Here is a 57671-nt window from a genome sequence, read left to right on the forward strand (position 1 = left end):
TACTGCCATCTACTGTAAGTGCCTCAGTGGTTATGGTTTCTATTGCGGGAGGAAATATTCCCGGAGCTATATTCAACGCGAGTATTTCCAGCTTACTGGGTGTCCTGATTACTCCTGCGTGGATGGGGATCTTGGCGGACTCAGCAGCTATCCAAATGGATTATCTACCCACCCTTATAGAACTTTCTTTTAAAGTTTTACTTCCTGTAATCCTTGGCATACTATCCCATAGTTGGTTGTTTCCTAGGATTGCCAAACACATCAGGTACTTGAAATATGTGGATCAGACCGTGATTATGATCATCGTGTTTACTTCTTTTGCACAGTCCTTTTCGCAGAGGGTATTCTCTCCGTACGAAGCCTCTGTTCTACTTGAGGTGGGAGCCACCATGCTAGCATTGTTCTTTTTAGTATGGTTGCTTATTGAGGGGGCCTGTAGGGCCTTAGGCTTTAGTCGGGAAGATAGGATTACCGCACTTTTTTGCGGATCTAAAAAATCATTAGTGCAAGGAGTAGTGATTGGCAAAGTGATTTTCTCAGATCCGGCTATTTTCGGACTGGTTTTGCTGCCGCTAATGTTATATCACATACAGCAACTAATAGCGGGTAGCATTATCTCTTCCGCTATGGCAAGAAAGAGTTAGTAACGGTATCTTTAAAATTCCCGGATGCAGGGTTGGTTTTTGGTTAGATGTATTTCTTGGCTAATTCATTTACCAATTCGCTGTATTGTTTTTCGGCTTCATCCTGAGAAGTCCCTTTGAAATTCATCCATGCATTATACTTAGCTGCTGCGGTGAAGTCAAAACCTCCTGGTCGATCAGTTTCATTATCTCCTTCTGTAGCTTGCTTGTAAAGACCGTAAAGTTTAAGTAACTCTTCGTTACTGGGTTTACTGGTAAATTTTTTTGTTAATGCTACAGCATCATCTAAGGATTGGGATGACATGGTCGGGAAATTTTGTTGAAAATGTAAAATCAAAATTAGTACCAGATAGTGGTACCTGTCCAGTGTTTGCCGAAAATAAAATAACCAGCTGTATTCAGCTGGTTATTTATACAAATTGGGGAATATGCGTTGCAATTAACGCTTATTCATGGAAACGTAGTCACGTTCATTTGGCCCTGTGTAAACCTGTCTTGGCCGACCGATAGGCTCTCCGTTTTCACGCATTTCTTTCCACTGTGCGATCCAGCCAGGAAGTCTTCCAAGAGCAAACATTACTGTAAACATATCTGTTGGGATGCCAAGAGCTCTGTAAATAATGCCAGAGTAGAAATCTACATTTGGATACAACTGTCGATCAATGAAGTATTGATCGTTTAATGCAGCCTGCTCCAGTTCTTTAGCGATGTCCAATACAGGATCATTCACACCTAATTTCTCCAGCACATCATCAGCAGCCTTTTTGATGATTTTTGCCCTAGGATCGAAGTTTTTGTAAACTCTGTGGCCAAATCCCATCAATCGGAATGGGTCGTTTTTGTCTTTTGCTTTGTCTAAATATTTTTTAGCATCACCACCATCAGCTTTGATAGCTTCCAGCATCTCGATTACAGATTGGTTAGCTCCACCATGAAGTGGTCCCCATAGCGCATTAATACCTGCTGAAATTGAGGCATATATACTTGCCTGGGAAGAGCCCACGATTCTTACAGTGGAAGTAGAACAGTTTTGCTCATGATCAGCATGAAGAATAAGTAATTTGTCCAAAGCAGAAGCAACGACCGGGTCTACATCATATTTTTCTGCCGGAAGCGCAAACATCATTTTCAGAAAGTTTGAGCAGTAATCCAACGAGTTATCAGGATAGTTGACTGGATGTCCCATCTCATTTTTGTAAGCCCAGGCTGCGAAAGTCGGCATCTTGGCAATTAAACGTGCAATGCTCAAATCCACTTCTTCTTTGTTTCTCACTGGATTCAATGAGTCAGGGTAGAATGCCGTCAATGAGCAAATTAAAGATGAGAGGACTCCCATTGGGTGGGCATTAGAAGGGAAGCCCTCAAGGATCTTCTTAATGTCTTCATGAACCAACGTATGATGTGTGATTTCTTTTGAGAAATTCTCGTATTGAGCTTGAGTAGGTAGCTCACCATAAATCAGTAAATATGAGACTTCAAGAAAGGTTGATTTCTCAGCCAGATCTTCAATCCGGTATCCTCTATAGCGAAGAATTCCTTCTTCACCATCTAAAAAAGTAATTGCACTCGTGGTAGCTCCTGTGTTTTTATATCCTGGGTCAAGGGTGATTAATCCTGAGGAAGCTCTAAGTTTTGCGATATCGATCGCTGATTCATTTTCAGTTCCGGTGATTACCGGGAATTCATAGTCTTGTCCTTTGAAAGAAAGCTTAGCTGATTCAGACATATATTTTTTGTTTGGATTGCTTATGTTAAAAAACCTTGAAATAGGCTCGTAAGATAATAAAATCAGATAGCTTTTTGATGGCAGAATGTGATCGATGAATTATTATTCCTGTGAAAAGTGAAATAATTCATAAGAATCTCTACCGATTCCTTAATAAATACTTAGAAATCAAGAAGCCTGGATTTATACATCCTTGGTGAATTTTTATTTTGGAATAAAAAAAAGCCCCGGAGGGCTTTTTTTACGCGCAGAAATGCTCGAATACTTCTACTAAGTGATCTCCGATCATTTTTGCATTTCTTCCTTCAATGTGGTGGCGCTCGATAAAATGAACTAGCTCGCCGTCTTTGAATAGTGCCATAGCTGGAGAGGAAGGAGGGTAGGGTAGACAAAGTTCTCTTAGCTTTTCTACCGCTTCTCTATCATTTCCTGCAAAAACAGTGGCTAGTGTAGTAGGTTTTACAGTCGCGTTCTCCACAGCATAGGTTACTCCCGGTCTGGCAGCTCCAGCTGCGCAGCCACATACTGAATTTACTACGACTAGGGTAGTGCCTTTATGGTCAGGACCAAGATGCGTTGCAACCTGATCAGCAGTTCTGAACTCTTCAAATCCTACGCTGGAAAGTTCCGCTCTCATTGGAGCGATCAATTCTTCTGGATACATAATATTACTAGTTTTAAAATACTTATTTTAGAGAAAACCCAATTCAAGCTTAGCTGCTTCAGACATCATATCCTGAGAATATGGCGGATCAAATGTCAGCTCAATCTCCACATTATTAATGCCTTGGATCTGTTGGATCTTATCCTTGATTTCCGAAGGAATGAACTCTGCAGATGGGCAATTTGGAGAAGTAAGTGTCATCAGGATATACACATTGTTTACAGGATAAACGGTGATTTCATAGATCAGGCCAAGATCATATACATCCACAGGAATCTCAGGATCATAGACCAGTTTGATGGCTTGGATCACCTTTTCCTTAAGGTTTTCTACTTGTCCTACCGCAGCTTCCGTTTTACTTTCTGTTGACATAATTTCAGGCATTTTGCTTGGTCTGAATGGCCAAGGCATATAGTTTGATTTGCTTGATCATCGAGGCGAAACCATTTGAGCGCTGGCTTCCGATGATAGAGCCCATTCCGATTCTCTCTACGAAATCAAGCCTTGCATTAATAATCTCCTCCGGGCTTCGATAGTTCAATACTCTCAGCAAAAGCGAGATTAATCCTTTGGTAATATCAGTATTGGAATCAGCTTGGAAATGAACTTTGCCATCTTTTTCCTCTGCTATCAACCAAACTTTGGATTGACACCCTTTGATGGTGTTTTCTTCAATCCTTTCACTATCAGGAAAATCCTCTAAGCTTCCTCCTAGCTCCATGATGTAATATATCGTGGATTCTTTGTCATCTCCAAGGATTTCAAACTCCGAAACTATCTCATCTTGAACTTCCTGAATTCTACTCATTTATTTTTTATTCGGGCAATCCGGCTTACGCTTTCTGCCAATTTATCTATTTCTGATTTTGTGTTATAAACCGAGAAGGAAGCCCTTACAGTTCCTTCCAATCCAAATCTTTTCATCAAAGGTTGCGTGCAATGATGGCCTGTTCTGACAGCTATTCCATTGGCATCCAGCATCATTCCTACATCGTAGGGATGCATCCCTTTGATATTGAAAGAAACTACGCTGACTTTTTGCTTAGCCGTTCCGACCGGGATGAAGCCGTTGATCCGCGTCAGCTGCTCATTGGCATAAGCAAGCAATTCATCCTCATGGGCTTTGATAGCTTCTTTACCTATTTCATTGATAAAATCAATGGCTGCTTTGAAAGCGATTACATCACCGATATTGGGTGTGCCTGCTTCGAATTTGAAAGGGATGTCATTGTATGTTGTTTTTTCAAATGTCACCTCTTTTATCATTTCTCCACCACCTTGATAGGGAGGTATTGATTCAAATACTTCTCTCTTTCCATACAGTACCCCAAGTCCTGTAGGTCCATATAGCTTGTGGGCTGAGAAGGCAAAGAAATCACAGTCCAGCTCCTGTACATCAATCGGTAAGTGGCTTGAGCTTTGGGCTCCGTCCAGAAGCACTTTAGCCCCAACCCCATGGGCAGCATCAATTACTTGCTTAACGGGATTGATAGTGCCCAGAGCATTGGATGCATGAACAATGCTGACCAATTGGGTTTTCGCAGAAAGCAGTTTCTCGAATTCTCCAAAAATAATTTCTCCGGCGTCATTGATCGGGATTACTTTTAGAATCGCTCCCTTTTCCTCGCAGAGCATTTGCCAAGGGACAATATTGGAGTGATGTTCCAGCGTAGAAATGATAATCTCGTCACCCTTTTCTATAAATTTTCTTCCAAAAGTGGAAGCCACCAGATTGATCCCCTCAGTAGTTCCTTTCGTAAAAATCACCTCAGCTGTCTCTCGCGCATTGATAAAATGCTGAACTACCTCTCGGGTTCCTTCGAAATATCGTGTAGCCCGATCTGCCAATGCATGAGCACCACGGTGAATATTCGAATTATCTTTTTGGTAGTAATTGGTTAGCGCATCAAGTACAGTTTGGGGCTTCTGAGTAGTAGCGGCATTGTCAAAATAAACCAAAGGCTTTCCATGTACTTCCTGATGGAGTACCGGAAATAAGCTTCTGATCTTTTCGATATCAATTCCCATAATAGTATTTAGAATTTGCTCCCTAGCCGTTTTTGCACCAATTCTGTACAATATTCGCGAAAGCTTTCGTCGGTGATATGTTCCAATACTTCTCCTGCAAAAGCATATAACAGCAAACCCTTCGCTTGATCCTTCGCGATTCCTCTTGCCTGTAGGTAAAACAGCGCTTCCTCGTCTAGCTGACCGGTGGTACAGCCATGAGAGCACTTCACATCATCAGCCCAGATTTCAAGTTGAGGCTTGGTATTTACCACCGCGTCATCGGAAAGCAAGATGTTATTGTTTTGCTGGAAAGCATTGGTTTTCTGAGCATCCTGTCTTACAAAGATTTTTCCGTTGAAAACGCCTCTTGAGCTGTCTGCAAGAATTCCTTTATAGAGTTCATTGGATTCGGCATGAGGGACGGTATGATCCACGTTCGTGTGATTATCCACGTGCGACTTGCCATTGAGCAGGTACAGACCATACATGTTTCCTTCAGAATTGCTTCCCAGGATAGAAAGATTCAAGTTGTTCCTGACCAATTCACCAGACAGAGAGACAGTCACAGAAGAGAATCTTCCATCTTGCTGAATATCAGTTTCAACAGTGCTGACTTCGATGGCATTTTTGCCTTCATCCTGTAGCTTATAATAGCGGATCTGAGTGTTTAATCCACCTTTTATTTCTACCACTTTGTTTACAAAGTAAGGTGCCTCACTAAGGTTAATGCTGTGATTGATAAAAGTCACTTCGGCAAAGTCACCTGTCTGGATCCATACTCTCGGTTGGATCACTTGTCCCGCGTTAGCTTTGAAGAAATTCAACAGAAGGATTGGTTTCTGTAGTTGAGCTTTTTTCGGAACGGAAATATAAACCCCACCTTCGAAAGCACTCTGGTTCAACGCACAGAAAGGATCCTTTTCAGGCTTTGCAATGCTTCCAAGTGCTGTGTCAGCTTTCTCTGAAAGAAGAGCCACTTCCACTCCTTCAATCGTTGAAGAAAGCGCAGGGTGAAAATGTCCGTTGGCAAATACCAAAACGTCACCTAAATAACCTTCAAAAACATTTGCCTTTACCTGTTCGGCGGTCACTTCGAAATCACCCGCCTGTGCAAAATTTTGGATGTTTTGCTCTAGTTTTTTGGTGATTGCAGTGAATTTGTATTCTTCTGATTTATTAGTAGGGAATCCTTGGGTCTGGAAAGCTTCCTTTCCTGCAGTGCGGACTTGTTCGAAGCCATTGCCTGCATTCCCCAACAATTCCACAAGTATATCTTGCTTAATAAGCGTACTCATGCGTGATGTTTTAGAATGAAAATCAAACGGTAGCGTTAGAATCGACCTCGTCTTTGATCCAGTCGTATCCTTTTTCTTCTAGCTCTAGTGCAAGCTCTTTAGTGCCTGACTTCACGATTTGGCCTTTGTACAATACATGGACAAAATCCGGAACGATGTAATCCAACAGTCTCTGGTAGTGAGTGACCACTATGGTTGCATTGTCTTTGGATTTCAGCTGATTTACGCCGTTTGACACAATACGTAACGCATCGATGTCCAAGCCAGAATCTGTTTCATCCAAAATAGAAAGGGTAGGGGCAAGCATGGCCATCTGGAAGATTTCGTTTCGTTTCTTTTCTCCGCCAGAGAAACCTTCATTTAAAGATCTGCTCAGAAGCTTCTGATCCATCTCAACCAATTTCATTTTCTCTTTCATCAAAGTCAGGAATTTCACCGCATCAAGCGGTTCTTCTCCACGATATTCTCTTACTTGATTGACGGCAGTTCTCAGGAAGTTAGTCGAGCTGACCCCCGGAATTTCCACAGGATATTGGAATGCAAGGAATACGCCTTCTCTTGCCCGATCTTCCGGGGAGAGCTCAAGTAGGTCTTTTCCTTTAAAAGAAACCTCTCCAGCAGTTATTTCATATTCTTCTCTTCCTGCCAATACAGAGGCAAGGGTCGATTTACCTGAGCCATTCGGGCCCATTATCGCATGGATCTCTCCGGCTTTTACTTCCAAATTGATACCTCTAAGGATAGGTGTTCCTTCAATAGAGGCGTGCAAATTCTTTATTGTTAACATAATTCTGTCTAAGCTTTCAATATTCTAATCTTTCAATCTCAAAATCCCTTAACCTACGGAGCCTTCTAAAGTAAGTGCAAGTAATTTCTGTGCTTCCACAGCAAATTCCATTGGCAGTTGATTCAATACTTCTTTGGCATATCCATTTACAATCAAAGCTACAGCGTCTTCAGTAGCAATACCACGTTGGTTGCAATAGAATAGCTGGTCTTCTCCGATCTTTGAAGTGGTTGCTTCATGCTCCACTTTAGCAGTCGGATTATTGATGTCGATGTATGGGAATGTATGTGCTCCACAGCGATCTCCCATAAGCAGGGAATCGCACTGCGAGAAGTTACGTGCATTTGTAGCGCGCTTCATTACCTGTACTTGACCACGGTAGGAATTTTGAGACTTTCCTGCCGAAATACCTTTGGATACAATTCTAGACTTGGTGTTTTTACCAATATGGATCATTTTCGTCCCTGTATCTGCCTGCTGATAGTTGTTGGTTACCGCTACAGAATAGAACTCTCCGATTGAATTATCACCTTTCAATATACAGGATGGGTACTTCCAGGTCACCGCTGACCCTGTTTCCACCTGAGTCCAGGAAATCTTGGAGAAATCGCCCGCGCAAATACCACGCTTAGTCACGAAGTTGTAAATACCACCTTTTCCTTCTTTATCACCTGGGAACCAGTTCTGTACGGTGGAATATTTCACTTCTGCATGTGCTCCGGCATATATTTCCACTACTGCAGCATGCAATTGGTTTTCATCCCGTTGTGGCGCCGTACAGCCTTCTAGATAGGAAACGTACGATTCATCTTCAGCTACAATCAGTGTCCTTTCGAACTGACCAGTATTGGCTGCGTTGATTCTGAAGTAGGTTGAGAGTTCCATCGGACACCGGACTCCTTTTGGAATATAACAGAACGATCCGTCAGAGAATACAGCAGAGTTAAGTGCAGCATAGTAGTTATCGGTCATTGGGACGACCGAACCCAGGTATTTCTTCACCAACTCAGGATGTTCTTTTACTGCTTCGCTGAAAGAGCAAAATACAATTCCAAGTTTGGAAAGCGTGCCTTTGAACGTGGTGGCCACGGAGACTGAATCCAGTACAGCATCCACTGCAATACCTTGAAGCCTCTTTTGCTCATTTAGATTAATCCCCAATCGCTTATAGATATCCAGTAATTCGGGATCTACTTCATCCAGGTTCTTAGGTTTGCTGGCTTGCTTGGGTGCAGAATAGTATTTTAAAGACTGTAAGTCGATTTTTGGGTAATGAACATTTGCCCATTTGGGCTCATACATGGCCTCCCATGTTTTGAATGCTTTTAACCTCCAATCAAGGAGCCATTGAGGCTCTTCTTTCTTGGTTGATATCCATCGAATAGTGTCTTCAGTTAAACCTACAGGAGCCTCATCGGCCTCATAGTTCACTGACCATCCATGTTCGTATTCTTTTGACGTTAGTTCTTCTAAAATCTGATTGTCTTTGCTCATTTGTGCTGAGTTATTTAGACTAATTACATTTTAACGGCGAAGGTACAACATATAATGAAAATATTATATTTCTGCCCATTGGATTATTCTATCGATCATGTGAGGGTTCGATAGAAAACCGCATTTCCGCCAATTCTATAAGGGTGTTACAAAAAAAAAGTATTGAAGGTTCAATACTTTCGATTTTTAACGCAAAGGGAAATTTCTTTATTTAGATTTAATCTTAATTGCTTTATTTCTCCTTGTCGAAAAACTGGATTGGCCTGTTGATGGATTCTTCCAAAACTATCAATGTTTCCGTCCTGTCAATTCCTTCCACTTTTTGGATATTGTCCAGCACAAATCTCAGATGGTTGGTGTCTCTGCAAATAATCTTGGCGAATATTGAATAGTTACCTGTAGTGTAATAGGCACTGACTACTTCGGAAATCGTCTTAAGTTTTTCGATAACGGTGTCATAGAGTGAACTTTTCTCGAGGTAAATTCCCAGAAATGCCGAGATGTCATAGCCCAACTTTGAAAAATCAATGTTTAAAGTCGCACTTTTAACGATGCCCATATCCTCTAGTTTCTTCATACGCACGTGCACTGTACCTGAAGACACAAAGACTTTTTTGGCTATTTCAGTGTAAGGTGTCTTGGCATCTTCATTGAGAAGCGAAATGATCTTCAAGTCTATGTTATCGATATCTAAAATTTTGTCCATTTTTATCGAGTGATTTTGGATGATTGTTAATGAATCTGCCTGTAAATTAGAGATTGTTCAAAATATAGCAAAATTTTTTTTTCAATTTGTAATTAAAAGCAAAAACCACTTACTTTGGACTCGATATAAATGTTCAATTGAATATTTTGTCGATAGAGTAAAAAGTCGAATTAAAATCTGAGATCATTTGCATTTCCGAATTTTAGTTTAATTTCAACTGAAACTTTTAATCTCTAAAGTTATATTTGGGTTTATATTCTGAAAAGGGTCTTGCTTCTGGCGAGACTTTTTTGTTTTTAAAAGAAGGGACAAAATGCATAAAATCACATTCGAAACTATCGACGCCGTATTTTTCTTCTAACTGCATTATCAGGAAGATGGCATCTCTTCGTATTTTTTAACTATTTCGTAGCTGTGTTTTTCTGAAAGTCTCACTAGTTCCTGCAGATTATGGGAGGCAGTATAGTTCAGAAGTTCAGCTTTTATCTCCGTTTGTGAGTTATTGATCACTGAGTAGTTTTCTGTTCCTTTTGCCAATTGAGGGTAAATCACTGGGAACAATTGAACTAATGTTTAATAAATAATTGGCATTTTTTTTAAGCGGTGGAGTATTGACGGAAGTGTATTTTTATTTTTGGAGGGCTCCAGACAACCAGTTTTCATGAGAAATCAACTTAACGATAAGTATTAGGATTGTTTGGAGGGAGATTTACCCTTAACTCACTTTGAAATGAAAGTTAGAAGATTTGCAGTATTGATCGTGCTGTTCCTAGGTTCACAACTTCTTTTTGCACAGCAGAAAAGAGCGCTGACCCATGCAGATTATGATGGATGGGAAAGAATAGCTTCTGAGAAAATCACCAAAAATGGCCAGTGGGTCGGATATGAAATAGCTCCTCAGGACGGAGATGGACGTGTCGAGATTTTTCCGTTCAAAAATCCCGCTACACGCCAAATCTTCCCAAGAGGTTCATCCTTTAGGTTTTCTGCAGATGACGGATTTGCCATTGGCAAAATTGTGCCCGAGAAAGACTCTGTGTATGTATTGAAATTAAAAAAGACCAAAAAGGAAGAAATGCCTACCGACAGTCTTTTTATCTATAATATGAAGGAAAATCAGCTGGAAAAGCTTTCCAGAGTAAAGTCTTTCGCAACACCGGAGGAAGCGGGGAGCTGGATAGCTATTCATTTTGAGAAGGAGAAAAAAGAGAAAGTCAAGGAGGAAGAAGAAACAGAAGCCGATTCCACCGCTAAGGAGGAAGAGCCAAAAAAGACAGAAGGGACAAAACTTACTGTCCGAAAACTGGACGGCTCGGTTAGCTATGATTTCGAACGAGTGAAGTCCTTCGGTTTTTCCAAAAATGGTGACTTCCTTCATTATGTGCTAGCTGAGGAAGATACCTTGGATAATGCGGCTATCTATTTGCTCAACCTGTCAAATGGTGAAAGTAAATTGCTCTCCAAGGGAATGACTTCCTATTCGAATGTTACATTTTCGCCGGAGTCCAACTACCTTGCCTATCTCACAACTGATGATTCTACCAAAGCCAAAAAACCTTACCATTCCCTCTTTCTTCTCCAAACCCGTAGCGGAGATCTAACTGAAATTGCCACAAGGGATTCCGAGGGGATTTTGGAGAATGGAAGAATCAGTAAAGAAGGAGACCTTAAATTTTCTGAGAATGAGGAACGTTTGTTTTTCGGGGTAGCTCCGGATTATGTGGATTATAGCTACGAAAGTGATACGACTATTTTGGATGATGATAGAGTGAGTCTGGATATTTGGGGATGGCAGGATTCTGAGATTCAGCCTATGCAGCTGAAAAACAAGGAGCGTGAAGAGAAATTTTCTTACCTGGCTGCAATAGATTTGAAAACAGGTAAAATCACCCAGTTGGCAGACCCGGACGTGAAAAATGTAATCCTGGAAGCAAAAGTAGAACGTGATTTTGGATTGGCTTGGACTGATGAGCCCTATCGGATCAACTACAGCTGGAACATTCAGATTGGTAGGGATTTATACCTAGTAGATTTTAAGGATGGATCCAAAATGTTAATTGAAAAGGACGCTTCCGGTTTTCCTTCGATTTCCCCTGAAGGCAACTATGTGTATTGGTATGACGGACAGGATAGCAGCTGGGTAGCCTATGATGTTGCCAACAAGGCCAAAATTAATCTTACCAAAGAACTTCCTGAGGTATTTTATGAAGAATTGCATGATTCACCATCACTTCCCGGAAGCTATGGCGCTGCGGGTTGGTTAGCTGGAGACGAGGCATTTCTGGTTTACGATAGATTTGATATCTGGAAAATAGATCCACGTGATCCGTCTGCAACAGTAAACTTGACCCAGGGAATGGGGAGAAAGTCAACTATTGTTTTCAGAAGACAAATTCTTGACAGAGAGGAGCAGAGTATCGACCCAAAAGGTCAATTGCTTCTTAGGGCATTCAATGAAAAGACCAAAGACTCAGGTTTTTTTACAGGGGCTTTTGACGGGAAATCAGCTCCAAAACAGTTAGTGATGTCAGCTAATCGTTACTTCGGTTTAACCAAAGCAGAGGAGAGTTCAGCTATTTTGATCAACAGATCAACCTATCAAGAGAATCCTGATATGTATTTGGGTGACCTCACGTTTAAAAATCTCAAAAAGGTCTCGAACCTAAATCCTCAGCAAGCCAACGTGAATTGGGGGTCAGTAGAATTGGTGGATTACCTAACTAACGACGGAGAACCTCTTCAAGGGTTGTTGTTTAAGCCGGAGAATTTTGACCCATCCAAAAAATACCCGATGATGGTTTATTTCTACGAACGTAGCAGCGATGGACTCCATAATTATAGAGCTCCTGCTCCTAGTGCCTCCACTATCAATATTCCATATTTCGTAAGTAACGATTATTTGGTCTTTGTGCCAGATATCAAATATCAACTTGGTCTTCCAGGACCGAGTGCCTACAATTGCATAATCCCAGGTGTGCAGTCAATTGTCGCCAGAGGTTTTGTGGATGCTGATAACATGGCTATTCAGGGTCAAAGTTGGGGTGGTTATCAGGTGGCTTACCTTATTACCCAAACCGATATGTTCAAAGCTGCCGGTGCAGGCGCTCCTGTAGTGAATATGACATCAGCCTATGGTGGAATCAGGTGGGGGACAGGGATGAGCCGTATGTTCCAATACGAGCAGACCCAATCCCGGATAGGGGGTACGCTATGGGAAAAACCTCTTTATTATGTAGAGAACTCTCCTTTGTTCTTTATGGACCGTGTCAAAACGCCCGTACTGATCATGCATAACGATGAGGACGGAGCTGTTCCGTGGTATCAGGGGATTGAAATGTTTATGGCACTCAAGCGATTAAATAAGCCAGCATGGCTTCTTCAATACAATGGCGAAGATCATAATCTGGTGAAGCGGAAAAACAGAAAGGATTTATCAGTCCGGTTGAGTCAGTTCTTCGATCATTATCTTAAGGGCGAGCCCGCCCCACTATGGATGACAGAAGGTCTTCCTGCGGTCCAAAAAGGAAAGACGCTAAAGTATGAGCTAGACAAAGATTGATTTTTCTCTTAGATTTTATCAGGAAAAACGAAAGGACGGGAGGGTAATGAATTGTTGCTTTAGAAACAAAAAAAAAGGAGGCTCCGAAAAGCCTCCTTTTAAATATTGTGCGGGGATGATTACATCATGCCGCCCATTCCTCCGCCGCCACCCATTGGAGGCATTGCAGGGCCTTCTTCTTTCATATCTGCTACTACACACTCGGTAGTCAAAAGAAGCGCTGCGATAGAAGCTGCATTCTCAAGAGCTAGACGGGTTACTTTAGTAGGATCGATTACTCCAGCTTTGAACAAGTCTTCGTAAACATCGGTTCTGGCATTGTAGCCATAGTTGCCCTTGTTTTCTCTGATTTTGTTGATCACTACAGATGGCTCACCGCCAGCGTTGGATACGATAGTTCTCAAAGGGGATTCTATAGCCTGTCTGATGATGTTGATACCGGTATCTTCGTCTTCGTTTAGGCCTTTAAGATCGTTAAGCGCTTCGGCAGCCCTTACAAGAGCTACACCACCACCTACTACCACACCTTCTTGAACAGCTGCTCTAGTTGCGTGAAGTGCATCATCTACACGGTCTTTCTTCTCTTTCATTTCTACTTCTGTAGCAGCTCCTATGTAAAGGATAGCTACACCACCAGAAAGTTTAGCAAGTCTTTCCTGCAATTTCTCTCTGTCGTAGTCTGAAGTGGTTTTGTCTATCTGAGCTTTGATTTCAGAGATTCTGCCTTTGATCGCAGCTGCATCTCCGGCGCCATTCACGATAGTTGTATTGTCTTTGTCAATGTTGATTTTCTCAGCTCTTCCAAGCATGTCAACAGTTGCATTTTCCAATTTAAAGCCTCTTTCTTCAGAGATCACTGTTCCACCGGTAAGGATCGCGATGTCTTCCAACATTGCTTTTCTTCTGTCTCCAAAACCAGGAGCCTTAACAGCTGCTACTTTCAGGGCACCTCTGATTTTGTTTACTACCAAAGTAGCAAGCGCTTCGCCATCTACATCTTCAGAGATAATCACCAATGGCTTACCGGACTGAGCTACTGGCTCAAGCACAGGAAGCAATTCTTTCATTGAAGAAATCTTCTTGTCGTAGATCAAAATGTAAGGCTGCTCTAGTTCAGCTTCCATTTTCTCCGTGTTGGTCACGAAGTAAGGAGAAAGGTAACCTCTGTCGAACTGCATTCCTTCTACAGTTTTAACTTCAGTTTCAGTACCTTTTGCTTCTTCTACAGTGATCACACCGTCTTTGCCTACTTTGTCCATTGCATCAGAAATCATTGTTCCGATTTCTTCGTCATTATTGGCAGACACGGTTGCTACTTGGGCAATTTCTTTAGAAGTAGAGATCTGCTTGGAATCAGCTTGAAGTTGCTTTACAACTGCAGATACTGCTTTGTCAATACCTCTTTTGAGATCCATTGGATTAGCTCCGGCAGCTACGTTTTTTATACCTACGCCAAAGATAGATTGGGCAAGTACAGTAGCGGTAGTAGTACCGTCACCCGCGTTGTCAGCAGTTTTGGAGGCTACTTCTTTTACTAGCTGAGCGCCCATGTTTTCGATTGGCTCTTCCAATTCGATCTCTTTAGCTACAGATACACCATCTTTAGTAATGGTAGGAGCTCCGAACTTTTTATCTATAATTACATTGCGGCCTTTTGGTCCCAATGTTACTTTCACTGCGTCAGCTAGCGCATCTACGCCTTTTTTCAGCTGGTCTCTTGCACTTGTGTTGAAAAATAATTGCTTAGCCATATTGTTAAATATTTTGGTTAACGATTAGGGATGATTAATTAAAGGATTGCGAAAATGTCTGACTCTCTCATGATGAGGTAGTCACTTCCTTCTACATTTAGCTCAGTACCGGAATATTTCCCGTACAATACCGTATCACCAACTTTTACGGTAAGAGGTTCATCTTTTTTACCGTTTCCCACCGCTACTACAGTACCTTTTTGTGGTTTTTCTTTAGCGGTGTCTGGGATGTATAGACCAGAAGCTGTTTTCTCTTCCGCTGCAGCAGGCTGTACCAAAACTCTATCTGCAAGAGGTTTGATGTTCACTTTTGACATAGTATAAATTGTTTAAGGTTAGATTAGAATGTACAACGCTAGTAGCACTTCCTGTGCCAAGGAAGGAATCATGGGAAAGGCTGACAAATCGGCTGTCAATCGGCTGTTTTCGGGTGGACATTCCCGTTTTTTTTGGCAGAGATGACTGCCATTTTTGCTCAGAACGCTTCATAATTGTCAGAAATTCGTAATTTATTACCAAACAGATTCCTATGAAAACTCTACCGAAGAACTGGATCACTGAGGGGCACATTGATTTTGAATATAAAAAGTATCAGTTGCTTGCCTATTTGCAGCTGACAAACAAGCATTTCAATGAACTGAAACTTTACCCGGACCTCAGCGAATTGATTGATCATTATCGGAACTTAAACGAGTTGAAGTCAGGGAGTTTTGAGCTTAGTCAGCTTTTTCCCAAGACGTTGGATTCTATAGACTTTCAAAAAGGTAAGCTGAATTACCAATCCAGCGTAAGCGAGGATAGCGTAATGAAAGAACTTTCCATGATAGCTGAATTTGCCTTGCCAAAGTTGGTTCGCCAGATAGAGGAGGGAAGGACTATATACGATTTTGTCGAAGACCAACTGGAATTTGAGCCGGTAGGAATAGTCCCTATTTATAATCAGGAAGGGTATATATTATTGTCCAGGGAGAAAAAGAAAGAGGTGCACGTCTATCGCTATAGATCTAGTCAACTTCATCTCGCAGGAGAAAAATTCCGGAGCATCAGCATGTGGCTAATTGGGATATTTCAACGTAGCTTAATCAATACCGTAGAAAAAATAAAAATGGATTTGATCCGGGAGATCAAAGAGCTGCCAAATCCTGCTACCTGGAGAATCCACAGCCGGCAGGAATTCCCACTTGAGGAGACTCTTGTCCCAATCAGCAAGCGGCTTTTGTTAAAGACAGTTACAACCTAGGCTATTAACAAAAAAGTCTGCTCTTTTGCCGAGCAGACTTAAGTATGTATAGGGAATATTCTACTTAGTTTTCTGAAGTAGTATCAGTCTCAGCAGGAGTTTCTTCAGTGGCTTCCGGAAGCAGGCTTTCATCCTGTCCAAAAGTTGGTGCAACTACTTGCTGCTTGGCATTCTCAATGTTCGGAGATGAAAACTGATTCGACTGTGATCCGGTATAGAATGCAGAAGATGCCAGAGAAAGTACAAGAATGGAAATTGCCAATACCCAAGTGGCTTTTTCAAGCACATTTCCGGTACGGGTCACTCCCATGATTTGTGAGGCACTACCGCCGAATGCTGCACCTACTCCTCCTTTAGAATTCTGACCTAGGATTACTAAGATTAGCAATACAGCTAAAATCAGAATAATTGTTATCAATAAAATAAACATATAATATGGGTGTTAATCTTTCAGTTTTTCAATCAAGTCCGCAAAGTAAGCCCTTTTATCCGGAAACTTCAATACCAATTTCTCATAAATTTCTTTGGCTAATTGCTTCTTACCTTGGTTAGCAAGGATCTTGGCATAAGTTTCTGACATCAGGTTATCATTAATCTTAGTGCTGGCAGCGGCAAGGTTTTCTGTATTCTGGTTTGCTTCGATCTCCTTGATGGTCGCCATTTTGATTGACTTCTTACTAAACGCTTTGATCAAATCAATCTGTTCTTTCTTTTTCTGGTCAACAATTACTCTTTTTTCCTTCCTTTTAATGGTCTCAATGAGATCATCCTTTGGAGGTTTTCGTCTCCGAAGTTTTGGTTTGGAAGAGTCAGGTTTGACTTCCGCCTTATTCACTTCCTCTACAGGCTCAGCTTTTTCTTCAACCTTGATTTCAGGTTTAAGAGAAGTTGCTTTTGGGAGGGTAACGTTCTCTTCTGAATATTCTATAAGAGTCTTAAGCCAGATCCTATCTGGACTCGTGATGGCAGCATATCCCAGGGATGGGGTTTTTTCTATCCCATCTTTGAGGAATTCATAACGTGCTGTGAGAACATGCGGGATTTGAAAGTACGGGAAATTCTCCTGCACCTTTTGCAACTGCAGGATCTCGCTGCGGTCTAGGGAATCTGCTTTTTGGACTAATTCTAAAAATTGTGCTGCGTTCACGTCAATTTCTTTTGCTTGAATATAGGAAAATTACCAGTTTGCAACCGTCGCTGTGAAAATATCCTGGATAATACTTGTGAAAATTTCATCCACCAGTTCGCTTTCCACATCCAGAAATGTTGAAGTTCGGGGATCGTAATCCTTGAAAAAGGAAAAAGGTCTTTTCAGATTTTCCTCTTCATTGGCCGTATTGATATATTCCACCTCTACCACAATGGTAAGACGCATAGTACCCGCACGGTCAGGGCGATTGGGATCACCGCTGGATACCGCTGCCTGGGGGGTGAGGGTATAACGTGTGATTGCCCCCATGAATTGTAGGTTCCCGTTTGTGCGCACCAGTTCCAGTTGTGTGTTTCTCTGGTAATATTCTTTCAGTGCTTCGGTAAATCTCTGCTCTATATTGGCAGGCCCTCCGCCGGAATCATTGAAGAAATTTTCTACAGTGAATGTACTGACCTCATCGTAATTGATATTGGTGCCGGTGAAGCTGTATTTGACTGAGCAGCTTTGGAAAAGGGAAAAGACTAAAAACAGCGTAAAGAATATGGACTTATTGGTCAATTTCATATTGTTTTATCTTTCTGTAAAGCGTGCGTTCAGATATTCCCAGATCACTTGCTGCGTATTTTCTCTTATTATTATGCTTGCGCAAAGCCCTTAAAATCATTTCTTTCTCTTTCTTTTCAAGTGAAAGGGAGTTGTCATCTTCCTCGTGTATAATATCCTCTATGGCATCATCTTCATAATCCTCTTCGGTGGAAGCGTTTGACTTATTTGAATCAATCACTAAAGGAACGTAGCTGGAACTGGATTCCGTACTTTCTTTAGTGCCAAATCCACTGTCCATATCCTCAAAAAGTCCCTGATGTTTTTGGATGATGTTTTGGTTTAGCCCGCCATTTTGGTAAGATTCCAGTACAAGTTTTTTCAACTCATTCATGTCTTTTTTCATGTCAAACAGCACCTTGTACAACAAGTCCCGCTCGGAGAAATCTGTAGTGTCACTGTTTTTGGATAAACTTGGAAGTGTCATCGGCAGACGGGAATTATCTGTAGGCAGGTATTTTGCCAATGTAGCGGCATCTACCTCACGTTCACTTTCCAAGAGAGAGATCTGCTCGGCAATATTCTTCAACTGGCGGATGTTGCCCGGAAAGGAATAGCGCACTAAAGCTGCCTGAGCTTCAATGTCCAATGAAATTGGGCGAACGTGGTATTTTTCCGAAAAATCCGAAGTGAATTTCCGGAAAAGTAATACCACATCTTCTCCGCGCTCTCTGAGTGGAGGGACAAAAATCGGGACGGTATTGAGTCTATAATAAAGGTCTTCTCTAAACTTGCCTTTTTCTACAGCCTTGAGCAGGTTGACGTTGGTTGCTGTGATTACCCTGACATTTGTTTTGAGGACTTTTGAGGAACCCACTTTAATGAATTCCCCGTTTTCCAGTACGCGTAAAAGCCTCGCCTGAGTACCTAATGGCATTTCACCGATTTCATCAAGGAAAATAGATCCTCCATCAGTCACTTCGAAATAGCCTTTTCTGGCCTCATGGGCACCGGTGAAAGAGCCTTTTTCATGGCCAAAAAGCTCGGAATCAATCGTTCCTTCAGGAATAGCGCCACAGTTGATTGCTATGAATTTCCCATGCTTGCGAAGGCTAAGTGAATGAATGATTTTCGAGAAGCTCTCCTTACCGCTTCCACTTTCCCCTGTGATCAGCACAGTCATATCGGTAGGGGCAGCTTGCATAGCTACCTGAATCGCATGGTTCAAAAGTGGGCTATTGCCTATGATTCCGAAGCGTTGCTTGACGCTTTGTATTTCCGGATTTGTAATCATTAATGTTTCGGGTTTATTTCTATCACCTCGCCAAATAGCGTTGCTGGAGTACAATCGATGATTTTTACTTTTAAATAATCCCCCAACGTATAGTTGCCTTTAGGAACAATCACCACTTTATTTGCCGAGTTTCTTCCTTTGAAATCCTCTGCTGATTTCTTTGAAACGCCTTCCACTAGAATTAGTTGCTCCTTTCCCAGGTCTAATTTATTACGTTCATGAGAAAGTGCACTCTGCTTTGCGATCACCTCGGACAGCCTTCGCTTCTTCACTTCCAACGGAATATCGTCTGCATATTTCTTTGCGGCCAAAGTCCCCGGCCTCTCTGAATAGAAGAACATATACGAAAAATCGAACTGTACGAGGTCCATCAACGAAAGTGTATCTAGGTGTTCTTCCTCTGTTTCGCTGCAGAATCCTGTGATCATATCGGAGGAAATTCCGCATTCTTCACCTAATACCTCCCTGATTTTGGAAACACGCTCCAGGTACCATGCACGATCATAGGTCCTATTCATCATTTCCAACACACGGGAGTTGCCACTTTGAGCAGGCAAATGGATGTATTTACAGATGTTGTCGTACTTTTTCATCGTGTACAGGACCTCGTCTGTAATGTCCTTTGGATGGGAGGTAGAAAACCGGATTCTAAGTGCAGGATCTACTAAAGCCACCATTTCCAATAAATTGGCAAAGTTGACCACGGCAGTGACTTCATCTTCTTTTTTGTTTAGCCGGGCTTTATTATTCTCTTCAGGAGACCATTTGTAGCTGTCGACATTTTGACCGAGCAAAGTAACTTCCTTATATCCTTGGGAAAAAAGATCTCTTGCCTCTGCGACGATGGAATAAGGATCACGGCTTCTTTCCCGGCCTCTGGTAAAAGGCACCACGCAGAAGGAGCACATATTGTCACAACCACGCATGATGGATATAAAGGCCGTTATACCATTGGAATTCAGCCGGACCGGAGAAATGTCTGCGTAGGTTTCTTCACGGGAAAGAAAAGTGTTCACTGCCTTTTGTCCGTCTTCTGCTACTGAAAGGAGATTTGGAAGATCACGGTAGGCATCCGGGCCAACTACGATATCCACGATCTTCTCTTCCTCCAGAAGCCTCTCTTTCAATCGCTCAGCCATACAGCCCAAAACTCCAATGGTCATTTCAGGTTTGTTTCTTTTGGCTCTGTTGAAATCAGTGAGTCGTTTTCTTACGGTCTGTTCGGCTTTTTCACGAATAGAGCAGGTGTTGAGGAAAATAACATCGGCTTGATAAAAATCAGAAGTTGTGTCAAATCCACCTTCTTTCATTATAGATGCCACAATCTCAGAATCAGCGAAATTCATGGCACAGCCATAGCTTTCTATGTAAAGTTTTCGGGTTTTGCCGGTGTTTTCATCCACTGTGGTTTTGAAGTCGCAGGCTTGTGCTTCTTCCCCCGAGATGATATCTATGTCTGCAATCAAATTATTCATGTACTTGGGTTTTTCCATTCTTTCGGATGGCGAAATTACGAAAATGCGGACAAAATGGCAGGATGTGTGATTCTTTTATTTGTTAAAACTCTTAATGCTTGGTGACTGGGTATTTCCCAAATCGGGTAGATGTTTTAGTCCATCCTAACATTAGGCCCATTTGGAGGGAATCAAGTGCTTTCTATTCTTCAAAAGGTATCTTCAGCTGCTCGCCAAAATGCTGATGTTCTTCCACAATGTTGAGATTGGATATACCCAGACCTAGCAGGCGGATAGATTTCTCAAAGGGTTCCTGGGCCAAAAGCTCCTGTGCGATTTCCCAAATATGTTCTTCATGGGGATATTGCTCTTGGGTTTTGCTGCGTGTTTGTTGGGTGAAATCCGAGAATTTGATTTTCAGCGTGACAGTTCTGCCTTTTATTCCAGATTTCTTAATTCGCCTGACTAGTTCATCACAGATGTGCTTTAAGGCTGCGAGCAAATCTTCATTTGCCATAAGGTCACTGGCAAAGGTGTTCTCAGCACTCAACGACTTTCGGATTCTATGCGGCTGTACTTCGGATGAATGGATGCCACGGACGATATTAAAATAATGGATGCCTGATTTGCCAAATTTCCGGGTGAGGTATTGTAGGGAAAACTGCTTCAGGTCTTTTCCGTTGTGAATCCCCAGGCTACCCATTTTTTCGGCAGTTACCTTTCCTATTCCAAAGAACTTTTTGATGGGGAGCTTTTCTAAAAACTCCTCTGCTTCCTCAGGAAGGATCACCGCCTGTCCATTGGGTTTATTGAGATCAGAGGCAATCTTTGCCAGAAACTTATTGTAAGAAACTCCTGCCGAAGCATTCAGGCCTGTACTTTCTTTGATCTTCTGCCGGATCTGTTTTGCGATGAGGATGGCGGATTTCAGTCCTTTTTTGTTTTCAGTCACATCCATAAAAGCTTCGTCAAGGGACAGGGGCTCGACCAAGTCAGTGTATTCATAAAAAATCTCCCGGATTTGACTGGAAATCTCCCTGTATCTATCAAATCTCGCCGGTGCGAAAATAAGCTGGGGACATTTCCTGGCTGCAAGAACGGAGGGCATAGCAGAATAGACACCGAATTTTCTTGCTTCATAACTTGCCGCAGCGATTACTCCCCTGGCTGCATTTCCGCCCACGACAAGTGGCTTTCCCCGCCACTCTGGATGATCCAACTGCTCCACAGAAGCATAAAAAGCATCCATATCCACATGGATGATTTTCCGGATTGGGGGAGTTGTTATTTCTTGTTCATTTTCCACTGAGCACTTCTAGGATTGCCTGGGCTTTAAGGCTGCATTCATCATATTCCTGGTAAGCATCTGCATCGTATGTGATTGCGCTGCCCACTCCAAAGTAGAGATTTTTCACTTCTAGATCGGCAATAATGCTACGGATGACTACAGAAAAGTCGAAATCTCCATTTTCCTCAATTACACCAAAAGCCCCCGAAAACCAACCTCTTTTGAAGCTTTCCAGTTCATCAATGATTTCCATTGTACGGATTTTTGGAGCTCCGGTCATGCTCCCCATCGGGAAAGAAGCCTGGAGGATATCGGAGAAACTTACCCCTTCTTTAAGCTGGGAAGTAACTGTGCTGATCATCTGAAATACTCTCGGCAATGGATAAATACCAAATAGTTCCTTGACTTCTACTGAACCTGTTTTCGATACTTTCGAAAGATCATTCCGCATCAGGTCTGTGATCATCAGGTTTTCTGCCTGCTCCTTTTCACTGGAAGCAAGGATCTCTTTATTGGCGGTGTCCTCGGAAACTGATTTCCCGCGTTTGATGGTTCCTTTGATGGGTTGTGCTATGATTTTACCACTGGTTCTTTTCAAATATCGTTCAGGAGAGGCAGAGACTATCCATTGGGATTTTGCCTTGAAAAGGGCAGAAAAGGGCATTGGGGAAATCTTGTTCAGTTTGAAATAAGCTGCAATTGGATCCCAATTGTAAAATGCGCCTGAGTAAGCCTGGCAAAAATTGCTCTCGTAGGTGTTTCCCTCGATGATGTGGTTTTGAATGGCCAGGACTTTTGCCAGATAATCCGCTTTAGATAGTTGGGGGTTAACAATACAAGCAGTATCTGAGGGAAACGGAAGCTTAGTCCTTTCAATTTCTTCCCAAAAAACATCCTTCAGTTCTATGTTAGAGAGGAGGTATTCCCCATCAAATTCTAAGCAAATGGATGGCTTGAAAAAGCAGATTTCCGGTAGATCCAGAAAAGCAAAATTATCGCTTTTGAGCTTTTCTAATCGGTTTTTAAAATCATATCCAATTACTCCGACCTTTTTAAAGTCTGTAGATTCACTCCATAGTTCACTTTCGGTTAATTGATTATTCCCTGCAAAAAACCTGGTGGCAAAAGGTTCTTCTGGGTATTCATGTCCATTTCCGTTGGTAAAGGCAAAAAAATCAAAATGTGCGTCTGCCCATCGGCAAAGCTTTTCGATCCATAAGGGGTCTGGAAGGGGATAGATGAAGGGGGTGCTTTTCATTGGTAGCACAAAAAAAGAGGAATCCTGTTAGAATTCCTCTTTCAAATGAGTTTGTTGTGATTAATTGGCTTTTGTATCCAAAACAATCGATACGCTATTGTAAATGAATTTGTCTTTTGTCTTGTCGGCAGCAGTAGCTTCATCACCATAAGAAAGACCCCAGTCGGTACGGTCGATATTGAACCCTGCTTTAACAGATGCAGTACCGTTGGAGACAGTTACCGTTGCCGGAAACTTGATGTTTTTAGTAGTTCCTCTCATAGTAAGGTTGCCGCTGATCCAATTGGTAGGGGCTTCGGGTGCCAGTTCAGAGTCGGAGGAGGGGGTGAATTCAGTTTCAAACTCCTCTTTGTCGGTTACAACATCACCTGCAGAGAATGGTTCTACAGAGGTGATCTCAAAAGTAGCGGTAGGGTGAGTTGCTGCATCAAAGAAATCTGGTGACTGTAGATGGCCATGAAGCTTTCCATAATCCTCAGAACCCGCTTCCAGGTCTTTGATCTCCAGCTTAGTGATGTCAAAAGTGATTTTACCGCCTGCGATAGTTTCACCTTCAGTGATGAGTGTACCTTCTACAGCCGGGATCACACCGTTGTGCTGTCCTGCAGGCTTGTAACCGGTCCAGGCGATAGTGCTGGCCCCTGTGTCAACAGTTAGCGTAGTGCCTTCTGCCTGTGCTACTTCCTGTGCGTCGGTTGCTTCTACTGTTTCAGTGGATTTGCCACAGGCAAAAGTCATTAGAGCGGCCGCAAGGATTAGGCCTGATTGTTTGATAGTTTTCATTGTTGTGAGTTTGGTTTCAATTTAGATGTATAGACATGGAAACTCAAAGTTTGCCAAAAAGTTCGTTACTCAAAAGAAAAAGTGAAACTTTGTTTCTGATATAATAATAATTGAAACACAATTGGTTTTGTAAAATGGCACTGCTATTAGAAGTAAACGGTAAAAGTCCCGTAGTTGGAGATCGTTGTTGGTTGGCACCAAATTCCACAGTAGTGGGTGATGTGATCATGGGGAATAACTGCACGGTGTGGTTTAATGCCGTAATTCGTGGTGACGTAAATGAGATCCGTATCGGGAATGATACCAATATTCAAGATGGTGCTGTGATCCATTGTACTTACCAAAAGGCCGGAACATATATAGGCAATCAAGTCTCAATTGCCCATAATGCTATTGTGCATGGCTGTACGATTCACGATAGGGTTCTTATAGGGATGGGAGCAATAGTGATGGATGGAGCAGTGGTCAATTCCGGAGCGGTAGTAGCTGCGGGGGCGGTAGTCTTGGCAAATACAATTGTAGAAGCAAATTCGATTTATGCCGGGATGCCTGCCAAAAAAATAAAGGATACCGGAGCGGCTATGGAAGAGGTGATCTCAAGAACTGCAAAAAATTATCCTACTTATGCAAGTTGGTTTTCAACATGAGATAGTTTTAAACAATAACAGAAGGCAGCGGGAAAATTGCTGCTTTCCGTTATTTCAGGTAGCGCTTACTGTTTCCAGCTGGCAGGATCATTTCTCCATTCGGTAAGAGATGCTAGTGTGTCGTCTGTAATGTATTTTCTTTGTACTGCCATGGGAAGCATGGCTTCGTAGTGGCTCAAGCAAATTAGTTTCACTCCTGCTTTTTCGAAGTTTTGCGCAGCCGTATCAAATCCATAGCTGAAAATGGCAACCATTCCCAGTACTTCAAATCCTGCGTCCAGTAAATCCTGGGTAGCTTTGAGCGAACTTCCGCCGGTAGATACAAGGTCTTCCACGACAACGACCTTTTGACCTGGCACGACTTTTCCTTCGATCATGTTTTCCATTCCATGGCCTTTCGCTTTGGAACGAACATAGATAAATGGGAGGTCAAGGTCATTGGCAAGCAAAGCTCCCTGCGGGATGCCGGCAGTAGCTACTCCGGCGATTGCTTCCACATTGGGAAAATAATGCTGAATACTCCTGACCAACTGTTCTTTGATCATCGTACGGACCTTGGGAAAAGAGAGAGAAAGTCTGTTGTCACAATAAATAGGCGATTTCCAGCCGGAAGCCCAGGTGAATGGCTTTTCAGGTTGCAATCTTATGGCTTGAATTTCCAGTAATTTATCAGCTACTTCAGCAGCTACATTCGCGTCTAAAATTTCCATGCTTCAAAAATAAGAGATTAACACTGGCGAAGGTTGTAGCAAGTGAAAAAAATATGCACTTTTGACTAATTCCAACTACGCAAACTTTTGATTCACCCATGAGAATCTTCGTGAACGACAAACCTTTTGACCTGCTAAGCTACGAGGAACTGAATCCGTCGAAGTCTTATGAGGCTGTCTATCATCAGCTAGAAGAACTGCCTGCGCATTTGCCATGGAAAGACGATATTCTTTTTCATGAGCCTTCACATGATCTAATTATCAGGTTGTTATATATTCTTCGTACCAGAAAGCTGAAAGATCTGGATTCCATTACTTTGGTGAGCAAGGATAAGTCGGCGTTGAAGAAATTTGTAAAAAGCCGCTTCTCTACCATCAAAGCCGCAGGCGGGGTGGTTGCTAAGAAGGATAAAATATTATTGATCTACAGACTTGGGAAATGGGATTTCCCAAAAGGGAAATTTGAAAAAGGAGAGACTCCCAAGCAATGCGCTGTACGAGAAGTAGAGGAGGAATGCGCTGTGAAAGTGAAAGCAGGCAAGCACATCTGCAATACCTGGCACACCTACACCCAGAACAGAAAAAGTATCCTTAAGAAGACCTATTGGTTTGAGATGGACTGTGTGAACGATTCTGGGATGACTCCACAGACTGAGGAGGGGATAGAAGACATCAGGTGGTTCTATGAGGGGGATGCGAAAATCGCTCTTATCAATTCTTATCCTTCAATGCGCTATCTCTTCAAACAATACATCAAAGCACATCTTAAACCTCAGACATTGTAAGGAAGGAATTCTGTCACATCACCGCCAAAGCGATGTACTTCACGAATAATGGTAGAACTTATCGCCGCATACCTTGGGGAAGTGATAAGAAACACGGTTTCTAATTCCTCATTTAGATAGCGGTTCATTTGACTGATCGTATTCTCGTATTCAAAATCAGTAGTATTCCTCAATCCTCTGACCAGAAACTGGGCATTATGTTTTTTGGCAAGTGTTGATGTCAGTTCATTGTATACAATGACTTTTACGTTGGGTGTATTTTGATAGACACTTTCTACCTTTGCCACCATATCATCAATTTCAAAATACCTTGATTTCTTGGTAGAGTTATATCCGATACCAATAATCACCTCATCAAATAAATCTAGACTTCTCATCACAATATCGTGATGCCCAAGTGTGTACGGATCGAATGAGCCAGGAAAAATGGCAATTTTTTTCATATGATTATGTTTTGATTTTTATAGGTCACATGGAATCTCGCATGCATTATAATCATCCAGGTGTGTGACTTTGGAGCCATACTCGATTTCATATTCCCTTTATTTTTCAAAGGCGACATGAGGCCTTTGTCCCCAAACTAATTAGTAAACGAACAAAGCAATATTTGGCAATTTTGGTGTAATAGCCTAATTATATTGCCATTTGGTCTCGAATAGGTTGACTGATTTCAAATGCTTGAACCCGTGGGTATAATTCTGATTTGCATGTGCGGTCAGCAGACGGAAATTGTAAAAGTATTCCTTTCCCCAGTCTTCTGTAGTCCCGCTTTCATCCGTTGCGCCATACAAGCTGATTCGCACGTAGTTCTTATCAAATTTCAGCTGCTCAATGAGGATCATGGCATATTTCAGTATGTCCTCTTTGGAGTCAACGGTAAAAATGTTGAAAGCTGCAAGTTCTTGGTTTGAAAAAGCAGCAGTATAGATTTGATTTCCAAAAAGGTTTATCAAAATTTCCTGCCCGATCAGGTTAAATCTTTCTTTGAATAAATAGGAAAGGAAAGAAACTGATCCATGATGGAAAGTCAATTCTGAAAATCGTGCTTCCAGGGATTTTTTCAGCTTAACTGGGATAGAGGATACCACTTGGAGATTGTTGCTATCCAGAGGAGTATAGAAATAGCTTGTGTTTTCTTTCTGATCTCCTACAAAAGCCAGATAGGAGGATTCCCGGCCAGGCTGAAATAAAACACCCGGAACAAGAATGAAATCAGTTTGGTGTAGATAGATTGTAGCCGGTATATCGGTTTTCAATAAATGATCTGAGATCACCAATTGCTCTAAAGAATTCCAGTTGAAATTAATGTATTCGTGAATACAGATATTTGTCTGGTTCTTATCCTTGGCAAAAATGAACAGGGAATCGGGATACAAAAAAAGTGATAGGCTCGCTGCGTCTTCCACATCAAACCTATCACTCTTGAATACTTTAAGGTTGTTTTCCAAAATAGGAGGTTTTATTTCCAGTTACCTTCAGTAGAGGCATCTGTTCTTGAACCTACTTTCAAGGCTTTTTCATTGTTGTTCAATCTTCTTTCTGGATTAATCGGAGCAGGATCTCTGATCTCAAATACGGAGATTTCGTAAGAGTTTCTCTCCACTTTGTCTGCGAAGAATTCAAACTGCTTGCCGTTAGAACCTGGAACTATTGCAAGTTTATCAAGATCGAAGTCAGGATATTTTCTTTCGTTAAACAACGAATCGATTACTGGAACAGAACCAAGTGTATCGATTTCTACAGTAGTTGTTTCTGCACCGTAATCTTCGACAATTGTGGTCTCAGTTCTTTGAACAAGCCAGATTTGGCCATTTTGGATAAATGATTTCAATTCATTCCAATTCTCAGCGTATCTTCCGTTAGAAGCCTGAAAAGCCAGTTCTGCGTCTCTAAGCATTTGCAATTTTTCGATAATTGCAGCTTCGATAAGAGCGATTCTTTTTTCGTCTTCAACTACGTCTTCCACACCTTTCCAAAGAAGGTAGCCGAGACCAATTGCCACTACGAAGAAGACCAAGGATAGTACTTTTGATAAATTCATTTGCTAAAATTTTAAGAATCTGGGTAAGGTTGAAGGTTATAAATCGTGCTATTTTAGAGAATTATTTCCAAAATTAAAATATCCTCGCAACAATACTAAGTCCTCGAGGGATTTAATTCCCCAAAAGATTTGATGAAGGGCTTCAATAGGCAATGATTGGATTTCGGTTATGCCCATCCATTTGATCTCTTCAATAATTTGGGAATCTGGATAAAGCTCGGGATCCATACCTAGTGTCAATTCTCCTCCAATTTGTTCCACACGAAAGAAATGTTCCATCGCATGAAGTGGTGCGGCAAGGTATTCGTGAACGAAAAGATAGTCTTTTACTTCTATATCTAAGCCAGTTTCCTCAAAAAACTCCCGCTTTAGATTTACGATAGCACTTTGTCCAAAATACATTCCTCCGCCAGGAACGGACCACATAATCTTTCCGTTACCCATTAAATGTTTGATCATCAGGATTTTTTCATCATGTATCAGAATTCCATTTACACGTGATCTGAGACGATTTCCGAACTTTGCTTCTATTTCCTTGCTGATTTTGTCTTTTGGCATTTACATTCGCTTCTATGAGTAAAGATAAGGAGTCAATCCCGAGACCTTCTGTATTGATAAGCAAATATTTTCCATTTGAGCCGACTTCTGGTCAGGCATCATTTTTTTCCAAAATGGATTATTTTCTGCTGATGGAGCCGGAGAAAAAGCCAACGTTTGTTCTTCGGGGCTATGCGGGTACGGGTAAGACTTCTGTCATATCAGCTTTGGTGAAGGCTTTGCCCAAATTATCACTTCGCTCACTATTATTGGCTCCTACTGGCCGCGCTGCCAAAGTAATGAGTAACTATAGTGGTCGTGTAGCTTATACGATCCACAAGATCATCTATAAACCCTCCAGTGAAGACGGGAGTCTCGGTGGAGGGTTTATACTACAAAAAAACTATTACAAGGATACTGTATTCATAATTGATGAATCATCCATGCTGGCAGATGATGGAGGCATGTCGGGAAACTTGCTGGGAGATTTGATCAGCTTCGTTTTTCATGGGCAGAACAATCGCCTGATCTTAGTAGGGGATACCGCGCAGCTTCCCCCTGTGGGAAGTGAGTTTAGTCCGGCACTCGAATCCGATTACTTGTTGAGATATTTCCGCTTGGATGCAGATTACATAGAGTTGACTGAGGTAATGCGGCAGCGATTGGAATCCGGGATTCTATATAATGCCACCAATCTTAGGCATCAGTTGCAGTGTGAAAAACAGGATATCAAGATTAGCACCGGTCAGTTCAACGATATGTTCAAAATGACCGGAGAACGGCTGGAGGACGGGTTAAGGTATGCTTATGATAAATTTGATGCAGAAAATACCACCATCATCACCCGATCTAATAAAGCGGCAGTTCAATACAATCTATACATCAGGAGAACAATCCATTTTTTCGAAGATGAAATCAGTTCAGGGGATTTACTGATGATAGTGAAGAACAACTATACCTACATGGCTGAGTCGGACAAGGTGAATTTCCTGGCTAATGGTGATATGGCAGAGGTGATGAAAATCCGTTCTTTTGAGGAATTCTACGGATTGAGGTTTGCCACGCTTGAGCTTCGTTTACTTGATTATCCAGATGAACCCCACTTCGAGGCGAAAGTAATTTTGGACACACTTTATTCCCCCAGTCCTTCTCTGACAAGAGAGCAATATAGAAGCCTGTACCAGCAGGTTTCGGAAGATTATGCAGATGTGGCCAGCAAGGTGGAGCGCAAAGAACTGATAAGGAAGGATCCATTTCTGAATGCCTTACAAATTAAGTTTGCCTATGCCCTGACTTGTCACAAGGCTCAGGGTGGACAATGGAAAGCAGTTTTCGTGGATCAGGGATATCTCCCGGAGGATCAGGTGAACAAAGATTTTACCAGATGGCTATATACTGCCATGACTAGGGCTACAGAGGAATTGTATCTGGTGAATTTTGCTCCAACTTTCTTTGTTAAGCCCAAGGGAGAATAGGATCCAGATAGTGAAAGTACTTGAAACAAATAGCTTTTGGCAAGGTATTTTCATCATTATCCTGATAGAAGAAATCTAAAATCTTTAAAATCCGTTATTTTGAAGTTGATGCAAAATATTGAATATTTGAAAACCAAATAATTATAGCCATGAAAAAATTAGGAGTACTATTGACCGTCTTTGCCCTGGTATTTGCATTTAATGCCAACGCCCAAGAACAGAGTCAAAGTGGTGCAGAAATCACTTTTAAAGAAAAATCGATTGATTTTGGTGATATCACCCAAGGGGAAAAAGTAGCGCACACATTTGAGTTGACCAACACCGGATCAGCTCCCTTGATCATATCTAATGTAGCTGCAACTTGTGGATGTACAGTGCCAAGCTGGCCAAAAGAACCAATCGCTCCGGGAAAATCTTCCGAGATCAAAGTGTCTTTCAATTCAGCGGGAAAAATGGGTAAGCAGAATTCTGTAGTAAGAATCTACTCAAATGCCTCTGAGCCAATCGAAAAAGTGTCCTTGATATCCAACGTGCTACCGAAGACCAAATAGGCAAAAGCTAACAGTATACAAAGAGCCTTCCCATTATCGGAAGGCTCTTTTTGATTTTCGGGGAATTTATAGGGGAGGGCAATATTGGCAAAAAAAATTATTGGCTTAAGTTGACACCATTCCGGTTTTGGATTTTCAAATGATTATAATTTGTCTTTTAAGAGCCACATGGAATCTCGCATGCATTATAATCATCCCAGTGTGTGACGTACTCGTCATGCTCGATTTCATATGATTATATTTTGTCTTTTAAGGGCCATATGGAATCTCGCATGCATTATAATCATTCCTCTGTGTGTTGCCTACAACATGCTCGATTTCATCTGTTCAGCCGCAGTGAAGGTAGCCTCCTTGGCACCACTGATTCCCAGTGTGTCAGCAGGCCCTAAATACACGCGCAGAATAGGGGCAAATCACTCCTTTGAATAGGAGTTAAGTAAGGTGGAGACATTCTGTCCGAACGTTGAAATACCAAGCGGAGTGTGGTTAATTCAATTTCTTTACCAACCAAGAAATGCACTTTACTTAAGGGATAATTGACATTTTTCCCGGTGTGGGAGCTGTGCGAAGGGATGTAGGTAACTCCCTCAAAGACGGGGCAGACCGCGAGCTTACGATTAGCGGAGCTAGAATAGCCGTAGTATTTTACTTGGTTCATTACGTGTCAAATTTCAGTTGTCCCACTTTCATATAGAAAAAGTTTCAGTTAGTTGAAAAATATTGGTAGTAAAAACAAAACCATTCCTATCAAAAAAAAGAAAGTTAAAAGGTGTATTTTGTAGTTATTTACTCTCAAAAAAATAAATTGCTGAATTGTCCGGATCAACCAGAATATTGAAGAACCGATTAAAAACCAATTCCCTAATTTAGTTGTCAAAAGCTCCGTTGGAAAAACAAAACAAATAACAGCTGTGAAAATGAAATAATAGCAGATTTGAATGTTTAAAATCTGGATAATGCCTTTGTTTGCAAAGCTTAATTTTTTCAAATCCTTATTCCACTGAAATATTTTCCAAAACCCAAAATGAAAAAGTGCAAACGCAATGTTATAAAGTCCGCAAATAAATATTATTGTATTCATATAGGTAGCAATTCGTTGTTTTTTTTTAGCTTTTGTCATTCGGTCTGACTTGTTCTGTGAGGTTTTTTGGCGGTACTTCGCAAAATGCAGTCGTCAATGCGTCTGTAAACAATTCCTCATTCACTTAATTCATTTCAATAATTGCCCACCCTTGCTTACCTCATTTGTTGTCAACCGGATAAATTATTACTCTGTCTGAAGAAGAAAAAACATCTTGGTCTATTTCTGAAAGTTTAATACAGGTTCTATTGGTTTTGTTATCGTAAGTAGCAAATATTTTTCTCTTTACTCTGAAAGATGTTTTTTCAAAATGCGGCTCTTTATTTCAGGAAACGATAAGGCTAATTTTCGTAATGAGTCAAATGTTACCATCTATAAAGTTACTTTTTTACTGGCGTTAAATGTGTCAAAACACTAAGACTTTTGGACTTGATGCCCCAACGATAGATAAAAGAGAGGACTTTCAACCAAATCAACAACCAAATGATTGGTTGTATTTAAGTTTAAAGAGGTATACATGAATGAGCTAAAATACAATGTTATCAGAAATCCTAACCGGAGCGAAAGAAGAAAGCCTTCTATAAAAGTACTTATGCCCATTTTGTGGTATATAAAGGAAAGTAAAGTTGCAATACCCTTAATCGCTTTGCGTCACCCAAACCGGCGACTCGAATTTTGTATTGATATGATTATCAGTATATTATGTAGGCTCAAAAAAACTGTGCTGAAGTCAGGAGATTTGCTGGATTTCTTCCTCACTACATACTACAGATAGTGTTTTTTCCTTTCTTGGACGTTCTACAAAGTACAGTTTTTTTTCTTCCGCCTAAAACTTTTTCAGCCAGCCCTATTTACTTATTACTTTTCTGATGTGATGAAGACCACGACATCCTATTAGTTCATCCTTTTTGGAACTGAGTGAGGTAGATTAGGGTTTTCCAATCCAAACACACTATTTCATGGCAAGAACAGCGGAACGCAAAGTGACCATGGGGCAGGTCTTTAAGACGATTATTTGGCCCCGAAGAAAGCATTTATTTTTAGGACTATTTTTGATCATTATTTCCCGTCTGGCAAGTCTGGTACTTCCGGGGGCGAGTAAGATCTTGATAGACGATGTAATTCCTTCCAATGATTTGACCATGCTTAAGTGGTTGATCGGAGGGGTGGTTTTGGCGATCGTGGTACAGTCGGTCACCTCGTATGCGCTGACGCAAATACTCAGCGTGGAAGCCCAAAACCTTATTTCCAAACTTAGATCCCAGGTGCAGGCGCATATTATCAAACTTCCCATCCGCTTCTTTGACAATGCCAAAACCGGTGAGTTGGTGTCCAGAATCATGACCGACGTGGAAGGCGTGAGGAATCTGGTTGGAACCGGATTTGCCCAAATGATCGGCGGGATATTGACTGCGGTGATTTCCCTTTTCCTATTGATCAGTATCAGCCCGATGATGACACTCTACGTGCTTTTGCCGGTGGTGGTCTTTGGGTTGGTCTCTCTGAAAGCCTTTGGTAAGATCAGGCCAATTTTCCGTGAGCGTGGCAAAATCAATGCTCAGGTCACGGGAAGGTTGACAGAGACCTTAGGTGGAATCAGAGTGATCAAAGGCTTCAATGCAGAGCAGCAGGAGATCAATACCTTTGCCCAAGGAGTGGACGAACTGTTCAAAAATGTGAAAGCCAGCCTTACTGCCACGAGTTTCGTGACTTCTATGGGGGCTCTGCTGTTGGGCTTGGCATCAGCAGGAATCATGGGAATCGGTGGCTATATGATTATGCAGGGCGAAATGACTTTTGGGGACTTCCTTGCTTTCACACTCTATTTAGGCTTTATGATTGCCCCGATCGTACAGATGTCCAATATAGGCAGTCAGCTCACAGAAGCTTTTGCGGGCTTGGACCGTACAGAGGAAATCATGAATACGCCGTTGGAAGCTGATGACCGGACTAGAACATTGGCATTAAAGGATGTCAACGGAGATATCAGCTTTGACAATGTGTCCTTCGCTTACGAGCAGGGCAAAGAAGTGATCAAGGAGGTGAGTTTCCATGCTCCGGCAGGTTCTGTAACGGCGTTGGTAGGAACTTCCGGTTCAGGTAAGACAACTATTGCAGGACTCGCTGCTACTTTTTTGAATCCAGATTCAGGAAGGATTTCTTTGGATGGCAATGACCTGCAAACCGTAACATTGGAATCATTTAGGGCTAGACTAGGAGTGGTTTTGCAGGATGATTTTCTGTTTGAAGGCACGATCAGGGAGAATATCCTATTCCCCAGACCAAATGCAAGCGTGGAAGATTTGCAAAAAGCGGTAGTTGCTGCGCATGTACAGGAATTTACGGATAGATTTGAGGATGGACTGGATACCTTGATCGGTGAAAGAGGAGTGAAGCTTTCCGGTGGACAGAGACAGCGTATAGCGATTGCGAGAGCCATTCTGGCTGATCCCAAGATCCTGATTCTTGATGAAGCCACTTCCAATTTGGATACTGAATCTGAAACATTGATCCAGGCGAGTTTGAAGGAATTGATGAAAGGTAGAACCACCTTCGTAATTGCTCACCGATTGAGTACAATCCGTCAGGCAGATCAAATCCTGGTGGTGGAAAAAGGTACTATTGTGGAGCGTGGTAAACATGATGAACTCATTGCGCTACAAGGAAGATATTACCAGCTGTACACATTCCAGGCGAGGATTTAGGAAAATGTTGATGCTGGATGCCCGATTCGGAGTGCTGGAAAGAGAAAGACAGAAAAAGGAAGAACTGAAGTCTGATAATTCTGCCTTGAAAGAGTAAAATCCTTGTTAAATTGGACTATGGGAATACGGTTTATGACTAAGGAGGAAAGCAATCAACTTAGACTGGAGGAGTTTTTAAGACTCAGTCCACCTGAGCGATTTATGTCATTTTTTAAAGCTTTCCAGAAGAATACAAAAATTTCCTGCCAAAGCCGCTAGCGAGCCAAATCAGAATAATTTTGTTCTTGAGAAAATTCGAAATGGACTTTGAATTGAAAGAAAGTATAGATCAGTTTATTTTTTTAGCTAATAAAAATGGGGTAAGACGGTTAATGGTAGGCGGCTGAGCTGTCAATTTCCATGGTTAGCAAAGGCACTCAGCTGATGTTGATTTTTGGATTGAGACCACGGATTCCAATCTAGAAAAGTTGGTAAATGTGTTCACCTAAATGGCGTATGAAATCTCCCATTTAGGTGCCGGATGTTTATTCCTTGTTCTTCCAATCATCAGACTATCCTCCCTTTCGGATCCCGGTTTTCGATTTGGGGATTGCACCCCCACAAAATTGATATCCGCCATTGTGGCTTTTGATAACCATGATTTTTTCCAAACTATTTATTGAGAGATTTGAGTTGCGGGATATCAAACAAATTCTTTGGACGTGCTGCCCTTCTTTTTCTTTCCGGCAATTCATTCAAACTGAGCACGCTCCATTTTAGTACCTGATTTTCTGAAATTTCAACTGTAACAGCTTCATTAAATGCCACCCTACATCCTCTTAATCATCTCCACCACCTGGGCGATATGCTCTGCCTGATAGAAATTCTCATGGGCAACTTCATGCGCTATTGTCTCATGCTCCCAAGTGATATGGAAAGGGATATGGATGGCATACCCGCCAAGTTCCAACACCGGAAGAATGTCTGATTTCAGGCTGTTGCCCAACATCAGAAACTCTTCTGGTGACACATCGAGATGCCGCACAAGCTTCCCAAAATCGGCTACTTTCTTTTCACTCATGATCTCTATGTGATGGAAATAATGATCTAATCCTGATTTTTTGAGTTTTCGCTCCTGATCCACCAGATCTCCTTTGGTGGCCATTACCAAGCGGTAATCATCGTGCAGTTCTGCCAGAACTTTCTCTACACCGGGTAGGATTTCCACCGGCTTTTGCATCATATCATAGCCGATCTCCAGTATTCTATCGATCAGCTTCCCCGGTATTTTATGTCCTGAAATCCGGAGGGCGGTCTGGATCATCGATAGCATAAACCCTTTGATGCCGTAACCATACAAACCAAGATTTTCTATTTCCGTGCGATAGAGCTCTTTTATACTGCTGTGCCTTGGCATAAAATCTTCCATCAGCCCACCAAATTCTTCCTCCGCCTCACGAAAAAAGGGTTCATTTACCCAGAGGGTGTCGTCGGCATCAAAAGCGATTATTTTGATCATTTAAGTTCTATTAGTAATGAGACACTGAAAACTGCCTGCTGATCACTGACCTACTTCAAATCCACCAGCCAGTCCAACAGGACATTTCTCCACCCATCTACAGGGCCTTTGCCCAGCCCGAAACCGAAACCATGGCCACCTTTGGGATAGATATGAAGGGAAGCAGGTACCTGGTGTGCATGCAGGGCCTTGTAATAAAGAAAACTGTTTTCGATCGGAACCCCACTATCATCCTGGGCATGAACCAGAAATGTGGGAGGTGTTTGGGCAGTGACATTCAATTCACCGGAGAAGCGGTCAATCAATTCTTGGTCTGCGTTGTCACCGATAAGGTTTTTTCTTGACCCTGAATGTGCACTTGCATCCCTGAATGAAATCACCGGATATACCAAAATGGAGAAGTCAGGACGGGCAGAAAGTGCATCGATGGCATCTTTTTGCCTAGCTACCTCATGTGCATATTGAGTACTGACTGTTGAGGCTAAATGCCCACCAGCAGAGAAGCCCATTACACCAACCTTACCGGGATCGATCATCCATTCTTCTGCATGATGTCTGGCAAGACGCACTGCCCGTTGCGCATCCAAGAGAGGCACTTCCTTCGCATCTGTCAGAGATTTTGAATCAGGAAGTCTATATTTTACCACTATCCCCACGATTCCCTGTGTATTCAGCCATTTGGCAAAGTCTCTTCCTTCCCAATCATAAGCTAATATATGATACCCTCCTCCCGGAAAAATTACTACTGCCTGGCCGGTACGCATTTGCTTACTGGGAAGGAAAACCTCGATCTGAGGAATCTGCACATTTTCTATCCGGATGATTCCTTCTTCAATTGCTTTTTCCTCCAATCCCATATCTTTCTGTAATGGGGGAGTTCCTTCCCAGAGTGGGAGAACGATTTCTTGCGCATTTGTGAGCATGCTGCACATGACGAAGCTGAGTATTAAAAGTGATTTTTGCATTGGTATTAGTTTAGGCTTTGTATTCAAATATTTTGTCCATCAACTGCCAGCGCCAATTATCGGGTGTACCGGGTAAGTTGGTTTGGTATTGACCGAGAAATGCTTCCCATTCCTGAACTTTCTTATTTTCATTATCCAGGGCAGCTTTCTTTTCGAAAGTAAAGTTTTCATCTCCCACCAGTATCATGCTCAGTCGGTGTCGCCAGCGAAATATGCTCATTTGGAGGATGCCTGCTGCCCGGATACTTTCGATGATTTCAGGAGCCACAGCTTTATGGCATTCCACATAAGCACGGATCGCCTCTTGCTCATCTTTCAGATCACAGATCAATACAAAGGTTTGGGTTGTCATAGTTCTAATTTTATTAACTTTTCCATTACCGGTTCAAGGTAGTTGGTTAGGGTGGTTCAAAACTTTATAGCTCCCTCAACGATTGGCAGGCTTGGATTTATGGTAATACAGTCTTCAGTGTCCTAATAAGATAGGTACTGGTCATAAGGCTTGCACCAAATGCAGTCTGGACCAAAACTTTCCAACTTTCTAACTCCCCAACCTCACAACCTTTTGCGCCCTCAAACTAAACAGCAAGACCATCACGAAGCAGGCGAGTGGTAGAATGAATGAGAAATTGACTTCAGGAACCCCTAAAATCAATGTGTCATCATACCCAATTCCCCCGATGTCCATGATCATCCCCTGTAATGTGGGCATTATCGCTCCGCCCACAATCGCCATGACAAGGTATGCGGCGGCGAATTTTGAATCCTCCCCCAATCCATCCAAAGCGATTCCATAAATCGTAGGAAACATCAACGACATGGCGAAGGAAATGGCTACCAAGGAATAGAGTCCATTCATCCCAGGTAGGAATATGGCTCCTGCAGTGAATATAATTGCGAGCACTGAGAATATACCAAGCAACTTAGTTGGAGAAATATAGCGAAGTAAAAATGTACAGATCCATCTGCCTACCAAGAACACGATCAAAGCAGTATAGCCATAATTCACTGCCTCAGCATTGGAGATTCCAAGTACTTCGGCATACTGGTAGATGTATGTCCAGACCATGATCTGTGCCCCAACATAGAACATCTGGGCGAATGTGCCTTCAACAAAGTTCCTGTTTTTCAGCAGGCGGTTCATTGTAGCTTTGAACTCCACTCTTCCGTTTTCTTTGGTTTCAGGCATTTTCACCAAGGCAATAATTACCAAAATCGCGATTACCACCAATCCCAGCATCACGTAAGGATTTCGTATGACCATAAGATCGGCTGTACGGATCACGGCTTTGGCGGATTCATCCAGTGAAGAGAAAATGATATTCCCGTCTGCATCTGTTGCGTTCGATTGGAGCGCATTTAGAATAAATTGTTTTGCTACAAACAGCCCGGCCAGGGCTCCCATAGGATTAAATGCCTGGGCTAAATTCAGCCGCTGAGTGGCGGTGGCCTCCGGCCCCATGGACAGAATGTAAGGATTGGCAGTAGTTTCCAAAAAAGCCAATCCAAAAGTCAGGATATAGAGCGAAGCCAGGAAAAATCCGTAGCTCTCCCAAGCTGCTGCAGGATAGAAAAGCAGGGCACCAAAGCCATAAAGCGCCAAACCAAGTAGAATCCCGGTTTTATACGAATACTTTTTTATAAAAAATGCCGCAGGCAATGCCATGGTAAAATATCCGCCATAAAAGGCCATTTGCACCCAGGAGGCTTGTGTATTGTTCAGCTCGAGAACTCGCTTAAATGCAGCCACCATGGGATTGGTGATGTCATTTGCGAAGCCCCATAGTGCAAAAAGGGACGTAATAAGAATAAAGGGAAGGAGTAGCTCCTTGGGGATCAATGCAGGTTTTTGGGTCATGGGTGTGGTTATAAGGATCGGTCAAGATGAGTGTATCCGCCATCTACGAACAGGTGTTGTCCGGTGATATGTGCGGCTTTATCGGAAAGCAGAAAAATGGCCATGGAAGCGATTTCTTCCGGTGTCGTCATGCGTTTCCCCAATGGGATTTTGGCAGTAATGGATTCTAGTTTTGCTTTTGGGTCCTCAAAGGTGTTTATCCAGTTTTCATACAAGGGAGTATAAACTTCCGCTGGAATGACAGCATTGACGGTGATCTGGTAGGGGAGAAGTTCTACTGCCCACTCCCGCGTAAGTGAAAGTTGCGCACCTTTTGCGGCGGTGTAGCCAGAGGTCCCTCCCTGTCCGGTCACAGCAGTTTTGCTGCTGATGTTGACAATGCTTCCCTTAGATTTCTTCAAAGATGGCAAAGCATAATGTGCCAGATGGTAGTAGTGGTTCAGGTTTTTGGCAACGGATTTCTCGAAGGCTTCCGGGCTTCCATTTTCCAATCCCACGCCGTCGTTTGCTCCGGCATTGTTGACCAGGCCATCTATTCTTCCATATTTTTCAAGTGTGAGTTTGACTACTTTGTCTGAATCAGCAGCATCAAAAAGTCGGATGGGAATCTGAAAAGCTTCGCCCAAAGTGAGGATCTGCGCACCTTCTTTTTCCGAAGGGTCAATCATCACAGGAATTGCTCCCTCGGCGATCAGCCCCCTGGAAATTGCTCCGCCGATTCCTTTGGCACCGCCGGAAATCAGGATGACTTGATTGGTTAGGTTTAGGTTCATTTTATAGTAATTTCTTTTGTTCTATCCTTGCTTTAGCCCCTATCAATGCTTGGTGGAGCTTGGCTTCTAATTCACTTTTTTGGGGTAGTTCTGTCCACTATTCAGATACCCTAATACCGTCTTTTCCTATTTCTGGCAATTCAATCTGCTCAGTGCATTTTCTGCGCAGAGGATTAAGCCTATAGGAGGGTTTTCACCTTCCTGTTTTCGTATTTATTGAGCCACTTTAACTAGAGCTCCATTTGCCCTTTGTTTGTTGGTTTGAATTTGTTGAGTTTTCGCTGCTTTTGATAGAAAGTAATTCTATAAAATGACTCCAACTCAATTTTGTCGCCAGTGGCGACACTTTTTGTGGGTCGCTAAATAGGCTGGCAAATTGCATCATTCTTCTCAGGTTTCTTTCCTGAAAGGAATTTCCGTATGCTTTTGCTAATTGAACAGTTACCTTAGCAATAATCTGTTTGCCATATTCAGCACGCCGATTTTCTAGAATGTGAGTATTTATTCTATGCCCAACTTGCCCGTAAATCAGAGTAAGCGTACGGTTAACTTGAGTAGCAATTTGGCTTTTACCATTTTCTATGATACTTGCCAACTCTTGAAAAAGCAGCTTGTCTCCATTTTTCATACAATAGTTTTAGGTAATTATGTTGAATTAGCATAATAAAAGGGGGTTACCTCAATTGTCGTGATAGTGCCGCGACAATTTGATAATCTTGAAATACTTTTACTACCTCAATCAATCAGCATTTTTTTCTTTTTCAAAGTAGGAAATAATTCTATTTCAATTCGTCCTCAAGCTGGCGGCATGTTGATGCTACGAAAATCAAATTATTTTGCCAGCTAAGATTTACTTCAAATCCCATAAAATGCTACAGCCGTATTGCCCATAATTGCTTCCTTCTCCGACTTGGAAAGTCTGTCAGTAAAACGCTCCACCACTTCCAATACTTGCTCGTACTCCCCGGCTACCCTGCAGACTGGCCAGTCGCTTCCAAACATCAATCGTTTTGGGCCAAATAACTCAAGAGCTACATCCAGGTAAATTTGGAGATCATTTGCTGTCCATTTTTTCCAATCGGCTTCAGTGATCATTCCAGAGACTTTACAGAAAATATAATCCCGCTCAGCGAGTGGTGCCAGCTCCTTTTTCCAGTCTCTCCAGATTCCTAGTTTGATATTTGGTTTGGCCAGATGATCGATAACAAAGGGTTGCTCCGGGGCTTTTTTTATAAACTGTAGAGCGGCTTCCAGTTGATTGTGAAAGATCAGAATGTCATAGGTATAACCTCGCTTGCCTATTTTTTCTATGCCCCGGATAAACTCCTTTCGTAGCATATAATCACTATTCTTGGACTGTAAGATTTCCCGATAGCCCTTGAGTTTTTTTTGGGAAGCAAACTGATCCAAATCCTTATCCAACGCATCGCTTCCCAAGTCTGCCCATCCCACTACCGCTTTGATCTGTTCATGTTCTTCTGCCAGATCCAGCAAAAAAGCTGTTTCATGGAAACTCTCATCGGCCTGCACAGCGACACAGCCAGCTATCTGGTGTTCTTCCAAAATCGGGATCAGATCATCAGGTAAGAAATTCCGCTGGATCACCTTCATATCATCGGTAATCCAGGAATGTTTTTTTGGGTTGTATTTCCAGAAATGCTGGTGACTATCCAGTCTCATGCCTCCGGATCGTTGATTGCTGTCTGCTTAGCTTCACCAAGTCCTTCGATGCCAAGTTCTACCACATCGCCATCCTTCAGGTAAGTAGGAGGGGTCAAGCCTAAACCAACTCCCGCAGGAGTTCCTGTAGAAATGACATCGCCCGGCAGTAAAGTCATGTATTGGCTCAAATGCTCAATCAATGTAGGAATGTCAAAAACCAAATCAGAGGTGTTGCTGTCCTGAAGCATCTTTCCGTTCAGCTTCAGCCACAGTCTCAGGTTGTGCGGGTTTTTGATTTCAGTTTTGGTGACCAAAACAGGCCCTAGCGGAGCGAAGTTGTCAGCACTTTTACCTTTGACCCACTGCCCGCCGTGATGAAGTTGGAAGTCACGCTCGCTGACGTCGTTGTGCACACAGTAGCCTGCAACGTAATCCATCGCATTTTCTTTGCTCACGTACTTGGCCCGCTTGCCGATCACCACCGCAAGCTCCACTTCCCAGTCAGTTTTCACCGAGTTTTTTGGGATCAGAATCGGATCAAATGGTCCGCAAAGGGAAGAAGTGGCTTTCATGAAAATAATCGGGACTTCGGGTACCGGCATTCCGGATTCTATGGCATGCTTGCGGTAATTCAAACCGATGCAGATGATTTTGGAAGGTCGGGCGATGGGTGAACCTAGTCTGGATCCGGCGGGAATTTCATGTAAGTTTTTCTGGTTGGCCCCTAGCCATTCTTCGAGCCTGGCGAGTCCGTTGTTGGTAAAAAAATCCTCATTCCAATCTTCTTGGAAAGGGGAACAGTCCAGGTATTTGCCATTTTCGTTCTCAATTCCAGGTTGTTCTTTTCCGGCTTCGCCGAATCGTATAAGTCTCATATTGGTATCTGGTATTTAGTGTCTGGTAATTAGTAAAGTATCAGGTAGTAAGATTTTAGTATCAAATAGTAAGGCAAAAGACAGTAGAGCCAGGAACCAACGAGTAAGTGTCGGGATTATCATGGATAGCACTAGTTGCTTTGGGCCCGTAAATTGTATTTCTTAATGCCTACTTCAAGTCACATTTTTAATCCCAAAAATCCCCCATCAATCGGAATATTGGTTCCTGTAATGAAGCTTCCGGCATCAGAGCTCACGAAGTAGGCGAGTTCTGCGATTTCTGCTGGCGTAGCCATTCTGCCAATCGGTTGGGTTGCGGCCAGTTTTTCGAACATTTCTTTTTCCTGACCGGGATAATTTTTTGCCAAAAAACCATCCACGAAAGGCGTATGGACTCTCCCCGGAGACAGGCAGTTGCAGCGGATGCCGTCTGCCACGTAATCTCTGGCGATACTTAGTGTCATAGAAAGAGCCGCTCCTTTGGTCATGCTGTATGCAAACCGGTCCGGAATACCGATTGTCGCTGCTACAGAAGCCATGTTGAGGATGGATCCCCCACCGTTTTCTTTAAGCTTAGGAAGAGCCGCTTTGGTGCAGTTGAACATCCCTTTTACATTCACCTGGAACACTCTGTCAAAATCTTCGGGGGAGGTTGTCTCCAACTTTCCTATATGGGAAACTCCGGCATTATTGATTAACGTGTCGATTTTTCCGGGGATGGATTGGATCAGGGACTCAGATTCTTGGGTATCGGCCACACTCCCACAAAGAAATGACACCTGGTGGCCTTTTGAGCGTTCCTCTTGTACCACTTTTTCGCCCACTTCAGGATTAATGTCAATGAAGTAAACTTTAGCTTTTTTGGCTGCAAATAGCTGAACCATGGCGAGCCCGATTCCGGAAGCTCCGCCTGTTATTAATACTGTTTTATTTTCCATGATTAAAGCAAAACGGAAGGTAGCACCTGCATTTTTTAGTGCCAAAGAATTTTATATAGATTATGTAATGTTAATTTTCTAAGAACAGAGCTAAAAGCATGAGAAGTAATAAACTCTAAAATTATGGTAGCTTCCTTCATCTGTCACATGCGCTGGGCAGGATCCAGTTATCGGTCTTCCGACCCACAAACCAAGAAGACTTGGCAACAGACATGCTTGCAGCTAATTACTAAAGCTTTACGGTTTCACCGGTTTTGACAGACTCATCACATGCAAAAGCAATTTTCAGACTAGTTAACGCATCTGCTAAGTGATCATCAAGATTGATGTCTTCCTGGATAGCTTTTAGGAAATACTGCTGCTCACGATTGCAAAGCTCTTGATGACCGGGTTCGTCCGCCAAGGCAATCCATTGATCAGGCTTTGTAAACTTATTTTCAGAATCTATATCAGCATAGTGAACGCGAATGGACTCGGTCTTGGTATGGGAATCCACCTTATCGGATTGTCCACTTGCTCCGGCGTCTTTAGCGGTGATAGAAACTGCTCCTTTTGGTCCAATAACGTCCTTCACGAAAAAGGCTGTCTCACTGACCATTGGTCCCCAACCGGCCTCGTACCAGCCTACCGAGCCATCATCGAACCGGATCTGAAGCTGCCCGTAATTGTAATTATTCGAAGCAATATCCTCTGTAAGCCTAGCGCCGATTGCCGAAACTGAGACAGGTTTGGCTCGTGTCATCTGACACATCACGTCAATGTAGTGCACTCCGCAATCCACAATCGGGCTGAGGGATTTCATCAAATTGCGGTGCACATCCCACATGTATCCCTGACTTTGCTGGTTGAGGTTCATTCGCATCACAAGCGGTTTGCCGAGCTTCTCAGCTTCTGCTATAAATCGGATCCAAGAGGGGTGATGTCTTAAAATATACCCTACAACTACTTTTTTGTTGAGTTTTTTAGCTTTTGCAATGATCCGCTCACAGCCTGCAATTGAATCCGCAAGTGGCTTTTCTATAAAAACATGGCATCCTGCATCCAGCGATTTTAGCGCAAAATCCTCATGGGTATCGGGATAAGTAGAAATACAAACAGCATCAGGTTTTGATTCAGTCAAAGCATCCCCGAAATCTGAATATAAAGGATAATTGGCTTGAAGTCGGTCATTGAGATTACTCTTGGAATCTCCTCTGGAAACCAGTCCGCAGATTTCGAATTCGGGAAACTTGTGATATGCCTCGGCATGGGCAATTCCCATATTTCCGCAGCCGACCACTAAGATTCGTATTGGCGTTATCGTACTCATTTATTTTGGGTCTTACGTTTACGTTATTGATCTTCTTTTTCGTCTATGACTTCTTTTAGCTCATCTTCTTTGGATACCTTCCCTACCTGCATAGTATAGTCCTCTGCATTTCCTGTGATCTTGATAGGAACTCCAAAAATACCCAAAGGAGGCAATCCTAATCGAAATCCAATGCTCATATCTCCATCTAGGCTGACTTGACCTTCGAATCTAGGTCTGAATCCTGCGATTCTCATTCTGGTCCGAGGAATCGTCATCAGGTTATTTGCTATGCTGGTTTTGATCTCCACATCATTGAGTTCAGGATCTTCCAGTTCATTGTTTTCAGTTTTCTTGGCGATGGAGTTCATGAGTTTGAATCCTTTCAGTTTAATTGCCTTCAGGCCTAAAGTGCCTGCTCCGGTGATTGAAGGAAGGACAGGTTCCATGCTTGCATTCAGCCTTCCTGCCAGTCTGTAATCCAAAGAAGCCTGTCCCTGCGCATATTGAGCAAATGAAGCCATCTCCCTGAAAAGCGGAATTTCCTCATAAGCGCGGTGAATGTCAAATTCCCTAGCCTGGACCTGATAGTCAAAATTAGCTGCAAAAGGAGTGGAGGCTATATATTTTCCTGTCATTTCCACGGTGGCCCCTATGATCTCAAAGCTGGTTTTGCTAAGGGAAAGCTGACCTGGCTTAGCGTTGATTTCACCTTTGAATTTCTTTAGCTTAAGTTCTCCGAATTTCATCGAATCTATTCTGGCTTTCACCGATACATCCATATTCATAGGAGGGAGGATGACTCCGGATACTTCTCCGATGCTATCGATTTCTACCTCATTGTTTTCTCCGAAGAAGGCGAAATCATCCAAGTTAATGTAGGGAGAGTAGAATGCTAAGTTGCCTTTTAGAAGCTCATCAGGATTACTCAGGTAGCCTATGTAATTGCTGAAATAACCGTCTGCTTTGATCTCATTCTTTTCATAGCCAAAAAGGAAATTTTCAAAGCTGATTTTATCTTGATTAAATTCTAGGTTTCCTTTTTCCAATCTTAAAGGCTGAGGTAGGAGTTCTGTTCGGACCCGTATATTTTCTACCTGGATGGTTCCATGATTTTGAAGGTTTTGTATTTTTCCGTTTAGCGCGTCACTTTGTAATCCTTTGAGGTTCAGGTCAGTTATCAAAAACCCATTAACGGACATGCCTGAATCGCCAAAAACTTTGTAAAGCTCTCCCAAATCAAGCCTTCCTTTTGAGCTCAAATCATATCGGATATCCTCAAAATTTTCAAGGTTTGCCTTGAGTATGAATGGGTTATTGGCAAAGTGGAATTGGATGGGTTCTACTTCTAATTTCAGATCGGAATAAGAGCTGTTGCTGCTTTTTATTTTCAGAAGCATAGCCAGGTCTTTAATCGCTTCAGCGTGGTAGGGAGTTTGGATAAACCCATCTGTAAGATTGAAGTCAGCAGCAATAATAGGAATCGTTTTTTGATCCTTATTGAAGTTGCCTTTGGCAAAAAGATCCAGGTTAATCATTCCCCTCAGCACGAAGCCTGAATCCAGTGGAAAGAATTTAGGGATATCGGCAAGGTTGAAACTGCTTTTGATTTCTCCGTCAACATCTTGATCTCTGTTTATATTATAAGCCAACTTACCATCTGTGATCTGCTCCAAAACCTGGAAATGTATTTTTTTGAAGTCTACGCCAACATGGTCCGGCAGGCTGTCTGGAGAGTCCACAGTGAGCTCTATAGAAATATCTTTAATTGCTTCTGGAAGTTCCGCCCATTTGAAATATCCTTCGGAAAGCCCTGCGGAAAAAGAAAACACCGGGATGCTACTCGTGATGTATTTAGGTTCTCTTAGGCTTTTTGGGTCTTGGGAGGTTACATAAAAACCTGTTGATTTCAGATTGAGGTTTACCATTCCCCTGAAGTCAACTGATTCTGTTCCCAAGGCTTCATTTAGCAAGGATAAGTCTAGTTCGGCTTCCAGGTCTGAATCCAACCTCATCCGGGTAAGCTCAGCTATGTGCATATTTCCCTTCAAAAATCCTTCTCCAAGGTTTAATCCTATGCTGTCAATATCAATTCGTATGAGGTTCGGATCCAGTTTAGGGATCATCACATTCATGCTGAGTTGAAGATTTTCTATAGGCGTTGAAGCTGCTTTATGCTTTAGATAGCCATCAAGAACCTGAAGGTTCATGACCAGGGCCGGCATTTGGTTTTCAGCAGGAAGGTAAAGTCCCTGAAATGAACCAACAATATCTCCAGTTCCTCTGATTTCGGTATTTCCATATTCAGGCATTAGGTCCGCAGGGATTACCGAAAGCATATCTTTCAGTTGGGCATCAAAGGATTCAAGGACAAAATTCATGTCATAGCCTCCTTCCAGGAATTCAATCTTTCCTACAAAATTTACTGGCAACTCATTGATTTTAAGTTCGTTTCTAACAAAGGTCAATTTTGTAGATTCCGTATTGATAAGCGTTTGGAGGCTTGCTGTAACTCGGTTTCTGTTGAAGATTGGGAAATCCTCGTAGATTAATCTGAATTCTTGAATTTCAATATCGCTGCCGAGTGTAAGGATGTCATCGGCAAAATTTCCATCACCTTTATAGTCTACACCGACTGCTTCACAGATCATGTCCAAGGAAGTGTCCTGATAAAGAAATTTGCTGTTTTTCAGGAAGAAAGTGGCTATTTCTAAATCGAGGCTTCCTGAAGAAGTATCTGTTTCTGTATGATCTGGGCTTGGTTTTACAATGTCAAAATTGGAAAATCCCCTTGTATCCCGTAGGATTTTTATAAGGGCATTTTCTAAATAAAGCTCATCTACTTTATAATTGTCAGAAAAAAGAGAAGGGATATTTATTCCAAGATCTAATTGCTTGGTATAGAGTAAGGTGTCATTCTCAAAAGGTGCTGACCCAGCTATGAAAAGTTCATCCATAGTGATGGTTAGCGAAGGGAAATGCCGAAAAAAAGTCAATCCAATCTCTGAGAACTGCACTTCACTTTCCAACTGATCATCCAAAAGCTTTTGGAGCTCCAGTTGAAGTTTATCTTTGAAGAGAATGGGGAAAACGAGTAAAAAAGTGAAGGAGAGTCCTAGAAAACCTAGAAAAAACGTAAATATTTTCCTTTTATAGAAAGGATTTTTCATTGGAGGTCATGATTATGTGACATGTATCCTGACTAAAAAACGTGATCAATTTCGCATTTTTTCGACATGAGCCTTATCTAGTGGGATTATTTTCACGGATAAAGTAATTGGCTGAATTGGCTCATCTTTACTGTCCCGTTTCACACGGACGATTTGTTCTATCACACTCATGCCTTTGATCACCTGGCCAAAAACTGTATAATCACCATCCAGTCTGTGCAAACCATCGGAATTTTGCACTATATAAAATTGACATCTTGCCGATAATTTCCCTGGATTATCATCCCTTCCGGCACCTACGGCCCCATAGACATGTGTGAGTTCAGGTACAAATTCAGGCTCGAGTAAATATTGAGGATCATTAAATCCCTCGGCTGTATCAGGACAACCTCCTTGAGCAACAAAATTTGGAATCACCCTGTTAAAAGTCAGTGAATCCCAGTAGCCTGCGTTTGCCAATTGCACAAAGCTATTTTTATGATTTGGTGTTCGGTCGTCCAGGCTGATTAGAATTTCACCGTAGGGAGTGAGGATTTGTCCTACGGGAACAGTATCCTGTGCATGCGCAAAGCCGATAAAAAAGATCAGGAGGGCACAAAAAACCAGCTTTTTCATAGGATTATAATTTGTTTTTAAAAACCATATGGAATCTCGCATGCCTTATAATCATCCCAGTGTGTGATGCTTGAGCCATCCCGGTTTTAAGAGTCAAGGGAGTTAAGGGCCGCTTTTTGGTTGTTCACCGGATTGGCATACATGGCCAAGAAGCTTTTAATGAGAAACTCATTCTTTGTGTTGACCTTTTCATTCATTCTCTTTTCGAATGATTTTTTCTCTGCTTCTGAATAAAATTCTACATACTCCCTGTCTCCATAGAGTAAGTCATGCGCGATATAATTGCTTGACCAAAGCTTATAACCAATCCAGATTTTTTGGTCTATACATTCTGCCAGCTTACTGAGTTTATCTGATTGGCTTAGTTCCATTTTCGAGATTTCCTGAATTTCCTTGTCCAAAATCCCATTTACCTGAAGATGAATTCTCTTTTTTGTGCCGATTATTCCACGAAGCAGATTTAAGAAGTCTTCGTTTTCACTTTTGATGTACTTTTCATCACGGGACTTGGCAAGCCATTCAGGCATTTTTAAGACATCTGTAGGATCATACTCGTAAGAGATTGAAATAGGCACTACTTTGATTTTCTCAAAATAACCAAAAGGATTAGGCCCCTCTTCAGCTAAAGTGAGCATTTTTAGTACACCTCTATGCGTAGCGTCATTTCCATCTTTGGTCCGCCCTTCACGCTGGGCAGTCCACACGGATCTGTTTTCTGTAAGAAGCGACTTCTTAATATAAGCAGAAGCCAATTGCGAACTCTCCAGCAAAGCCCTTCCTTGAAGCCCGCGTTTGATAGCGAAGTTTCTGTTTAGGCGGGATAGGGTATGTAAAAACGGTTTCTGGATCAGATTATCCCCTATAGCCGAAGTAGTTAGCACTAGTCCATTTTCATATAGGCAAGCATTCAGTAAGGAAGTATCAAGGATGATATCCCTGTGGTTTGAGATGAAGAGGTAAGCCGTATTGGATTCCAATTGCCCAAAGCCGCCAGTGGTCAATCCGTCAGAGCTTTTCTCCAAAACTTTCTGTACTCCCGGGTAAATAAAGTTGACCTGAAAATCTCTCAATGAATGTGTGTGAACCATCAAGTCTTTCCAATGCTCCTTAGTATCAGTAGGAAATGTGAAACTCATCATTGCCTCCAGCATAGGATCATCTACAATCTTGCGGATTGCAGCATTGGCTTCTGCGTCATAAAAAGGCCTGATTGAATCAAATTGCGACATAATTATCTTTTGGATGGTCTGCAAAAAGCAAATTTTAGCTTAGAATTCGAAGTTAAATTACATGTATATAAGTTAATACTTCCGGAAACTACCTACTAAGATGCTTGTCTGCAAAAAGCAAATGATAGGGGAGGGCCTCTGTCCAATATTCCCATGTATGTGCTCCCGGGCGCTCCGTATAATCGTGGGGGGTGCCGTTTTCTAAGAGCAGCTGATGCATTTGTCTGTTGGTTTCCAATAAGAAATCATCCACACCGCAGTCCATTAGCAAGGCAATTCCATTCTCTTTCATTTTATCAACTAACCCAACTGCAGTATAGGTATTAAAGGGAGCGTCATAGCGAAGATCCTCACCGAGCATTTCCCGCTGTTGACCTTGACGAAGCTTGCTGAATTCTTCCGGAACTTTCCACAAGCGGGTATCGATGTTCATCACACCGCTCATACTAGTTGCCACAGCAAACAGATCAGGATGTTTTGCACTGAGCATGATGGCACCGTGTCCGCCCATAGACAATCCTGTAATGGCTCTGGATTCCTTTTTGGCCAGGGTTTTATACCTCTGATCTACGAGAGGAATTAGTTCTTCAGTAATGTAAGTTTCATATTGGACAGAATCCATCTTGGGGCTGTCGTAATAGTAACTGGAAGGTCCAACTCCTGGTGTAACAATAATTAAGTCGTATTCTTCTGCCATGCGATTGACAATTCCTGGCTCTGTAGTCTTTTTATGCCAGTCGCTAAAGGCTCCGCTTCCGCCATGCAAAAGATAAAGTGTAGCAAATTCCTTAGAGCCATCATAAGTAGAAGGAGTGGTGACAGCAGCTTTCAGCGTTTTATTCATAGCCTGACTGAAAACTTCTATGGTGTCCACTTTGGCTTGCGCAAAAACTAGGGTGGGAAGAAATACGAGTAGAATCAGGGATTTTCTCATGAGTAGGGTTAAGGTTTGAAATCAAACTACAAAATAGGGATTAAGGCAAAGAAAATCATAAGAAGGTGGGGGCAGGCTAAAAATAAAAAACCTCCCGATATATCGGGAGGCCAGTGTGCGGATAGAGGGACTCGAACCCCCATGCCTTACGGCGCTAGATCCTAAGTCTAGTGCGTCTACCAATTTCGCCACATCCGCAGCTGTTTTTATTGGGATGCAATGTTAGCGATTCTAGGTTTTAAATAATATAAAATGACTCTTTAATGTGTCTGAAATTGATTTGAAATTACAGAACTTATTCATTTTCAACAGATTTATTTTTTCAGGTTGAAAGGTGTTAAAGCCACTCTTAAAATTTTAAATTTTTTTCTCCCTTTGTAGGAACTTTTGGGGAAGTTCTGTGATTGAACGTTCATTCATCCTCTAAATCCATGCATAATTTGCTAGATAAAAAGAAGTGTATTATCCTAAGCGCACTAGATTTAATCCAGGAGCATGGCTTTCATGCAAGTCCTGTAAGTCAGGTGGCCAAGAATGCCGGCGTCGCTTCGGGCACTATTTATACCTATTTTGAAAATAAGGAAGCATTGATCATAGGTATCTTTGAGTATGTAACCGAAGAAATAAGAAAATATGTCTCAAAGGGAGACGATACTAACTTGAGCTTTAAAGACAGATTTTATAATTATTGGAAAAATCTTACAGATTTTTATGAACTAAACCCCTCTATTCATCGGTTTTACGATCAGTTTTTGAATTCACCATTTAATTCAGAAGAGATGCAGATTAAATCCAATGTCTGGCATGATTTCTCTCATGGTTTTTTTGAATCGGGAATTAAACAAGGAGAAATCAAAGCACTAAACCCAATTGTGCTTTCTATTTTGGTGAATACAAATGTGAATTCGATTGTCCGTATCAAGCGGAATTTTAAAAATAAACTTGCCAGAAACAACATGGATCTGGATGAAATTTCCCATCTAATATGGGATGGGATCAAAGTAGAATAACCCAAGAACCTTTTTCAAACTAAACCAATTAATTATTACACACATGTTCAAAAAACGTTTACTGTTGGTCGGGCTACCTATTTTACTTCTTGCAAGTACCGCCTACAGCCAGGAAGAAGGAGAAGTGCCCCAAGGGGTATTGACTCTGGAGGAGGTGGTTGAATTTGCGCTGGTCCAAAGCCCGATCATCAGGCAGGCACAAATCGATCAAGAAATTGGAGATCATGATATCAAATCAAATCTGGCTGATTGGTATCCACAGATAACCGCCTCTGCCGCTGGGGCCTATAATATCAAGCTTCAGCAGCAGATTATTGGGGATCAGCTGATTACTTTTGGCCAGCCGTACAATTCAAATATTTTGTTGCAGGCTGACCAAACATTGTTCAACCGGGACCAGCTTTTTGCTTCGAAGACCTCAAAGTATTACCGTCAGCAGCTACAGCAGGTTACTGAGAATGCCAAGATTAATACTGTGGTAGATGTGAGTAAGGCTTTTTATTCTATTCTATTATCTGAAGAGCAGCTGAAAATCCTGGATCAAAATCTGGACCGTTTAGAGAAGCAGTACAAAGATGCATATAGCAGGTTTGAGGCAGGCTTGGTGGATAAGACGGATTATCAGCGTGCCTCTATTGCCTTGACCAATGTGAAAAGCGACCGGAACCGGGTTGCCAATTCCTTTGAGGCAAAATATGATTACCTGAAGCAATTGATGGGATATCCCGATAGTTTGAATTTTACCATTGAATACGATCTTCAGGGAGCAGCGGGGAGCATAGCTGAGGATGCTGCCGATCCATTGATTCTTGAGAACCGCGTGGAGTACAAACTTCTGCAAACCCAGCAGACTCTTAATGAAATCCAGACTGGGTATGAAAAATGGAATTACCTACCTCAACTGTCTGCCTATTATAGGTATAACTGGAACTACTTCAATTCAGAGTTCTCCAACCTTTACAAGGCAGCCTATCCGATTTCAGCAGTGGGACTTAATTTATCCGTGCCGATTTTTCAAGGAGGAAAGCGCATTCACAAAGTGAAGTCTGCCCAACTTCAGGTAGAGCGTGGGAATGTTGAAATCGAAAATCTCAGCAACCAGATCAGGACTGAATATTCCTCGGCCCTTGCCGAGTACAACAGCAGTGTCTACGAATGGCAGCTGATCAGAGAGAATATGGAAATGGCCGAAGAAGTATACAACATCATCAAGATGCAATACGATGAAGGAATCAAAGCTTACGTGGAATTAGTCGTAGCAGAGACCGACCTTCAAACAGCCCAAATCAACCATATTAACGCTTTTTATCAGGTTTTGGAGGACAAGTTAGACCTTCAGAAGGCTTTAGGCACAATTAATTAATTAGAACCAGCTTAAAATTTTATATCACATGAACTTATCATACAAACTTGTAGCTTTTTCAGCCCTGGTTTTAGCAGGGTTTTCTTGCGGCCAAAAGCAACAGGCGGCGCAGCAAGCTCCGGCAGCCACCGCGGTCACGACTTATACCTTGGCGAAAAAATCCGTGACTGGGCTAGATCAATATCCAGCTACGCTGGTTCCTCTCAATGAAATAGAGATACGTCCTCAAATAGGGGGATACATCACCAATATTTATGTTCAAGACGGACAAGAAGTAAAAAAGGGGCAGAAGCTTTACGAAATCGACCGAAGCAAATATGCAGCGTCGGTCCAGCAGGCGAATGCTTTGGTTCAGAGTGCTGAGGCAAATCTGGCCAGGTTGGAAAAAGACTACGATCGCTATAAAAGGTTGGATGCTGAAGATGCGATAGCAAAACAGACATTGGATCATGCACATACCGAAGTCTTGAATGCCCAGGCACAATTAAGTTCAGCGAAAGCACAGTATGAATCAGCTTCTACGGATTTCAACTATTCGGTTTTAGTGGCTCCATTTGATGGGACTGTCGGAATTTCCCAGGTAAGACTTGGCACGCAGGTTTCTCCAGGTCAGCCACTTCTGAACACGTTATCTTCTAACGATCCGATGGCTTTGAATTTTGTCATTAATGAAAGGGAGATACCCAGATTCAACAAGCTCCTAAAAGCGGAAGAAAAGCCGGACTCACTCTTCAGAATAAAATTCAGCGATGGAAGCATATATCCGTATAACGGAAAATTCACAACCATAGACAGAGCTGTGGGGAGACAATCCGGTACAATAAATTTACGGGTTCAATTTCCAAATCCAGACCGTGAACTTATCGCAGGGATGACTGTCAATCTGATGGTTCTAAATGAAGACATCGGTGAGCAACTGGTGATTCCTTACCGAGCAGTAACTGAACAAATGGGAGAATACTTTGTATATGTAGTCCAGCAGGACAATACTGTAAAGCAGCAAAATATAATCCTGGGGACGCAGATAGGCGATAGCATCGTTGTGAGAAGTGGCGTACAGGAAGGTGCCAAAATAGTGGTCACTGGAATCCAAAAACTACGTGAAGGAGCCCAGATTACTGAGCAAACCGCTGCCCAATAAATCGTTTTTCAATTAGACTTGAATTTAAATAATGATATCAGACGTATTTATAAAACGACCAGTAACAGCAATGGTGATCTCGATCGTCATCGTGCTGGTCGGTGTTTTGGCGATTTTGAATCTGCCCGTCACGCAGTACCCGGATATTACCCCTCCAGTGGTATCAGTTTCGGCGAATTATACCGGAGCAGATGCCAAGACTGTGGAACAAACGGTAGCTACGCCTATTGAGACGCAGGTAAATGGTACCCCGGGAATGGCTTACATTTCTTCGAATAACACAAGTACGGGCCAGATGCAGATGAATGTCACCTTCGAGGTGGGAACAGACATCAATATAGCTACTTTGGACGTACAGAATAGGGTTTCCATCGCCGAGCCATCTCTTCCGGAGGCAGTTCGACGATTGGGTGTCACTGTGAGAAAGAGAAACCCATCTATTATGATGGTGTTGAGTATTACCTCTCCTGAAGGAACGCATGATTCTAAGTTCCTTTCCAACTATGCTAATATCTTCATCAAGGATGCGCTTTTGCGTGTAAATGGCGTCGGTGATATTACGGCAATCGGTCAGGATTTCAGTATGCGGGTTTGGCTGAAGCCTGATAAACTCGCCCAATACGGGATCACTGCGCGGGAAGTAACGGCTGCTATCCAGGAGCAAAATCTTCAGGTAGCAGCGGGAACAGTAGGAAGCATGCCGCAGTACGATACCCAGGCATTTGAGTATCCGATCACTGTAAACGGCCGACTGGAAAGAGCGGAGGAATTTGACGATATCGTGTTGCGGACAAACCCGGAAGACGGTTCGTTGGTCTACCTGAAGGATGTAGCCAGAATTGAACTGGGACAATTTGACTATGGTAGATATTCAACCTTAGATGGAGAGGAAGCTGCCATTTTGCTGGTCTACCAAGCCCCGGGGAGTAATGCCCTGGAAACTGCAGAAGGGGTGTATGCAGCCTTGGATGAGTTGAAGAAAAGTTTCCCTACAGACATGACTTATACAGTTCCCTTTGAATCTGTTTCTGTGGTGGAAGTTTCGATTAATGAGGTAATGCACACATTCGTGGAGGCATTGATTCTCGTGATCGTCGTGGTATTCTTATTCCTGCAAAGCTGGAGAGCGACTTTGGTTCCTGTACTTGCTATTCCGGTTTCCATTATCGGGACCTTTATTTTCTTCCCTCTTCTCGGGTTCACGATCAATACGCTGACGCTTTTTGGTTTCGTGTTGGCGATTGGTATTGTGGTGGATGACGCCATTGTGGTTGTGGAAGCCGTGCAGCATTACATTGATTCGAAGAAGATATCCGCCAAAGAAGCCACTCGCTTGGCAATGAAGGACATCACAGCCCCGGTTATTGCGATAGCGTTGATTTTGGCAGCGGTGTTTATTCCTGTAGGGTTTATTCCCGGGATCGTTGGTAGGATGTACCAGCAGTTTGCGATTACCATTGCGATCTCTGTATTGATCTCTGCGTTTGTGGCGTTGAGTTTGACCCCAGCATTATGTACGTTGCTGCTTAAACCTTCTGAAGTGAATGAGCATGGCAAAGGGCTGAACAAGTTTTTCTACAAATTCAATTTATGGTTTGAGCGGACTACTGCAAGCTATACCAACGGGGTGAGAAACAGCATTAAGAGGGCTCCTCTGATGTTGATTTTGCTTATCTGTATTTTTGCAGGAACATTCGGGTTATTCCAAACCAAACCAACGGGATTCTTACCTACAGAGGATGAAGGAAGATTGTATGTGACACTGCAATTGCCAGAAGGAGCTGCCAGTAACAGAACTCAGGCGGTGATGCAGAAAATGAACACTATTCTGGAAGAAACCGAAGGAATCAACCACGTAACTGGTATCGGGGGATTGAATGTGATCAATTTCTCTTTCAAACCAAATGCAGCAACTTTCTTTGTACAGATGGATCCTTGGGATGACCGAAAAGAACCTGCTTTACAGCTTGGAGGGATGTTGGCCACATTGAACCAGAAATTTGCAGCCATTACCGAAGGGAGTATTGTGGTAGTACCACCTCCGGCTATTCCAGGTCTGGGAAGTACAGGTGGTTTCAGTTTTATGTTGGAGCAGCGATCTGCAGTGGGTGATATCAAAGAGTTTGAAGCAGCTATGGGACAGTTCCTGGCTGCCGCGAATCAGCGTCCTGAAATCGCAATGGCTTATAGTTTCTTTACTGCCAAAACCCCAGGTTACCATGTGACTGTGGACAGGGAAAAAGCCAAGAAACTAGGAGTTCCCCTGACTGAAATCTTTACGACCATGTCCAATTATATGGGTAGTTCCTATGTCAATGACTTCACCAGATACGGTAGAAACTTCCGCGTGGTGGCACAAGCTGATACAGCTTACCGTGCCGGCATTAATAACCTGCAACAATATTACGTGCAGAGTAGTGGGGGAGAGTCTGTGCCCCTGAGCGCTTTGGTGAGTTATGAGGTCGTGGAAAATGCACCGGTGATTTCCCACTATAATTTGTTCCGTTCTGCTGAAATCAACGGAAATGCAGCTCCTGGCTACAGTAGTGGACAGGCGCTGGCAGCTTTGGAAGAAGTAGCAGCCCAGACCTTACCTGCCGGCTATGGCTATGATTTCTCAGGGTTGAGTAGGGAAGAACTTTCTTCGGGGAGCAGTACTATCCTGATCTTTGCCTTGGCAATTGTGCTTGTTTCCCTGCTGTTGGCAGCCTTGTATGAAAGTTGGTCAGTACCATTTTCAGTCTTGCTGGCCTTGCCACTGGGAGCATTTGGGGCGATCATCGCACTTCATTTCTTGCCAAAGTTGGACAACAACGTCTATGCGCAGATTGGTCTGATTACCCTGATTGGTTTGGCTGCAAAAAATGCCATTCTGATTGTGGAGTTTGCCAAGGAGCGTGTGGATGTAGGGATGCCATTACTTCAGGCGACTTTGGAAGCTGTGAAATTGAGGCTTCGACCGATTATCATGACCTCGCTGGCCTTTATTCTCGGTGTGGTTCCTTTGGCTATTTCCAATGGAGCCGGCGCCGTGGCAAGGCAGACTATTGGGTTTACGGTGATCGGAGGGATGCTTGCAGCTACTTTCCTGGCAATTTTCTTTGTGCCGGTGCTGTATGTGGTGATTACTAAAATCGCCTATGGCAAAAAGACCTTGGCAGAACTAGAAGCCAATTATGATCCGAGTAAGCATGAGAATCACTGAGTAGACAATAATTAAAAATATAAAGCCCCCAGAAAGTGAAGAGTTTTTGGGGGCTTTTTTTGTTGTTAACCGTTGAGGATTTCGCGGAAGGAGCAAATTGATTTTATCCTGTTTCTCCAGAAGCAGAATAAATAGAGTTTGAGCTCGCTAATCAGAGATTTTCTATGTTTTTTAGCCCAAATGCATTGACATACGAATGTAGTTAGGATTGAAAACCCTGGAATAAAGCTTCGAAATTGCAAATCTCAAAGAACGGAATCTTCGAGGATTTTCGTAGGCGAACTGGAACTGGCAATGAATTGTATGCAGTTTAGCCAGCCGTGGTTTATGCAATTTTAAAATCCAATTCATTCATTTGCACACTAAATCGGACATTAGCTTTTAATGCTTGAAATACATTTAAAACAGTTTCGATTGTTACGTTTTTAGTATTTCGTTCCAATTTAGGGATTTGCGATTTCTGGACTCTGATTAATTCTCACCTATCGGGAGCCACAGATTTTTAGAACCTTTGACTGTTTGTAAAACCGATATCATCGGAACCTGATGTTTGTTCCCATAGGTAGCTACGTGAGATACTCCAAGAGTACTTTGCTTAAGGGCTGATTTTGGAACCTGGAAACATTCAACTTCTCGATAAGATGAATATAGGCTATTTACTCCCAGATTCCATTTCCTTCCGTCAGAATGACAGGCGCGCCATCAGTGATCAAAATGGTCTGCTCATGCTGGGTGACGTATCCACCTTTATTTCCCACCAGTGTCCATCCATCATTCCGCTCTACAGCTATGGTAGAATGGGTGGAGATAAAAGTTTCAATGGCTACCGTCGTATTTTTCTTAAAACGTTCCCGGTTGGATTTTACCCTATAATTGAGAATGTCTGAAGGCTCTTCATGCAAGCTTCTGCCCACACCATGGCCCGCCAGGTTTTTAAGGGTCTTATACCCTGATTTTCTGGCTTCG

General features: G+C 42.4%; 54 protein-coding genes and 1 tRNA gene (2 of these 55 only partly in view). 12 read left to right on the top strand and 43 right to left on the bottom strand.

Annotated features, from left to right (window positions below; all coding sequences use genetic code 11):
• Positions 1-644 carry the 3' portion of a bile acid:sodium symporter family protein gene (locus AS141_RS01055; RefSeq protein ID WP_057935761.1) on the top strand. The gene continues 343 nt to the left of window position 1, outside the view, so only the last 644 of its 987 coding nucleotides appear in the window; the start codon falls outside the window, past its left edge; it ends in the stop codon at positions 642-644.
• Positions 645-687: 43 nt separating this feature from the next.
• Here the strand turns inward: AS141_RS01055 and AS141_RS01060 are convergent, their stop codons facing one another.
• The 11 genes from AS141_RS01060 to AS141_RS01110 all read right to left on the bottom strand — a co-directional run bounded on the left by AS141_RS01060 (position 688) and on the right by AS141_RS01110 (position 9878).
• Entirely contained in the window at positions 688-948 is a 261-nt protein-coding gene (locus tag AS141_RS01060) for an acyl-CoA-binding protein (RefSeq protein ID WP_057935762.1), read from the bottom strand.
• Positions 949-1083: 135 nt separating this feature from the next.
• Positions 1084-2370, bottom strand: coding sequence for a citrate synthase (locus AS141_RS01065; protein WP_057935763.1), 1287 nt, complete (start codon positions 2368-2370; stop codon positions 1084-1086).
• Between the two features lie 241 nt (positions 2371-2611).
• Positions 2612-3034 (bottom strand): BrxA/BrxB family bacilliredoxin, encoded by a 423-nt coding sequence (locus AS141_RS01070; RefSeq protein ID WP_057935764.1) that lies wholly within the window; start codon positions 3032-3034, stop codon positions 2612-2614.
• A 27-nt stretch (positions 3035-3061) separates the two neighbouring features.
• Positions 3062-3406: a DUF59 domain-containing protein gene (locus AS141_RS01075; RefSeq protein WP_057936196.1), complete on the bottom strand. Its 345-nt coding sequence runs from the start codon at positions 3404-3406 to the stop codon at positions 3062-3064.
• A gap of 4 nt (positions 3407-3410) precedes the next feature.
• Complete coding sequence (locus AS141_RS01080) at positions 3411-3842, bottom strand: SufE family protein (protein ID WP_057935765.1); 432 nt, start codon at positions 3840-3842, stop codon at positions 3411-3413.
• Positions 3839-5062: a cysteine desulfurase gene (locus AS141_RS01085; RefSeq protein WP_057935766.1), complete on the bottom strand. Its 1224-nt coding sequence runs from the start codon at positions 5060-5062 to the stop codon at positions 3839-3841. Before AS141_RS01085 ends, AS141_RS01080 begins: the two co-directional genes overlap by 4 nt.
• An 8-nt stretch (positions 5063-5070) precedes the next feature.
• A complete protein-coding gene (sufD, locus tag AS141_RS01090; protein WP_057935767.1) occupies positions 5071-6339 on the bottom strand; it encodes a Fe-S cluster assembly protein SufD in 1269 nt (422 codons plus the stop codon).
• A 22-nt stretch (positions 6340-6361) separates the two neighbouring features.
• Positions 6362-7126 carry a Fe-S cluster assembly ATPase SufC gene (sufC, locus tag AS141_RS01095; protein WP_057935768.1) on the bottom strand — a complete coding sequence of 255 codons (765 nt, stop codon included), beginning with the start codon at positions 7124-7126 and terminating at the stop codon, positions 6362-6364.
• Positions 7127-7174: 48 nt separating this feature from the next.
• Entirely contained in the window at positions 7175-8620 is a 1446-nt protein-coding gene (gene sufB / locus AS141_RS01100; protein ID WP_057935769.1) for a Fe-S cluster assembly protein SufB, read from the bottom strand.
• Positions 8621-8852: 232 nt separating this feature from the next.
• On the bottom strand, positions 8853-9326 hold the full coding sequence (locus tag AS141_RS01105; protein WP_057935770.1) for an Lrp/AsnC ligand binding domain-containing protein: 474 nt from the start codon (positions 9324-9326) through the stop codon (positions 8853-8855).
• A 369-nt stretch (positions 9327-9695) separates the two neighbouring features.
• Entirely contained in the window at positions 9696-9878 is a 183-nt protein-coding gene (locus tag AS141_RS01110) for a hypothetical protein (RefSeq protein WP_157243347.1), read from the bottom strand.
• 178 nt (positions 9879-10056) lie between these two features.
• On the opposite strand from AS141_RS01110, the gene AS141_RS01115 reads away from it, so the two are divergent.
• Positions 10057-12885, top strand: a complete 2829-nt coding sequence (locus AS141_RS01115; RefSeq protein WP_057935772.1) for an alpha/beta hydrolase family protein — start codon at positions 10057-10059, stop codon at positions 12883-12885.
• Between the two features lie 119 nt (positions 12886-13004).
• On the opposite strand, the gene groL is transcribed toward AS141_RS01115, so the two are convergent.
• Entirely contained in the window at positions 13005-14636 is a 1632-nt protein-coding gene (groL, locus tag AS141_RS01120; RefSeq protein ID WP_057935773.1) for a chaperonin GroEL, read from the bottom strand.
• 38 nt (positions 14637-14674) lie between these two features.
• Complete coding sequence (locus AS141_RS01125; protein ID WP_057935774.1) at positions 14675-14953, bottom strand: co-chaperone GroES; 279 nt, start codon at positions 14951-14953, stop codon at positions 14675-14677.
• Positions 14954-15165: 212 nt separating this feature from the next.
• Between AS141_RS01125 and AS141_RS01130 the strand changes: the two genes are divergently transcribed.
• Entirely contained in the window at positions 15166-15876 is a 711-nt protein-coding gene (locus AS141_RS01130; RefSeq protein ID WP_057935775.1) for a hypothetical protein, read from the top strand.
• Between the two features lie 64 nt (positions 15877-15940).
• Here the strand turns inward: AS141_RS01130 and secG are convergent, their stop codons facing one another.
• From secG to AS141_RS01170, 8 genes are all read right to left on the bottom strand, one after another.
• Positions 15941-16306: a preprotein translocase subunit SecG gene (secG, locus tag AS141_RS01135; protein ID WP_057935776.1), complete on the bottom strand. Its 366-nt coding sequence runs from the start codon at positions 16304-16306 to the stop codon at positions 15941-15943.
• A gap of 12 nt (positions 16307-16318) precedes the next feature.
• Positions 16319-17023 carry a hypothetical protein gene (locus tag AS141_RS01140; RefSeq protein ID WP_057935777.1) on the bottom strand — a complete coding sequence of 235 codons (705 nt, stop codon included), beginning with the start codon at positions 17021-17023 and terminating at the stop codon, positions 16319-16321.
• 30 nt (positions 17024-17053) lie between these two features.
• On the bottom strand, positions 17054-17593 hold the full coding sequence (lptE, locus tag AS141_RS01145) for an LPS assembly lipoprotein LptE (RefSeq protein WP_057935778.1): 540 nt from the start codon (positions 17591-17593) through the stop codon (positions 17054-17056).
• A complete protein-coding gene (locus tag AS141_RS01150) occupies positions 17577-18866 on the bottom strand; it encodes a sigma-54 interaction domain-containing protein (RefSeq protein WP_057935779.1) in 1290 nt (429 codons plus the stop codon). Before AS141_RS01150 ends, lptE begins: the two co-directional genes overlap by 17 nt.
• Positions 18866-20341 (bottom strand): tRNA (N6-isopentenyl adenosine(37)-C2)-methylthiotransferase MiaB, encoded by a 1476-nt coding sequence (miaB, locus tag AS141_RS01155; RefSeq protein WP_057936197.1) that lies wholly within the window; start codon positions 20339-20341, stop codon positions 18866-18868. The genes AS141_RS01150 and miaB overlap by 1 nt, the downstream gene beginning before the upstream one ends.
• 181 nt (positions 20342-20522) lie before the next feature.
• Positions 20523-21626 (bottom strand): DNA polymerase IV, encoded by a 1104-nt coding sequence (gene dinB, locus AS141_RS01160; protein WP_082632122.1) that lies wholly within the window; start codon positions 21624-21626, stop codon positions 20523-20525.
• Positions 21616-22866 carry an anthranilate synthase component I family protein gene (locus AS141_RS01165; RefSeq protein WP_057935780.1) on the bottom strand — a complete coding sequence of 417 codons (1251 nt, stop codon included), beginning with the start codon at positions 22864-22866 and terminating at the stop codon, positions 21616-21618. The genes dinB and AS141_RS01165 overlap by 11 nt, the downstream gene beginning before the upstream one ends.
• Positions 22867-22926: 60 nt before the next feature.
• Complete coding sequence (locus AS141_RS01170) at positions 22927-23649, bottom strand: YceI family protein (protein ID WP_057935781.1); 723 nt, start codon at positions 23647-23649, stop codon at positions 22927-22929.
• Positions 23650-23783: 134 nt separating this feature from the next.
• On the opposite strand from AS141_RS01170, the gene AS141_RS01175 reads away from it, so the two are divergent.
• Positions 23784-24296 (top strand): gamma carbonic anhydrase family protein, encoded by a 513-nt coding sequence (locus tag AS141_RS01175; protein WP_057935782.1) that lies wholly within the window; start codon positions 23784-23786, stop codon positions 24294-24296.
• 65 nt (positions 24297-24361) lie between these two features.
• On the opposite strand, the gene pyrE is transcribed toward AS141_RS01175, so the two are convergent.
• Positions 24362-25006, bottom strand: coding sequence for an orotate phosphoribosyltransferase (pyrE, locus tag AS141_RS01180; protein WP_057935783.1), 645 nt, complete (start codon positions 25004-25006; stop codon positions 24362-24364).
• 98 nt (positions 25007-25104) lie between these two features.
• Here pyrE and AS141_RS01185 point away from each other — a divergent pair, with 98 nt between their 5' ends.
• Positions 25105-25791 (top strand): NUDIX hydrolase, encoded by a 687-nt coding sequence (locus AS141_RS01185; RefSeq protein ID WP_057935784.1) that lies wholly within the window; start codon positions 25105-25107, stop codon positions 25789-25791.
• On the opposite strand, the gene coaD is transcribed toward AS141_RS01185, so the two are convergent.
• The 4 genes from coaD to AS141_RS01205 form a co-directional block, all read right to left on the bottom strand.
• Positions 25779-26234, bottom strand: coding sequence for a pantetheine-phosphate adenylyltransferase (gene coaD / locus AS141_RS01190; RefSeq protein WP_057935785.1), 456 nt, complete (start codon positions 26232-26234; stop codon positions 25779-25781). The two genes, AS141_RS01185 and coaD, sit on opposite strands and share 13 nt — an antisense overlap.
• 186 nt (positions 26235-26420) lie before the next feature.
• On the bottom strand, positions 26421-27239 hold the full coding sequence (locus AS141_RS01195) for a DUF3822 family protein (RefSeq protein ID WP_157243348.1): 819 nt from the start codon (positions 27237-27239) through the stop codon (positions 26421-26423).
• An 11-nt stretch (positions 27240-27250) separates the two neighbouring features.
• Complete coding sequence (locus AS141_RS01200; RefSeq protein ID WP_057935787.1) at positions 27251-27832, bottom strand: hypothetical protein; 582 nt, start codon at positions 27830-27832, stop codon at positions 27251-27253.
• A gap of 48 nt (positions 27833-27880) precedes the next feature.
• Positions 27881-28390, bottom strand: a complete 510-nt coding sequence (locus tag AS141_RS01205; protein ID WP_057935788.1) for an NUDIX domain-containing protein — start codon at positions 28388-28390, stop codon at positions 27881-27883.
• Between the two features lie 14 nt (positions 28391-28404).
• Between AS141_RS01205 and AS141_RS01210 the strand changes: the two genes are divergently transcribed.
• A complete protein-coding gene (locus AS141_RS01210) occupies positions 28405-29844 on the top strand; it encodes an ATP-dependent DNA helicase (RefSeq protein WP_057935789.1) in 1440 nt (479 codons plus the stop codon).
• Between the two features lie 149 nt (positions 29845-29993).
• Complete coding sequence (locus AS141_RS01215; protein ID WP_057935790.1) at positions 29994-30395, top strand: DUF1573 domain-containing protein; 402 nt, start codon at positions 29994-29996, stop codon at positions 30393-30395.
• Between the two features lie 706 nt (positions 30396-31101).
• Here AS141_RS01215 and AS141_RS01220 read toward each other — a convergent pair.
• Complete coding sequence (locus AS141_RS01220) at positions 31102-31515, bottom strand: hypothetical protein (protein WP_232424790.1); 414 nt, start codon at positions 31513-31515, stop codon at positions 31102-31104.
• Positions 31516-32435: 920 nt separating this feature from the next.
• On the opposite strand from AS141_RS01220, the gene AS141_RS01225 reads away from it, so the two are divergent.
• Positions 32436-34181, top strand: coding sequence for an ABC transporter ATP-binding protein (locus tag AS141_RS01225; protein ID WP_057935792.1), 1746 nt, complete (start codon positions 32436-32438; stop codon positions 34179-34181).
• An 808-nt stretch (positions 34182-34989) separates the two neighbouring features.
• Here the strand turns inward: AS141_RS01225 and AS141_RS01230 are convergent.
• The 15 genes from AS141_RS01230 to AS141_RS01300 form a co-directional block, all read right to left on the bottom strand.
• Entirely contained in the window at positions 34990-35679 is a 690-nt protein-coding gene (locus tag AS141_RS01230) for an HAD family hydrolase (RefSeq protein ID WP_057935793.1), read from the bottom strand.
• Positions 35680-35729: 50 nt separating this feature from the next.
• Positions 35730-36644 carry an alpha/beta hydrolase gene (locus tag AS141_RS01235; RefSeq protein WP_057935794.1) on the bottom strand — a complete coding sequence of 305 codons (915 nt, stop codon included), beginning with the start codon at positions 36642-36644 and terminating at the stop codon, positions 35730-35732.
• Positions 36645-36654: 10 nt separating this feature from the next.
• Positions 36655-36996: an L-rhamnose mutarotase gene (locus AS141_RS01240; RefSeq protein WP_057935795.1), complete on the bottom strand. Its 342-nt coding sequence runs from the start codon at positions 36994-36996 to the stop codon at positions 36655-36657.
• 189 nt (positions 36997-37185) lie between these two features.
• Complete coding sequence (fucP, locus tag AS141_RS01245) at positions 37186-38502, bottom strand: L-fucose:H+ symporter permease (protein ID WP_057935796.1); 1317 nt, start codon at positions 38500-38502, stop codon at positions 37186-37188.
• 8 nt (positions 38503-38510) lie between these two features.
• A complete protein-coding gene (locus AS141_RS01250; RefSeq protein WP_057935797.1) occupies positions 38511-39275 on the bottom strand; it encodes an L-fucose dehydrogenase in 765 nt (254 codons plus the stop codon).
• Between the two features lie 226 nt (positions 39276-39501).
• Entirely contained in the window at positions 39502-39903 is a 402-nt protein-coding gene (locus AS141_RS26750; RefSeq protein ID WP_057935798.1) for a DUF1016 N-terminal domain-containing protein, read from the bottom strand.
• A gap of 227 nt (positions 39904-40130) precedes the next feature.
• The gene (locus AS141_RS01260) at positions 40131-40955 is read right to left on the bottom strand and encodes an amidohydrolase family protein (protein ID WP_057935799.1); all 825 of its coding nucleotides are present in this window, start codon (positions 40953-40955) and stop codon (positions 40131-40133) included.
• Positions 40952-41812 (bottom strand): fumarylacetoacetate hydrolase family protein, encoded by an 861-nt coding sequence (locus tag AS141_RS01265; protein ID WP_057935800.1) that lies wholly within the window; start codon positions 41810-41812, stop codon positions 40952-40954. Before AS141_RS01265 ends, AS141_RS01260 begins: the two co-directional genes overlap by 4 nt.
• Positions 41813-41991: 179 nt before the next feature.
• Positions 41992-42750 (bottom strand): SDR family NAD(P)-dependent oxidoreductase, encoded by a 759-nt coding sequence (locus AS141_RS01270; protein ID WP_057935801.1) that lies wholly within the window; start codon positions 42748-42750, stop codon positions 41992-41994.
• 229 nt (positions 42751-42979) lie between these two features.
• Positions 42980-44059: a Gfo/Idh/MocA family protein gene (locus AS141_RS01275; protein WP_057935802.1), complete on the bottom strand. Its 1080-nt coding sequence runs from the start codon at positions 44057-44059 to the stop codon at positions 42980-42982.
• A 23-nt stretch (positions 44060-44082) separates the two neighbouring features.
• The gene (locus tag AS141_RS01280) at positions 44083-47208 is read right to left on the bottom strand and encodes an AsmA family protein (RefSeq protein WP_057935803.1); all 3126 of its coding nucleotides are present in this window, start codon (positions 47206-47208) and stop codon (positions 44083-44085) included.
• Positions 47209-47253: 45 nt separating this feature from the next.
• Complete coding sequence (locus AS141_RS01285) at positions 47254-47823, bottom strand: peptidylprolyl isomerase (protein ID WP_057935804.1); 570 nt, start codon at positions 47821-47823, stop codon at positions 47254-47256.
• A gap of 86 nt (positions 47824-47909) precedes the next feature.
• Entirely contained in the window at positions 47910-49052 is a 1143-nt protein-coding gene (locus tag AS141_RS01290) for a 1-acyl-sn-glycerol-3-phosphate acyltransferase (protein WP_057935805.1), read from the bottom strand.
• Between the two features lie 88 nt (positions 49053-49140).
• Positions 49141-49986: an alpha/beta hydrolase gene (locus AS141_RS01295; protein ID WP_057935806.1), complete on the bottom strand. Its 846-nt coding sequence runs from the start codon at positions 49984-49986 to the stop codon at positions 49141-49143.
• Positions 49987-50102: 116 nt separating this feature from the next.
• A tRNA-Leu gene (locus AS141_RS01300) sits at positions 50103-50184 on the bottom strand.
• Positions 50185-50417: 233 nt separating this feature from the next.
• Between AS141_RS01300 and AS141_RS01305 the strand changes: the two genes are divergently transcribed.
• From AS141_RS01305 to AS141_RS01320, 4 genes are read left to right on the top strand one after another with little or no spacing between them, the layout of a single operon-like run.
• On the top strand, positions 50418-50996 hold the full coding sequence (locus tag AS141_RS01305) for a TetR/AcrR family transcriptional regulator (protein WP_057935807.1): 579 nt from the start codon (positions 50418-50420) through the stop codon (positions 50994-50996).
• A 43-nt stretch (positions 50997-51039) separates the two neighbouring features.
• Positions 51040-52359: a TolC family protein gene (locus AS141_RS01310; protein WP_057935808.1), complete on the top strand. Its 1320-nt coding sequence runs from the start codon at positions 51040-51042 to the stop codon at positions 52357-52359.
• Between the two features lie 28 nt (positions 52360-52387).
• Positions 52388-53500, top strand: a complete 1113-nt coding sequence (locus tag AS141_RS01315) for an efflux RND transporter periplasmic adaptor subunit (protein ID WP_057935809.1) — start codon at positions 52388-52390, stop codon at positions 53498-53500.
• Between the two features lie 31 nt (positions 53501-53531).
• Positions 53532-56705 carry an efflux RND transporter permease subunit gene (locus AS141_RS01320; protein WP_057935810.1) on the top strand — a complete coding sequence of 1058 codons (3174 nt, stop codon included), beginning with the start codon at positions 53532-53534 and terminating at the stop codon, positions 56703-56705.
• Positions 56706-57361: 656 nt separating this feature from the next.
• On the opposite strand, the gene map is transcribed toward AS141_RS01320, so the two are convergent.
• Positions 57362-57671, bottom strand: partial view of a type I methionyl aminopeptidase gene (map, locus tag AS141_RS01325; protein WP_057935811.1) — the end only. Its footprint extends 455 nt past the window's final position; only the last 310 of its 765 coding nucleotides appear in the window; the start codon falls outside the window, past its right edge — the gene reads right to left on this strand; its stop codon occupies positions 57362-57364.

It is taken from the genome of Algoriphagus resistens (assembly GCF_001442615.1).
In the GTDB taxonomy this organism is placed as follows: domain Bacteria; phylum Bacteroidota; class Bacteroidia; order Cytophagales; family Cyclobacteriaceae; genus Algoriphagus; species Algoriphagus resistens.

Excerpts from the sequence above, each read along its gene's own strand:
- AS141_RS01060 (WP_057935762.1), bottom strand. The coding sequence starts at position 948 with ATGTCATCCCAATCCTTAGATGATGCTGTAGCATTAACAAAAAAATTT.
- AS141_RS01065 (WP_057935763.1), bottom strand. The coding sequence starts at position 2,370 with ATGTCTGAATCAGCTAAGCTTTCTTTCAAAGGACAAGACTATGAATTC.
- AS141_RS01070 (WP_057935764.1), bottom strand. The coding sequence starts at position 3,034 with ATGTATCCAGAAGAATTGATCGCTCCAATGAGAGCGGAACTTTCCAGC.
- AS141_RS01075 (WP_057936196.1), bottom strand. The coding sequence starts at position 3,406 with ATGTCAACAGAAAGTAAAACGGAAGCTGCGGTAGGACAAGTAGAAAAC.
- AS141_RS01080 (WP_057935765.1), bottom strand. The coding sequence starts at position 3,842 with ATGAGTAGAATTCAGGAAGTTCAAGATGAGATAGTTTCGGAGTTTGAA.
- AS141_RS01085 (WP_057935766.1), bottom strand. The coding sequence starts at position 5,062 with ATGGGAATTGATATCGAAAAGATCAGAAGCTTATTTCCGGTACTCCAT.
- sufD (WP_057935767.1), bottom strand. The coding sequence starts at position 6,339 with ATGAGTACGCTTATTAAGCAAGATATACTTGTGGAATTGTTGGGGAAT.
- sufC (WP_057935768.1), bottom strand. The coding sequence starts at position 7,126 with ATGTTAACAATAAAGAATTTGCACGCCTCTATTGAAGGAACACCTATC.
- sufB (WP_057935769.1), bottom strand. The coding sequence starts at position 8,620 with ATGAGCAAAGACAATCAGATTTTAGAAGAACTAACGTCAAAAGAATAC.
- AS141_RS01105 (WP_057935770.1), bottom strand. The coding sequence starts at position 9,326 with ATGGACAAAATTTTAGATATCGATAACATAGACTTGAAGATCATTTCG.
- AS141_RS01115 (WP_057935772.1), top strand. The coding sequence starts at position 10,057 with ATGAAAGTTAGAAGATTTGCAGTATTGATCGTGCTGTTCCTAGGTTCA.
- groL (WP_057935773.1), bottom strand. The coding sequence starts at position 14,636 with ATGGCTAAGCAATTATTTTTCAACACAAGTGCAAGAGACCAGCTGAAA.
- AS141_RS01125 (WP_057935774.1), bottom strand. The coding sequence starts at position 14,953 with ATGTCAAAAGTGAACATCAAACCTCTTGCAGATAGAGTTTTGGTACAG.
- AS141_RS01130 (WP_057935775.1), top strand. The coding sequence starts at position 15,166 with ATGAAAACTCTACCGAAGAACTGGATCACTGAGGGGCACATTGATTTT.
- secG (WP_057935776.1), bottom strand. The coding sequence starts at position 16,306 with ATGTTTATTTTATTGATAACAATTATTCTGATTTTAGCTGTATTGCTA.
- lptE (WP_057935778.1), bottom strand. The coding sequence starts at position 17,593 with ATGAAATTGACCAATAAGTCCATATTCTTTACGCTGTTTTTAGTCTTT.
- AS141_RS01150 (WP_057935779.1), bottom strand. The coding sequence starts at position 18,866 with ATGATTACAAATCCGGAAATACAAAGCGTCAAGCAACGCTTCGGAATC.
- miaB (WP_057936197.1), bottom strand. The coding sequence starts at position 20,341 with ATGAATAATTTGATTGCAGACATAGATATCATCTCGGGGGAAGAAGCA.
- AS141_RS01165 (WP_057935780.1), bottom strand. The coding sequence starts at position 22,866 with ATGAAAAGCACCCCCTTCATCTATCCCCTTCCAGACCCCTTATGGATC.
- AS141_RS01170 (WP_057935781.1), bottom strand. The coding sequence starts at position 23,649 with ATGAAAACTATCAAACAATCAGGCCTAATCCTTGCGGCCGCTCTAATG.
- AS141_RS01175 (WP_057935782.1), top strand. The coding sequence starts at position 23,784 with ATGGCACTGCTATTAGAAGTAAACGGTAAAAGTCCCGTAGTTGGAGAT.
- pyrE (WP_057935783.1), bottom strand. The coding sequence starts at position 25,006 with ATGGAAATTTTAGACGCGAATGTAGCTGCTGAAGTAGCTGATAAATTA.
- AS141_RS01185 (WP_057935784.1), top strand. The coding sequence starts at position 25,105 with ATGAGAATCTTCGTGAACGACAAACCTTTTGACCTGCTAAGCTACGAG.
- coaD (WP_057935785.1), bottom strand. The coding sequence starts at position 26,234 with ATGAAAAAAATTGCCATTTTTCCTGGCTCATTCGATCCGTACACACTT.
- AS141_RS01200 (WP_057935787.1), bottom strand. The coding sequence starts at position 27,832 with ATGAATTTATCAAAAGTACTATCCTTGGTCTTCTTCGTAGTGGCAATT.
- AS141_RS01205 (WP_057935788.1), bottom strand. The coding sequence starts at position 28,390 with ATGCCAAAAGACAAAATCAGCAAGGAAATAGAAGCAAAGTTCGGAAAT.
- AS141_RS01210 (WP_057935789.1), top strand. The coding sequence starts at position 28,405 with ATGAGTAAAGATAAGGAGTCAATCCCGAGACCTTCTGTATTGATAAGC.
- AS141_RS01215 (WP_057935790.1), top strand. The coding sequence starts at position 29,994 with ATGAAAAAATTAGGAGTACTATTGACCGTCTTTGCCCTGGTATTTGCA.
- AS141_RS01220 (WP_232424790.1), bottom strand. The coding sequence starts at position 31,515 with ATGACAAAAGCTAAAAAAAAACAACGAATTGCTACCTATATGAATACA.
- AS141_RS01225 (WP_057935792.1), top strand. The coding sequence starts at position 32,436 with ATGGCAAGAACAGCGGAACGCAAAGTGACCATGGGGCAGGTCTTTAAG.
- AS141_RS01230 (WP_057935793.1), bottom strand. The coding sequence starts at position 35,679 with ATGATCAAAATAATCGCTTTTGATGCCGACGACACCCTCTGGGTAAAT.
- AS141_RS01235 (WP_057935794.1), bottom strand. The coding sequence starts at position 36,644 with ATGCAAAAATCACTTTTAATACTCAGCTTCGTCATGTGCAGCATGCTC.
- AS141_RS01240 (WP_057935795.1), bottom strand. The coding sequence starts at position 36,996 with ATGACAACCCAAACCTTTGTATTGATCTGTGATCTGAAAGATGAGCAA.
- fucP (WP_057935796.1), bottom strand. The coding sequence starts at position 38,502 with ATGACCCAAAAACCTGCATTGATCCCCAAGGAGCTACTCCTTCCCTTT.
- AS141_RS01250 (WP_057935797.1), bottom strand. The coding sequence starts at position 39,275 with ATGAACCTAAACCTAACCAATCAAGTCATCCTGATTTCCGGCGGTGCC.
- AS141_RS26750 (WP_057935798.1), bottom strand. The coding sequence starts at position 39,903 with ATGAAAAATGGAGACAAGCTGCTTTTTCAAGAGTTGGCAAGTATCATA.
- AS141_RS01260 (WP_057935799.1), bottom strand. The coding sequence starts at position 40,955 with ATGAGACTGGATAGTCACCAGCATTTCTGGAAATACAACCCAAAAAAA.
- AS141_RS01265 (WP_057935800.1), bottom strand. The coding sequence starts at position 41,812 with ATGAGACTTATACGATTCGGCGAAGCCGGAAAAGAACAACCTGGAATT.
- AS141_RS01270 (WP_057935801.1), bottom strand. The coding sequence starts at position 42,750 with ATGGAAAATAAAACAGTATTAATAACAGGCGGAGCTTCCGGAATCGGG.
- AS141_RS01275 (WP_057935802.1), bottom strand. The coding sequence starts at position 44,059 with ATGAGTACGATAACGCCAATACGAATCTTAGTGGTCGGCTGCGGAAAT.
- AS141_RS01280 (WP_057935803.1), bottom strand. The coding sequence starts at position 47,208 with ATGAAAAATCCTTTCTATAAAAGGAAAATATTTACGTTTTTTCTAGGT.
- AS141_RS01285 (WP_057935804.1), bottom strand. The coding sequence starts at position 47,823 with ATGAAAAAGCTGGTTTTTTGTGCCCTCCTGATCTTTTTTATCGGCTTT.
- AS141_RS01290 (WP_057935805.1), bottom strand. The coding sequence starts at position 49,052 with ATGTCGCAATTTGATTCAATCAGGCCTTTTTATGACGCAGAAGCCAAT.
- AS141_RS01295 (WP_057935806.1), bottom strand. The coding sequence starts at position 49,986 with ATGAGAAAATCCCTGATTCTACTCGTATTTCTTCCCACCCTAGTTTTT.
- AS141_RS01305 (WP_057935807.1), top strand. The coding sequence starts at position 50,418 with ATGCATAATTTGCTAGATAAAAAGAAGTGTATTATCCTAAGCGCACTA.
- AS141_RS01310 (WP_057935808.1), top strand. The coding sequence starts at position 51,040 with ATGTTCAAAAAACGTTTACTGTTGGTCGGGCTACCTATTTTACTTCTT.
- AS141_RS01315 (WP_057935809.1), top strand. The coding sequence starts at position 52,388 with ATGAACTTATCATACAAACTTGTAGCTTTTTCAGCCCTGGTTTTAGCA.
- AS141_RS01320 (WP_057935810.1), top strand. The coding sequence starts at position 53,532 with ATGATATCAGACGTATTTATAAAACGACCAGTAACAGCAATGGTGATC.